Below are 57,671 nucleotides of genomic sequence, written 5' to 3' on the forward strand. Positions count from 1 at the left end.
AGTTGGGCACAAGCTGAAAAATCGAATGGCGAAAAAAATTGGAATTTTAATATTAATCATAATTATCTCAATAATTCTCGCTTCGATATACGGAATTTTGCACAATCAAGCTTCTTATAATATTTCAGAAGAATATTTCACAAATTTTAAATTTGACCAATTTGGACTTTGGGAAAACGGATATGGAGACGAAAGACTAAAAGTTTCGATAGTTGGTATTTTATCAACTTGGTGGTTCGGACTAATAATCGGAATCATTAATGGACTCATCGGAATTAATCAACAAACTTCAAGATTAATGATTAAAGGTGTTGTCGGAGCAACTACTCGGATTTTAATATCTGCATTTATATTCGGAATTTTAGGAGTTTTTGTCGGATATATTACACTTTCAAAATTACATTTTGACTGGAATATACCATCTGATTTAGTTGACCCAAGTAGTTTTTTAGCAGCAGGAACAATGCATACATTCAGCTATCTTGGAGGAATAATCGGACTGATTTACGGAATTAAATATCAATTAAAAATAAAAAAAGCCAGTGCCCAACACCGGCTATAGTTCATTGCTTCTGACTTTCCTCTCGGAAAGTCCTCGCAAATTTGCTATCTTCGGTTTACGGCAGAAAATCCTTGCGGATTTTCACGCAACGAAACCATAGCCAAACACGTTCAACGAAATCATAAAAAAACACCTATTTAATTTCTAAAATAGGTGTTTTTTTATGATATATAAGATTCCTTTTTTCAAAGGAATTTTAATTAATCCCTAATTAAAGGCATCGTGCTACAACGTAGCAAACCTTCTTGTTTAGCGATTTCGGCATAAGGGACTTCTTCGACTGTAAATCCATTGTTACGCAACCACGTATTTAATCGTGTAAAGTTTTTTTCGGAAATAATCACGTTTTCAGAAATACTAAATATGTTACTATTCATATTAAACATTTCTTCTTTTGTGATAATAAAACAATTGTCTTCACCAAAATAATTTAGTAACCACTCATACTCAGATTGGTCTCTAAAACCTTCTTTGTGTAAAATAGCTTTATTGGTTCCAATAGGTTGAAAACAACAGTCTAAATGCAACGCATTATCATAAGGATTGGTTTGTGACTTATTAAGATCAAAACTCTTTACTTTTTTATGCGGAAAGGTTTTTTTAATAAAATCGACACCTTCTTGATTGGTTCTAGCTACAATATAATCTGCATAGTCGTCTCCTCTATACGTACCTATAAAAATATAATCGTTCCAAAGCATGACGTCTCCGCCTTCTATATGTACTTCTTCTGGAGGACGAATTACTTTCTCTGGATTAATTTTATCTATGACATATTGTATGGCTTCTAGCTCGTTTTCACGATCGGGTAAAATATTGGCTTTTACAAATACATCGTCAATAACAAAAGCAATATCACGTGCAAAAATCTGATTACAATCTTTAATTAATTCTGGTCTGTACACTGTGACATCATACTTTTTAAAAACAGCAGCTACTGCTTCCATTTCTTTAACCATATCAGCTTCAACAGGATAAGTACCTGCTTTGATATGTAATGCCGATTTTGGGTCGTATGCCTCTTCTAATTTAGGAGTTGGACCATTGCTAACTGCAGTCCCTAAAACTACAGCTCTAAGCCTTGACGTTTCGTTTTTTACGTTTAATTGTAGCATAAAGTAAAGATATAAAAAAGCTTCATAATGACTTATGAAGCTTTATATAATAACTTGTCTTAATATTTATCTTTCGTTAACTGTTTTGAACGGTCTTAAATTTTCTCCAATATAAATTTGTCTTGGACGTCCAATAGGTTCTTTACGGTTGCGCATTTCTTTCCATTGTGCAATCCAACCTGGTAAACGACCTAAAGCAAACATAACAGTAAACATATCTACAGGAATACCCATAGCTCTGTAAATAATACCAGAGTAGAAATCTACATTTGGATATAATTTGCGGTCTACAAAATACGGATCGCTTAATGCTTCTTCAGATAATCCTTTGGCAATATCTAGTATTGGGTCTTCAATACCTAAATCTCCTAATACTTCGTCTGCTGCTTTTTTGATGATTTTAGCTCTTGGGTCAAAGTTTTTATAAACTCTATGCCCAAAGCCCATTAAACGGAAAGGATCTGATTTATCTTTGGCTTTAGCCATATATTTTTTTGTGTCTCCACCATCTTCTTTTATGGCTTCTAACATTTCTAAAACTGCTTGGTTTGCACCACCATGTAATGGTCCCCAAAGTGCTGAAATACCAGAAGAAATAGACGCAAATAATCCTGTGTGTGCAGAACCTACAATACGTACAGTAGATGTAGAACAGTTTTGCTCGTGGTCTGCATGTAAGATTAATAATTTATCTAAAGCATTAACCAAAATTGGATTTTGAGTGTACTCTTGATTAGGCTTTTTAAACATCATTTTAAGGATGTTTTCTACATAACCTAAGTTGTCGTCTCCATAATCTAAAGGTAAACCGCTTTTCTTGCGCATGGTCCATGCTACCAATACTGGGAATTTACCCATTATCTTACAAACGCTTTTGTACATTTCTTCTTCAGAATCGACGTTTACAGAAGATGGGTTAAAAGCAGTTAACGCACTAGTTAATGATGATAAAACACCCATTGGATGAGCTGACTTTGGAAAAGCATCTAATATTTTTTTAATATCATCATCTACAACAGATTGTGCTTTTATATCATCTTCAAACTTTTGTAATTGGTCTTTAGTTGGTAATTCTCCAAAAATCAATAAAAATGCAACTTCTAGGAAATCTGCTTTTTCAGCTAGCTCTTCAATAGAATATCCTCTATATCTTAAAATTCCTTTTTCTCCATCTAAAAAGGTAATAGCACTCTCGCAAGATCCTGTGTTTTTATAACCTGGATCAATGGTAGTTACACCACCTGTTACTGCTCTAAGTGATTTTATATCTATTCCTATTTCATTTTCAGTACCTACAATTAAAGGAAACTCGTGCTTTTGTCCATTAATTTCAAGCGTCGCTTTGTTTGACATATATATTGATTTATTTTATATTATTTTGGTTTGTAAATTTACAAAAACTATAACGATTTAGAAAGCCTATTTATAATGGTTTTAACAATTTTGATATAGCTTAAATTTATAAACCGTAATAACGAAAAAAGTCTTTCAGAATACACTGAAAGACTTTTAAATTTTATTTTAAAAAAAATTATTTTTTTACTTTAAACGCCTTTTCTTTTGGGTAGTAGGCAACTTCGCCTAACTCTTCTTCAATGCGTAGTAATTGGTTGTATTTAGCCATACGATCACTACGTGATGCAGATCCTGTTTTTATCTGTCCGCAATTTAAGGCAACTGCTAAATCGGCAATTGTATTATCTTCTGTCTCTCCAGATCTATGCGACATTACTGATGTATAACCAGCATTATGCGCCATATTTACAGCTGCAATAGTTTCGGTTAACGTTCCGATTTGGTTAACTTTAATTAAAATTGAATTTGCAGTATCAGATGCAATACCTTTTGATAATCTTTCTACATTAGTTACAAATAAATCGTCACCAACTAATTGTACTTTATCTCCAATTTGCTCGGTTAAATATTTCCAACCTTCCCAATCGTTTTCATCCATACCATCTTCAATAGATATAATTGGGTAATTTCTAGATAATTCTGCTAAATAATCTGCTTGCTCTTTGCTTGTTCTAATCTTTCCAGAATCGCCTTCAAATTTTGAATAGTCGTATTTTCCGTTTACATAAAATTCTGCTGCAGCACAATCTAAAGCAATCATAACATCATCACCTAACGTGTATCCAGCATTTTTAACAGCTTTTGCAATTGTATCTAATGCATCTTCTGTACCATCTAAAGTTGGAGCAAATCCACCCTCGTCACCCACAGCAGTACTTAAACCTCTGTCGTGCAATACTTTTTTAAGGTTGTGGAAAATTTCTGTTCCCATTTGTAATGCATGCGTAAAATTATTTGCTTTTACTGGCATAACCATAAACTCTTGAAACGCAATAGGTGCATCACTATGTGATCCTCCGTTAATGATATTCATCATTGGAACTGGTAAAGTGTTAGCACTTACGCCTCCAACATATCTATATAAAGGCATCCCTAATTCTGCTGCTGCAGCTTTAGCTACTGCTAAAGACACACCTAATATAGCATTGGCACCAAGTTTAGATTTATTTGGTGTCCCGTCTATGTTGCACATTAAGGTATCGATATAATTTTGTTCAAAAACATTAACACCTAATAACTCTTCTGCTAGGATAGAATTAACATTCTCTACCGCTTTCATCACTCCTTTTCCCATGTAAGTATCTCCACCATCACGTAGTTCTACTGCTTCATGCTCTCCAGTTGAAGCACCAGAAGGCACTGCAGCTCTACCAACATAACCATTTTCTGTTTCTACATCTACTTCTACAGTTGGGTTTCCTCTTGAATCAAAAATTTGTCTTGCGTGAACATTAATTATAATACTCATATATGTGTGATTTTTAGTTTATTAATTTCAAATTTAATGTTTAATTTTCAGCTATATATAGGTTTTACAGAAGAAATACATAAAATTCTATCTATATCGTTTTAGTAAAAGAAAAAAGACAACAAAACTTTAATTTTGTTGTCTTTTTTATATTAGTTAGATTTAATATTTTCAATAAATTGATCAAATAAATACGATGAATCATGAGGTCCTGGACTAGCTTCCGGATGGTACTGTACAGAAAACACGTTTTTAGATTTCATTTTTAAACCTGCAACTGTATTATCATTTAAATGCACGTGGGTAATTTCTATATCTGGATGCGCTTCTGCTTCCTCTCTGTTTACTGCAAACCCATGATTTTGTGAGGTGATTTCACCTTTTCCTGTTAATAAATTTTTAACTGGATGATTAATTCCTCTATGTCCATTGTGCATTTTATAAGTAGAAATACCATTAGCTAATGCTATTACTTGATGACCTAAACATATTCCAAATAAAGGTAAGTCTCTTTTAATCACTTCCTTTGCTAATGCTTGAGCCTCTACTAAAGGTTCTGGATCTCCGGGTCCATTAGACAGGAAATAACCATCTGGATTCCATGCACTTAACTCTTCAAAAGTAGCGTTATATGGAAACACTTTAACGTATGCGTCTCTTTTAACTAAATTACGTAAGATATTCTTTTTAATGCCTATATCTAAAGCTGCTATTTTAATTGGCGCGTTTTCATCTCCAACAAAATAAGGTTCTTTTGTAGAAACTTTTGAAGCTAATTCTAAACCATGCATAGATGGGATATCTGCCAATTGCTTTTTTAAACCTTCTATATTATCAACTTCTGTAGATATTACAGCATTCATTACACCATTATCACGAATGTAGCTAACTAGTGCTCTTGTATCGACATCAGAAATTGCTAAGAGATTATTTTTGTTTAGAAAATCTTCTAAAGAACCATTAGAATCTACTCTAGAATAATCGTAACTAAAATTTTTACAAATTAAACCTGCTATTTTAATTGAGTCTGATTCTACTTCATTATCATTGACTCCGTAATTACCAATATGAGCATTGGTTGTTACCATAAGTTGTCCATAATAAGAAGGGTCTGTAAAGATTTCTTGATAGCCAGTCATTCCTGTATTAAAACAAACTTCTCCAAATGCTGATCCTTCTTTACCCACTGCTTTTCCATGAAAAATAGTGCCATCTTCCAATAAGATTAGTGCTTTTTTTAGTTTTTGGTATTTCATAGTTTTTAAAAAGTTTCACAAAATTGCATAAAAAAAAGGATAATCTAAAATAGATTATCCTTTATATATTAAATGCTTATTAACATTTATTCTTCTTCGTTAGTTGCTACAGGTGGTGTCACTGCTTTAGTGCTTCCTCCTCTACGACTTCTACGTGTCGTTTTCTTAGGCTTTTTATCTGCATTGTAGATGTCGTTATAATCTACTAATTCGATCATTGCCATATCAGCGTTATCTCCTAAACGGTTTCCTAACTTGATAATTCTTGTATATCCACCAGGACGATCACCTACTTTTGCTGCTACATCTCTGAATAATTCTGTAACTGCTTCTTTTTGACGTAATTTAGAAAATACTAAACGACGATTATGAGTGGTGTCACTTTTAGATTTAGTGATCATTGGTTCTACAAATTGCTTTAAAGCTTTTGCTTTTGCAACTGTAGTGTTAATACGTTTGTGCTCGATTAAAGAACAAGCCATGTTTGCTAACATTGCTTTTCTATGAGCTGTTTGTCTACCTAAGTGGTTTACTTTTTTTCCGTGTCTCATGACATTTGTTTTATCATCTTGCTACCTAACCACACTACCAGCGTGGGAGCAAAATATGATTAATTAATCTTTATCTAATTTGTATTTTGATAAGTCCATCCCGAAGTTAAGACCTTTAACGTTTACAAGCTCTTCAAGCTCTGTTAAAGATTTTTTACCAAAATTACGGAATTTCATTAAATCGTTTTTATTAAAAGATACTAAGTCTCCTAAAGTATCTACTTCTGCAGCTTTTAAACAATTTAGTGCACGAACAGATAAGTCCATATCCACTAATTTAGTTTTAAGTAACTGACGCATGTGAAGTGACTCTTCATCATAAGTTTCAGTTTGTGCAATTTCATCAGCTTCTAAAGTGATACGCTCATCAGAGAATAACATGAAGTGGTGAATTAATGTTTTTGCAGCTTCTGTTAATGCATCTTGAGGATTGATAGAACCATCTGTTTGGATTTCGAAAACTAATTTTTCGTAATCTGTTTTTTGCTCTACACGGTAATTCTCTATGCTATACTTAACATTTTTTATTGGTGTGTAAATTGAATCTGTAAAAATTGTTCCTATTGGTGCTGAAGCTTTTTTGTTTTCTTCTGCTGGAACATATCCTCTACCTTTTTCAATAGTAATTTCCATGTTGATGTTTACTTTAGAATCAAGGTTACAAATCACTTGATCTGTATTTAATACTTGAAATCCTGAGATAAACTTCTGAAAATCTCCTGCTACAATTTTATCTTGACCTGAAATTGAGATAGAAACAGACTCGTTATCTACATCATCAATTTGACGCTTAAAACGTACTTGTTTTAAGTTTAAGATAATTTCTGTAACATCTTCAACAACACCTGCAATGGTTGAAAATTCGTGATCTACTCCTTCTATTCTTACCGATGTAATAGCAAATCCTTCTAAAGAAGATAATAAAACTCTTCTTAAAGCATTTCCTACTGTTAATCCATATCCTGGTTCTAGAGGTCTGAATTCGAATTTACCTTCGAAATCAGTAGAATCAATCATGATTACTTTATCCGGCTTTTGAAAATTAAATACTGCCATAGTTTTCTTCGTTTTAATTGTTATTTAGTTGCGCGGTTTATAAGTTTGAAGAAGTACAAATAAACCCTTTGGCTAAATACCAATGTTGTTAATTTATTATTTAGAGTATAATTCGACGATGAATTGCTCGTTAATGTTTTCTGGAATTTGGATTCTAGCAGGAACAGAAACATACGTTCCTTCTTTTTTCTCGCTATTCCAAGTAATCCATTCGTATACGTTACTTGAGTTTGATAAAGATTTTTCAATAGCTTCAAGTGACTTAGACTTTTCTCTTACTGCAACAACATCTCCAGCTTTAAGTTGGTATGATGGAATATTTACTAATTCTCCGTTAACAGTAATGTGTCTGTGAGAGACTAATTGTCTAGCTCCGCTTCTTGAAGGAGAAATTCCCATTCTGTACACTACGTTATCTAATCTAGATTCACATAATTGTAATAAAACTTCACCTGTAATTCCTGGAGCTGCAGTAGCTCTTTTAAACATGTTTCTGAATTGACGCTCTAATACACCATAAGTATATTTTGCTTTTTGCTTTTCCATTAATTGGATTGCGTATTCAGATTTTTTACCACGACGTCTAGCGTTTCCGTGTTGACCTGGAGGGTAATTTCTTTTTTCGAATGATTTGTCATCTCCGAATATAGCTTCGCCAAATTTACGAGCTATTTTAGTTTTAGGACCAGTATATCTTGCCATTTTAAATTGATTTAAGAGTGATTATGAATTAAGGTCTTAATCTTATCCTTCGATAATCGTTAATCTCTTGTTGATACTTGTTTTAAATTTCAGTTTGCAAATTTACACAAAAAATTAACATCATCTGTATAGCAGATGATATTAATTTTTATGCGTTGCTTTATTTAAAGCACGTTTGTTAAAACGTGATTAAACTCTTCTTCTTTTTGGAGGACGACATCCATTATGTGGTAATGGAGTAACATCTATAATTTCTGTTACTTCGATACCTGCATTATGGATAGAACGGATAGCAGATTCTCTACCATTTCCTGGACCTTTAACATACACTTTTACCTTTTTTAATCCTGCTTCTTTAGCTACTTCAGCAGCATCTTCTGCTGCTAATTGTGCTGCATAAGGTGTGTTTTTTTTAGATCCTCTAAATCCCATTTTTCCAGCAGATGACCATGAAATGACATCTCCTTTTTTATTGGTAAGAGAAATAATGATGTTGTTAAAAGATGCAGTGATATGTGCTTCTCCTACAGCATCAATAATAACTTTACGTTTTTTTGTACTTGTCTTTGCCATATTATTATTGTTCTTTGTTTTAGTTGATAGTCGTTAGAATCCTAAACCTTTTATAATTTCAAACAGATTCCTTCCAACGTCTAAATACTAAAGACCAAATTATTATTTAGTTGCTTTTTTCTTGTTAGCAACGGTTTTTCTTCTACCTTTTCTAGTTCTAGAGTTATTTTTAGTACGTTGACCTCTTAAAGGTAAACCAACTCTGTGACGAATACCTCTGTAACATCCAATATCCATTAATCGCTTAATGTTTAATTGAGTTTCAGAACGTAATTCACCTTCAATAGTATAAGTTCCAACAGCGTCACGGATTGCTCCAATTTGATCATCTGTCCAATCTTGTACTTTGATGCTTTCGTCAACCTTAGCTGCTGCTAAAATTTCTTTTGCTCTACTTCTACCTACTCCGTAGATATAAGTTAAAGAGATTACTCCTCTTTTTTGCTTTGGTATGTCTACACCTGCGATTCTTGCCATAATTACCCTTGTCTTTGTTTGAATCTAGGATTCTTTTTGTTAATGACGTAAAGTCTACCTTTTCTACGCACGATTTTACAATCTGCGCTTCTTTTTTTAACTGATGCTCTTACTTTCATCGTATTAGTATCTATAAGTTATACGAGCCTTAGTTAAATCATAAGGACTCATTTCTAATTTTACTTTATCTCCTGGTAATAATTTAATATAATGCATACGCATTTTACCAGAGATATGTGCAGTCACGATATGACCATTTTCTAATTCTACACGAAACATAGCATTTGATAATGCTTCAATAATTGTTCCGTCTTGTTCTATTGCTGCTTGTTTTGCCATCGTTAAAAATATTAAGCTACTGCTTTTCTGTTTTTACCGGTTTTCATTAAGCCATCATAGTGTCTATTTAACAAGTAAGAGTTTACTTGTTGCATAGTATCAATTGCAACTCCAACCATGATTAATAAAGATGTACCTCCAAAAAATAAAGCCCAACCAGATTGTACATTTAATAACTTAACAATAAACGCTGGGAACACAGCTATTAATGCAAGAAATATAGAACCAGGTAAGGTTATTTGAGACATAATTTTGTCTAAATATTCTGAAGTTTCAGATCCAGGACGAATACCAGGAATAAATCCTCCGCTTCGTTTTAAATCGTCAGCCATTTTATTAGTTGGTACTGTAATTGCTGTATAAAAATATGTGAATATGATGATTAATAGAGCAAATACTAAATTATACCAAAATCCGAAGATATCTGAAAAATTTGTTTGCATCCATTGTCCAGCTCCTGTATCTTTTAAGAACGAAGAACCACCTATTAAACCAGGCACAAACATAATTGCTTGAGCAAATATAATTGGCATTACTCCTGAAGCATTAAGCTTTAACGGAATATATTGTCTTGATCCAAATACATTTTTCTCGTAGCCACCAGTTGCTGATCGTCTAGCATATTGTACTGCTATTTTACGTACTGCCATTACAAGCAATACTGATAATAGTATAATTACAAACCAGATAACAATTTCAAATAAAATCATCATCACATTGTTTCCTGTTTCTAATCTAGATGCAGCATTCTGTAAGAAAGACTTAGGTAAAGTAGCAATAATACCAACCATAATTAATAATGATATACCATTACCAATTCCTTTATCTGTAATCTTTTCTCCTAACCACATTGCAAAAATACATCCAGTTACTAATATTACGATAGATGAGAAATAAAACATTCCTCCTTGACCTAATAAAAATGCTGAATCTGGAATACCAAACATTGGGCCTAAACTAGCTAAATATCCTGGTGCTTGTACCAAACATATTGCAATAGTTAACCAACGTGTAATTTGCGTGATTTTTTTCTGACCACTTGCACCTTCTTTTTGAAGTTTTTGCAAATAAGGAATAGCGATTCCCATTAACTGAACTACAATAGAAGCAGAAATGTATGGCATAATCCCAAGTGCAAATACAGATGCGTTAGCAAATGCACCACCAGTAAAGGCATTTAAAATACCAAAAATACCACCTCCAGCTGCTTGATCTTGCAGACTTTCTAATTGGGAGGCATCAATACCAGGTAATACTACTTGTGCTCCAAAACGATAAACTAATAACAGACCTAGTGTAACTATGATTCTGTTTCTTAGTTCTTCAATTTTCCAAACATTTTTTAATGTCTCTATAAATTTCATGCGTCTAATTGTCTTATAAAGTTACAGCTTCTCCTCCTGCAGCTTCAATAGCAGCTTTTGCAGTAGCAGTAAATTTATGAGCTGTTACACTTAATTTTGATTTTAATTCACCTCTACCTAAAATTTTAACTAGTTCGTTTTTACCAACTAATCCTAAATTTACTAGGGTATCAAAATCTAATGTGTCTTTTATTTTTTTATCGTCAACTAATTGTTGGATAACATCAAGATTTACACCTTGATATTCTTTACGATTTATATTAGTAAAGCCAAATTTAGGTACTCTACGTTGAAGTGGCATTTGCCCTCCTTCAAAACCTACTTTTTTAGAATAACCAGATCTAGATTTAGCTCCTTTGTGACCACGTGTAGCAGTACCACCTTTTCCAGAACCTTGTCCTCTACCTATTCTTTTACCTTGACTTTTAACTGAACCTTCTGCAGGTTTTAAATTACTTAAATCCATTTTCAGTATTGTTATTTAGTTTCTTCTACAGAAACTAAGTGATTTACTTTTGCTATCATTCCTAAGATATTAGGAGTAGCCTCGTGTTCTATAGTTTGTCCAATCTTTTTAAGACCAAGAGCTTCTAAAGTTCTCTTTTGTCTTTGTGTTCTGTTGATTGCACTTTTAACTTTTGTTACTTTTATCTTAGACATTTCTGTAATGATTATCCGTTAAAAACTTTTTCTAAAGAGATTCCTCTTTGACGAGCAATCGTTTTAGGGTCTCTTAATTGTAATAAAGCATCAAAAGTTGCTTTTACCACGTTATGAGGGTTTGATGATCCTTGAGATTTTGATAATACATCATGTACACCTACTGCTTCTAAAACTGTTCTTACAGCTCCACCAGCAATAACTCCTGTACCAGGAGCTGCAGGAATGATGTTTACTCTTGCTCCACCAAATTTTCCTTTTTGTTCGTGTGGTAAAGTTCCTTTCATGATAGGAATACGTACTAAGTTTTTCTTAGCATCTTCTATTGCTTTTGCTATTGCACTAGCGACGTCTTTAGATTTTCCTAAACCATGACCTACAACACCTGCTTCGTCTCCAACCACTACGATTGCTGAGAAACCAAATGCTCTACCTCCTTTTGTTACTTTAGTAACTCTTTGTACACCAACTAAACGATCTTTAAGATCTAATCCACTTGGTTTTACTAACTCTGCGCTTTTGTATTTTTGATACATAATTTCTTAGAATTTAAGTCCTCCTTCTCTAGCTCCTTCAGCTAATGATTTTACTCTACCATGATATAAATAACCACCTCTATCAAAAGCGATAGTTTCAACACCAGCTTTTAAAGCTTTTTCTGCGATAGACTTACCTACTAATGCAGCTACTTCTACTTTACTTCCTTTTGCTGAAATATCTTTATCTCTAGAAGATGCTGCAGCTAATGTTTTACCAGATACATCATCTACTATTTGAGCATAAATTTCTTTATTACTTCTAAAAACAGCTAATCTAGGTCTAGCTTCTGTACCAGAAACAACCTTACGGATTCTGCTTTTAATTCTTATTCGTCTTTCGTTTTTTGTTAACGCCATAACTAAATTATTATGCTGATTTACCTGCTTTTCTTCTTAATACTTCTCCAACAAACTTGATACCTTTTCCTTTGTATGGTTCAGGTCTTCTGAAACCTCTAATTTTAGCAGCAACTTGTCCTACTAATTGTTTATCATGAGAGGTTAATTTAATTATTGGATTTTTTCCTTTATCAGAAACTGTTTCAACTTTAACTTCTGGTGCTAAACTAATAACTATATTATGAGAAAAACCTAAAGCTAAATCAAGGACGTTACCTTGGTTAGATGCTCTGTATCCTACTCCAACTAATTCTAGTTCTTTAGTCCATCCTTTTGATACACCTTCAATCATGTTATATACTAATGAACGGTATAAACCGTGTTTAGCTTTTTGATCTTTAGTATCTGCTGAACGCGTTACTAATACATTTCCTTCTTCAACTTTTACTTCAACAGTATCAAAATCTTGAGTTAATTCTCCTAATTTTCCTTTTACCGTTATTGTATTATTGTCTACTGTTACAGTTACTCCTTCTGGAATGGCAACTGGATTATTTCCTATTCTTGACATTTTCTTCTGGATTTTAGATTAGTAAACGTAACATAAAACTTCACCACCAACATTGTCTCTTTGTGCTTGCTTACCTGTCATTACTCCGTGAGAAGTAGATACGATAGCAATACCAAGACCGTTTAGAATACGTGGTAATTCTTTAGAACTAGAATATTTACGTAAACCTGGTTTACTTATTCTTTGTAATTTTCTAATTACTGGTTCTTTTGTCTCTTTGTTGTACTTAAGAGCTATTTTAATAGTTCCTTGTACTGTAGAGTCATCAAACTTATAACTTAAAATATATCCTTGATCGAATAAAATTTTAGTTATGTCCTTTTTTAAATTTGAAGCAGGTATTTCAACTACTCTGTGATTAGCACGCACTGCGTTTCTAATTCTAGTTAAATAATCTGCTATTGGATCTGTATACATATGTATTGATTTGCGGACTTGGTTTTCGGACTATTCCGAACCTTAGACCAATTATAATTTTACCAACTTGCTTTTTTTACACCAGGTATTAAACCTTGGTTAGCCATTTCTCTGAACATTACACGAGAAATACCAAACGTACGCATGTAACCTTTTGGTCTACCTGTTAATTTACATCTATTGTGTTGACGTATTGGTGATGCGTTTTTTGGTAACTTTTGTAATGCTTCATAATCTCCAGCTTCTTTTAATGCTTTACGTTTTTCGGCATATTTAGCTACTGTTTTAGCTCTTTTTACCTCACGTGCTTTCATTGATTCTTTAGCCATAACTTAGTTTTTTTGAAAAGGTAACCCTAATTCTGTTAATAATGATTTAGCCTCTTTATCTGTTGCTGCAGAAGTTACAAATGTAATATCCATACCATCAATTTTATTAACTTTGTCAATATTAATTTCTGGAAATATAATTTGTTCAGTAACTCCTAAATTGTAGTTACCTCTTCCGTCAAAACCAGTAGCTCTAATTCCGTTAAAATCTCTTACACGTGGAAGTGCAGAAGTGATTAAACGATCTAAAAATTCGTACATTCTTTCTCCTCTTAACGTAACTTTTGCACCAATTGGCATCCCTTTACGTAATTTGAAAGAAGCTACATCTTTTTTAGATATAGTAGCAACAGCTTTTTGTCCTGTAATGTTAGTTAACTCGTCTACTGCATAGTCAACTAATTTTTTATCAGCTACAGCAGCACCAACACCTCTAGATAATACTATCTTTTCTAATTTTGGTACTTGCATTACATTTTTGTAACCAAATTCTTCTGTAAGAGCAGCAATTACTTTGCTTTTATACTCTTCTTTTAGTCTCGGTGAATATCCCATAACTATATTACTTCATTAGATTTTTTAGAAAATCTGACTTTTTTATCACCTTCTACTCTGTAACCTACTCTTGTTGATTCTCCTTTAGAAGTTAACAATGATAAGTTTGAGATGTTTATAGGCGCCTCTTTTTCTACAATACCACCTTGAGGGTTTTGTGCACTTGGTTTAGTATGTTTCTTAACCATGTTCACACCTTCAACTATAGCTTTATTTTTGTCGGTAAATACTTGTTGTACTTTACCTTCAGAACCTTTATGGTCACCAGCTATAACTTTTACGGTATCTCCTGTTTTTATTTTAAGCTTTGTCATTTTTTTATCAATTAAAGCACTTCTGGTGCTAATGATACAATTTTCATGAATTGTTTATCACGAAGTTCTCTAGCTACAGGTCCAAATACACGTGTTCCTCTCATTTCACCCGTTGGGTTTAATAGGACGCATGCGTTATCATCAAATCTTATGTAAGATCCGTCTGGACGTCTAACTTCTTTTTTTGTACGTACAACAACTGCTGTTGATACCGCTCCTTTTTTAATGTTTCCATTAGGAGTTGCATCTTTTACAGTGACAACTATTTTATCACCTACAGAAGCGTATCTTCTTTTAGTACCACCTAGAACACGTATTGTTAATACTTCTTTTGCTCCAGTGTTATCTGCTACTTTTAGTCTTGATTCTTGTTGTACCATAATTACTTCGCTCTTTCAATTATTTCAACTAATCTCCAACATTTAGATTTACTTAAAGGTCTTGTTTCCATGATCTTTACAGTATCTCCAATATTACAATCGTTTGTTTCGTCGTGTGCAACGTATTTTTTAGTTTTTAACACGAACTTTCCGTACATAGGGTGTTTTACTTTTTTAACTTCAGATACCACAATTGATTTCTGCATCTTGTTACTAGTAACAATCCCTATACGCTCTTTTCTTAAGTTTCTTTTTTCCATCTTGTAAGCAGAATTATTTTAAATCTCTTTTAGTTAATTCTGTTGCAATTCTTGCAACTGTACGTCTTACTTGACGTAATTGAATTGGATTCTCTAAAGGAGAAACTGCATGAGCCATTTTTAAATCTAAATAACTCTTCTTTGTATCACTAAGTTTCTCTTGTAACTCAGCTACAGATAATTCTTTAATTTCTGATTGTTTCATAATATCAAATAAATTATGCTTGGTAATCTCTAGCGATTACAAACTTAGTTTTTACTGGTAATTTTTGAGCTGCAAGTCTTAATGCTTCTTTAGCTATATCTAAAGGCACTCCTCCAACTTCAAAAAGGATTCTTCCTGGCTTAACAACTGCTGCCCAATATTCTACTGCTCCTTTTCCTTTACCCATACGTACTTCAAGAGGTTTTTTAGTGATTGGCTTATCTGGAAATATTTTAATCCAAAGTTGACCTTCTCTTTTCATGTAACGTGTAGCTGCAATACGAGCTGCTTCTATTTGACGCGATGTTAAAAAGTTAGAATCTAATGATTTTATTCCAAAAGTTCCGTTTGAAAGTTGGTGACCTCTACCAGAGTTCCCTTTCATACGACCCTTCTGCATTTTTCTAAATTTTGTTCTTTTAGGCTGTAACATTTTTTCTGTTCTTTAAAAAATTACTTTCTACGACGAGATTGATTTTTATTATCTCTTCCGCCTCGTCCACCTTTTCCTTGCTTCTTAGCTAAGCCAACAAGAGGAGAAAGCTCTCTTTTACCATATACTTCACCTTTCATGATCCATACTTTTACTCCTAATCTACCATAGGTAGTATGAGCTTCAACTAAAGCATAATCAATATCGGCTCTAAAAGTTGATAAAGGAATACGTCCTTCTTTGTAGTGTTCTGAACGTGCCATTTCAGCTCCGTTTAAACGACCACTAATTTGTACTTTTATTCCTTCAGCATTCATTCGCATAGTCGCAGCAATTGCCATTTTTATTGCACGTCTGTAAGAAATTCTGTTTTCAATTTGACGAGCAATACTTGATGCTACTAAAAATGCGTCTAGTTCAGGTCTTTTAATTTCAAAAATATTGATCTGAACTTCTTTCCCTGTAATTTTCTTAAGCTCTTCTTTTAACTTGTCTACCTCTTGACCACCTTTTCCGATAATAATACCAGGTCTAGCAGTAGTGATAGTAACGGTTACAAGTTTTAAAGTTCTCTCAATAATTACACGAGATACACTAGCTTTAGATAAACGCGCGTGAACGTATTTTCTAATCTTATCGTCTTCGGCAAGTTTGTCACCATAATCGTTTCCTCCGTACCAGTTAGATTCCCATCCTCTGATAATTCCTAAGCGATTTCCGATTGGATTTGTCTTTTGTCCCATATCTATCTTAGCTTTGTGTGTTATTGTTAGCTCCAACCACTATTGTTACGTGGTTTGAGCGTTTTCTTATTCTGTGTGCACGTCCTTGAGGAGCTGGGCGTAATCTTTTTAACATAGATCCACCATCTACTCTTATCTCTTGAACAAATAATTCTGCCTCTTCTATACTTGCATCTTCATTTTTAGCCTGCCAGTTAGCAATCGCAGAAAGTAATAATTTTTCTAAACGATTTGATGCTTCTTTTTGGCTAAACTTTAAAATATTAAGTGCTTTTTCTACGCGTTCACCTCTTACTAAATCGGCTACTAAACGCATTTTTCTTGGTGACGTAGGACAGTTATTAAGTTTTGCAAAAGCGATTTGCTTTTTACCTTCCTTAATAGCGTCTGCCATTTGTTTTTTACGACTTCCCATAGCTTACTTTTTACCTTTATTTTTAGCACCTGCATGACCTCTAAAAGATCTTGTTGGTGAAAATTCTCCTAATTTATGCCCAACCATGTTTTCTGTAACATAAACTGGAACAAACTGACGACCGTTATGTACTGCAATAGTTTGTCCAACAAAATCTGGAGTTATCATACTTGCTCTTGACCAAGTTTTGATAACAGTTTTTTTGTTAGCTTCTACATTAGCAGCTACTTTCTTCTCTAATTTATAGTGAACGTAAGGTCCTTTTTTTAATGATCTTGCCATGTCTTATTATTTCTTTCTACGTTCTACAATATATTTATTACTTGCTTTAGTTTTAGAACGAGTTCTATATCCTTTAGCTGGTATACCGTTTCTAGAACGTGGATGTCCACCTGATGATTTTCCTTCACCACCTCCCATTGGGTGATCTACTGGATTCATTACAACTGGTCTTGTTCTTGGTCTTCTACCTAACCATCTACTACGTCCTGCTTTACCAGACACTAATAATTGGTGATCAGAGTTTGAAACCGCTCCAATAGTTGCCATACATGTTACTAGAATTAATCTAGTTTCTCCTGAAGGCAATTTAATTGTTGCAAATTTACCATCTCTTGCCATTAACTGAGCAAATGCACCAGCACTACGAGCCATAACAGCTCCTTGTCCTGGACGCAACTCTACACAAGAGATAATTGTTCCTAAAGGAATGTTTGCTAAAGGCATTGCATTTCCTATTTCAGGAGTTGCACCTTCACCAGAAACAACAGTTTGTCCAACTTGTAAACCATTTTGAGCAATGATATAAGCTTTCTCACCATCTTGATAATTCAATAATGCGATAAATGCTGTTCTGTTTGGATCGTATTGAATAGAAGCAACTTCTGCAGGAATACCTGTTTTAGTTCTTTTAAAATCGATAATACGATATCTACGTTTGTGACCACCACCTTTATAGCGTGTTGTCATACGTCCTTGACTGTTTCTACCACCTGATCTTTTTATCGGAGCTAATAAGCTTTTTTCCGGCTTGTCAGTAGTAATGGCGTCAAACCCATTTACTACTCTAAATCGCTGACCTGGTGTGATTGGTTTTAATTTTCTTACTGACATTTGTCTTTAATTACATGTTAGTGTATAAATCAATCATTTCACCTTCCGCCAGTTGTACAATTGCTTTTTTCATTGCATTTGTTTTACCATGCTGAATACCAGTTTTAGTAAACTTGGTACTTCTATCTGGACGGACATTTATAGTACGAACTTTTTCAACAGAAACTCCATAAGCAGATTCTACTGCTTTTTTGATTTCTACCTTGTTCGCCTTAGTGTTCACAAAGAAACTATAGCAGTTGTTTAACTCGCTATTTGCAGTTGCTTTTTCTGTGATTATAGGTTTAATTAAGATATTCATTTTGTTTCTATTTACTTAAATTCGACTCAATTCCTTCTAAAGAACTCTCTAAAAGAACAACTTGATTTGCATTTAATATTTTGTAAGTACTTAATTCTGAGCTAGTTATAACTTCAGAGCCTTTCAAATTACGTGACGACAAATATACATTATTATTTGAAGCTCCCAACACAAACAATGATTTTTTGTTTTGAAGGTCTAATGCATTTAAAACTGCTGTGAAATTTTTAGTCTTTGGAGCATCAAAATTAAAGTCTTCTAAAACGATAATAGACTTTTCATTTGCTTTAATACTTAAAGCTGATCTACGTGCTAAACGTTTTAAATTTTTATTAAGTTTGAATGAGTAATTTCTTGGTCTTGGTCCGAACATACGTCCACCACCTCTAAAAACTCCAGACTTGATACTACCAGCTCTAGCTGTACCTGTACCTTTTTGTTTTTTAATCTTACGTGTACTTCCAGTAATCTCAGCTCTTTCCTTAGCTTTATGAGTACCTTGTCTTTGATTTGCTAAGTATTGCTTAACATCCAAATATACAGCGTGATTATTAGGTTCAATAGCAAAAACACCGTCAGAAAGGTCTGCCTTTCTACCTGTTTCTTTTCCGTTTATATCTAAAACTGCTACTTTCATTATTTTCTGATAATTACATAAGCGTTTTTATGCCCAGGTACACAACCTTTAACAACAAGTAAGTTCTTTTCTGGAACTACTTTTAAAACTCTTAAATTTTCAACTTTAACTGAATCTGTACCCATTCTTCCTGCCATTCTCATTCCTTTGAATACACGAGCTGGATAAGATGCTGCTCCAATAGATCCTGGTGCTCTTAAACGGTTATGTTGTCCGTGAGTAGCTTGACCTACACCACCAAATCCATGACGTTTAACAACCCCTTGAAATCCTTTTCCTTTTGATGTACCTGATACATCAACAAATTCACCTTCTGTGAAGTGCTCTACAGTAATTGCATCACCTAATTTGTACTCCTTATCAAAACCTTTAAATTCAACGATTTTGCGTTTTACAGAAGTCCCTGCTTTTTTAGCGTGACCTAGATCAGCTTTAGTAGCACTTTTTTCTGTCGCGTCATCGAAACCAAGTTGAACAGCATTATAACCGTCAACTTCTTCAGTTCTGACTTGGGTAACGATACATGGTCCAGCTTCGATTACTGTACAAGGAATGTTTTTCCCGTTTTCATCAAAGATGCTGGTCATACCGATTTTTTTTCCAATTAACCCAGACATAATTATTATTTATTTATTGTTACTATTTATTAATATTCAAGGCTGAAAATACGTTTCAGCCTTGAATTGTATTTTTACCGTTTTTCCTTCGCCCGAAGCTTAGGACATGTTTCGTTTAATCTTTGCTAAACGATTGTTTTACTTACACCTTAATTTCTACTTCTACTCCACTTGGTAATTCAAGCTTCATTAAAGCGTCAATTGTTTTAGAAGATGAAGAGTAAATATCTAATAGTCTCTTATAAGAGCTTAATTGAAATTGTTCTCTAGACTTCTTGTTTACGTGTGGTGAACGTAATACAGTGAAAATTTTCTTGTGTGTTGGTAATGGAATTGGTCCGGTCACCACAGCACCTGTACTTTTAACTGTTTTTACAATCTTTTCAGCAGACTTGTCTACTAAGTTGTGATCGTAAGACTTTAATTTTATTCTGATTTTTTGACTCATTTTATTTAAGATTTACGATTCAACTCCTTTTGCTGCTTTAATAACTTCTTCTGAAATATTAGAAGGCGTTTCTGCATAATGAGAAAATTCCATAGTAGATGTTGCACGACCAGATGATAATGTTCTTAATGTCGTAACATATCCAAACATTTCTGATAATGGCACGGTAGCTTTTACAGTTTTTGCACCTGCTCTGTCTCCCATATCACTTACTTGACCTCTTCTTCTATTTAAATCTCCAACTATGTCTCCCATGTTTTCTTCAGGTGTAATTACCTCAAGTTTCATAATAGGCTCCATAATTACAGCTTTTGCAGCTTTTGCAGCATTTTTGAATCCTAATTTAGCTGCCAATTCGAATGATAATTGATCCGAATCCACATCGTGATAAGATCCATCTGTTAATGTTACTTTCATAGCATCAACTTCATATCCTGCTAATGGTCCATTAACCATTGCCATTTTGAATCCTTTTTCAATTGAAGGGATAAATTCTTTAGGAACGTTACCACCTTTAATTTCAGACACAAACTCTAAACCTTCTTTTCCTTCTTCTGCTGGCTCTATTGTAAATACAATATCTGCGAATTTACCACGTCCACCAGATTGCTTTTTATAAACTTCTCTGTGTTCTGCACGTTGTGTAATAGCTTCTTTGTACTCTACTTGTGGTTGACCTTGGTTTACTTCAACTTTAAATTCGCGACGTAAACGGTCTACAATAATATCTAAGTGTAACTCACCCATTCCTGATATAATTGTTTGTCCAGAAGCTTCGTCTGTTCTTGCTGTAAAAGTTGGATCTTCTTCAGATAATTTTGCTAAAGCCATACCTAATTTATCAACATCTGCTTTAGTCTTAGGCTCTACAGCAATACCAATTACTGGATCTGGAAAGTCCATAGACTCTAATACGATAGGATGTTTTTCATCAGACATAGTATCTCCAGTCTTGATATCTTTAAATCCTACTGCTGCTCCAATATCTCCTGCTTCGATAAAATCGATTGCATTTTGCTTATTAGAGTGCATTTGGTAGATACGAGAGATACGTTCTTTTTTACCTGAACGGTTATTTAATATATAAGATCCTGCGTCTAAACGACCTGAATATGCTCTAAAGAATGCTAAACGACCTACAAAAGGATCGGTAGCAATTTTAAATGCTAAAGCAGCAAATGGTTCGTCTACACTTGGCTTACGTAAAATTTCTTCTCCGTTATCAGGATTAGTTCCTACAATACCTTCTTTATCTGTTGGAGAAGGTAAATAACGACATACTGCGTCTAATAAAAACTGAACTCCTTTATTTTTGAAAGCAGAACCACAAATCATTGGAATGATTGCCATATCCATTACAGCAGCTCTAAGTGCAGCATGCACTTCTTCTTCTGTGATAGAATCTTCATCTTCCATGAATTTTTCTAAAAGATCCTCGTCATAACTTGCAACTTCTTCAATTAAAAGCGCACGATATTTACGAGCTTCTTCTTTCATATCTTCTGGAATGTCAATAACATCAAAAGTTGCCCCTTGAGTTTCGTCATGCCATACAATAGCTCTGTTTTTTACTAAATCTATAATTCCTTTAAAATCTGCTTCATCACCAATGTTTAAAACAATTGGCACTGCGTTAGATTTTAACATGTCTTTTACTTGTTGACATACAGCTAAAAAGTTAGATCCTTGACGGTCCATTTTGTTAACAAAACCTATTCTAGGCACTTTATAGTTATCTGCAAGTCTCCAGTTAGTTTCAGATTGTGGCTCTACACCATCCACTGCACTAAATAAAAACACTAAACCATCTAAAACACGTAAAGATCTATTTACCTCTACAGTAAAATCTACGTGACCAGGAGTATCAATAATGTTGAAGTGATATCCTTTTGTATCTGGTGTTGGGTTTCCGTTTTCTAATGGGAAATTCCACGTACAAGTTGTAGCTGCAGATGTAATAGTAATACCACGCTCCTGCTCTTGCTCCATCCAGTCCATTGTAGCAGCACCATCATGCACTTCTCCAATTTTATGTGAAACTCCTGTATAATAAAGAATACGCTCGGTAGTTGTAGTTTTTCCCGCATCAATATGGGCTGCAATACCTATGTTTCTTGTGTATTTTAAATCTCTTGCCATTTCTTATTAAAATCTAAAGTGAGAGAATGCTTTATTGGCTTCTGCCATCTTATGTGTATCAACACGTTTTTTAACTGCCGCTCCTTCTTCTTTAGCTGCTGCTAAAATCTCTGAAGCTAAACGTAATGCCATAGATTTTTCATTTCTCTTTCTAGAAAAACTAATTAACCATTTCATTGCAGTAGAAACCTTACGGTCTGCACGTATTGGATTAGGAATTTGGAATGTTGCTCCACCTACTCTACGACTACGTACTTCTACGTGAGGCATAACATTAGATAATGCATCTTTCCAGATTTCTAAAGCTGTTTTTTCTTCGTCTGTCTTTTTAGAGTCTACGATGTCTATTGCATCATAAAATACTTTAAAAGCTACTGACTTCTTTCCGTCCCACATCATCATGTTAACGAATCTAGTTACTAACTGATCGTTAAAACGCGGATCTGGTAAAAGCGGTCTTTTTTTCGCTGCTCTTTTTCTCATGTCTTCTTCTTAAGTTTTCTTAATTAACTTTTAGGGCGTTTTGCACCATACTTAGATCTACGTTGTGTTCTACCTGCAACACCTGCTGTGTCTAAAGCACCACGAACGATGTGATATCTAACTCCTGGTAAATCTTTTACCCTTCCACCTCTAACCAATACTATCGAGTGCTCTTGTAAATTGTGACCTTCTCCACCGATGTATGCATTTACTTCGTTACCGTTTGTTAAACGAACCCTTGCTACCTTACGCATTGCTGAGTTAGGTTTTTTAGGTGTCGTTGTATAAACACGAGTACATACACCACGTCTTTGAGGACACGAATCTAAAGCAGCCGATTTACTCTTCTTGGTTATTTTGGCTCTTCCTTTTCGTACTAATTGTGAAATTGTTGGCATATAATTTTAATATAATTTTATGTTACCTCTCTCTAAGAGGGCTGCAAAGGTAGAAATTAAAATCGATTATTCAAATCTTAAAGTATTAATTTTTAGTAGTTTTTAAAATTTAATATATCCTACGTATTAATTAGTAAGTTTTTTACGTTAGTTTTATTCTTTTAAATCTTAACAAAACAGTATTGAATTTTATCAAAAAACTTTTAATAGTATCTGTTATAATTTCTTTTCAGCTTAGTATTGGCCAAGAAATAAAATTAAATATCATTGGATTTGATGATCATGAGACTTCTAAAATCTTAGACTTTAAATATCAGTTTACTCATAATAGTTTAGCCTCAATTAAAAGCGAAGTTATTCTGTTTCAAAACAAACTAGAAAAAGCGGGTTATTTAAATAATGAAATTATTTCTACTTCATTAGAAACTGATTCTGTTTATGTAGCAAAATTTCATTTAAAAAATAAAATAGAAAACTTAGTCATATATATAGACTCGACAATTAGTTCAAAAAGTTATTTTCAAAAATTAAAATTCCCAGAACTAAACACCAATAGTTTTACACTAAAATATGATAGTGTTGAAAAGGAATTAAAAAAATACAATCAAATAGTTAGCTCCTCTGGTTTTCCGTTTTCAAACTTAAAACTTAGCGACATTAAACAAGTAGATAGCAACACACTAAATGCTAAATTAGTTATTGAAACTAAAGAACCAATTAGAAAACTAGATAAAATAATTATAAAAGGGTATGAAAAATTCCCAGCTTCATATTTAAAACGTTTTCTAAAAATAAAAACTGGAAAACCTTTTAATCTAGAATTAATTAATAAAAAAACTTTAGCACTAAATAATTTGAGTTTTGCTAACCAAGCAAAATCTCCTGAAATTTTATTTACAAAAGACTCCACACAACTATATTTGTATTTAGAAAAAACACCAAGCAATAATTTTGATGGTTTTATTGGATTTACAACTAATGAAACTAGCAACAAAATTGAGTTTAATGGGTATCTTAATTTATTCCTTGAAAACAATTTAAACTATGGTGAAAGCTTATACCTAGACTATAAAAGTGATGAAAGTGACCAGAAAAACTTTAATTTAAAGGTTAATCTACCATATATTTTTGGATCTCCATTAGGCGTTGAAGCTTCTTTAGCTATACTTAAAAGAGATTCTACTTTTATAAATACTAAACAACAAGCTAATTTGTTTTATCAATTAAATGATAAAACTAGTTTTTTTATAGGACTTGAGAGCACCGAATCTAGCAATCTATCTAACACAAACAACTTAAACAATGTTGCAGACTTTAATTCGGTTTTTTACACTACACGATTTCAATATACTAAAAGACAAAACTTAGAAAAACTTTTTCAAATTAAGTCTTTTTTAAAAATTCAATTAGGGTTAGGAAAAAGAGATACGGACACATTTAGTGAGCCACAAACATTAGTAGACATTAGTGCGCATCATATATTTAATTTAAATCCAAAAAATAGTATTTACCTAAAAGGTACAGTACAATCTATTGATTCTGATTCTTATCTAGAAAATGAACTATTTAGATTTGGCGGTATAAACACTATTCGGGGTTTTACAGAAAATAGCTTATCCGCAAATAGTTTGTACATTCTAAATTCTGAATATAGATACAAACTAAGTAACAGTATTTTTATTAATTCTGTAATAGATGTGGCTAATTTCAATAATAATGTAATTAATCAAAAAGAAAACCTTTATGGGTTTGGCTTTGGTTTTGGAATTTTAACTAAAGGTGGTCTTCTTCGTTTTATTTATGCTAATGGTAAAACTGCCCAAGATTCGTTTAATTTTTCAAATTCTAAAATACACCTTAGCTTAAACGCTACCTTTTAAATCCTGACTATCAGTATATTTTAAATTTAAACTTAATTTTTTGTCAAAATAAATGGTTTAAATATTGTTTGTTTAACAAAAATTTAGGAGTTTTGAGTAAGACTAATTTAATATACTAATATGAAAACAAATTTAAAACGAATTTTAACACTGTTCTTAGTGATGATAGCCAGTCTATCATACGCACAAGAACAAACAATCTCAGGAACTATTACTGATGAAAATGGACTACCACTACCCTCAGCTACGGTTGTGGTTAAAGGAACTTCCAATGGTACTACATCAGATTTTGATGGAAACTACTCTATCGAAGCCAGTAATGGACAAGTATTAATTTTTAGCTATGTAGGATATGGTACTGTAGAAAAAGCAGTAGCATCTTCTAACACAATTAATGTAACCTTACAACCAGACAACACTCTTGATGAAGTTGTAGTAACAGCTTTAGGAATTAAAAGAGAAAAGAAAAGTTTAGGTTATGCTACTCAAGAAGTAGATGGCGAGGAAGTTGCCAAAATTAAAACTCAAAACTTTGTTAACGCTTTATCAGGAAAAATTGCTGGTTTAGACGTTAAATCTTCTGGTACTTTAGGAGGTTCAACAAACGTTGTAATTAGAGGTAACTCTTCTATTGCTGGAAACAACCAAGCATTATTTGTTATTGATGGAATTCCAATTGATAACGGTAACTCTAACACTGGTAATCAAACCACTGGTAGAGGAGGTTATGATTATGGTAATGCTGCATCAGACATCAACCCTGATGACATTGAGTCTATTAACGTATTAAAAGGAGCAGCAGCTACAGCGTTATATGGATCAAGAGCTTCCAATGGTGTTGTAATGATTACAACTAAAAAAGGAAGAAAAAGAAAAGGTATTGGAGTAACTTATAATTCAAGTTACACTATTGGTTCTGCTGATAGCGAAACATTACCTGTATACCAAAAAACTTATGGTGCTGGTTATGGACAATTTTATGATGATCCATCAGGATATTTTGGTTACGAAGACATTGATGGAGATGGTAACCCAGATTTAGCAACACCTTTTACAGAGGATGCGTCTTACGGAGCTGCTTTTGATCCTTCTTTACAGGTATTCCAATGGAATTCTATTTACCCAGAATTACCAAATACCTACCAACAATCTTCTCCATGGGTAGCAGGTGCTAACGATCCAAACTATGTTTGGAAAACAGGAGCAACAAGAATTAATTCTGTTGCATTAGATGGTGGAAACGAAACAAGCTCATTTAGATTAGGTTTTACTAACTTATTACAAGAAGGTAATTTACCTAATAGTGAGATTAAAAGAAATACAATTAATTTTTCTGGATCACACGACTTAAGTGACAAATTAACTGCTTCTTCTACATTTACTTACACTAAAACTGATGGTAAAGGTAGATACGGAACTGGTTATGATGCAAACAACGTAATGCAACAATTTAGACAATGGTGGCAAGTTAACGTTGATGTTGCAGAGCAAGAAAGAGCTTATTTTGCTACAAGAAAAAACATAACTTGGAACCCAACATCTTCTTCTAATAGACAACCAATATATTCTGATAATCCATATTGGACATTTTTTGAAAACTACCAAACAGATCAAAGAAACAGATATTTTGGAAACATAGCTTTAGACTATGAAATCAATAGCTGGTTAAGTGTTTTAGGTAGATTTACTTTTGATACTTATGCAGAATTACAAGAAGAAAGAACTAATGTAGGTAGTGCAAACGTTTCTCAATACAGCAGATTTAACAATAACGTTGCAGAATACAACTATGATTTTATTTTAAGTGCAAACAAAAACTTAACAGACAAACTTAACTTAGAAGGTAACTTAGGTTTTAACTTAAGAAGAAATGATAGAAACAGTATTTTTGCTGCTACAAATGGTGGTTTAAACCTACCTAGCTTGTACTCATTATCTAATAGTGTTAACGCTATAAATGCACCAACTGAATATGATGCGACATCAAAAGTAGATGGTGTTTATGCTAGAGCTAGTTTAGGTTATGATGGATATGCATATTTAGAAGGTACTTACAGAAGAGACCGTTCTTCTACACTTCCAAAAGACAACAATACATACGGATATTTTTCTGTAGCAGGTAGTTTAGTTTTCTCTCAACTAATTGAAGCAGACTGGTTATCATTTGGTAAATTAAGTGCTAACTATGCAGAGGTTGGATCTGACACTGCTCCATACAGAGTATTTAATACTTATGGAATTGGTACACCTTACAGTGGTACTGGTATAGCTTCTAATCCTGGAGCTAAACAAAATCCAAACCTTAGACCAGAAAGACAAGAAAACTGGGAGGTTGGTTTAGAAACTCAATTTTTAGACAGAAGATTAGGTCTTAATATTTCTTATTATAACACATTAAACAAAGACCAAATTACAAGTGTTCCAGTATCTAATTCTACAGGGTACACTTCTGTATTATTAAATGCTGGTACTATAGAAAATAAAGGTTTAGAGTTACAATTAAATGCTACTCCTTTAAAAACAGACAATTTCAGATGGGATGTTAATTTCAACTGGGCTAAAAACAAAAGTTTAGTTGTATCATTAGCAGACGGTATAGATAACTTACAACTAGGTTCATTCCAAGGTGGAGTTTCATTAAACGCAACACCAGGACAACCTTACGGAATTATTAGAGGTACAGATATTGTATATCATGAAAATGGACAACCTATTGTTATTCAAGAAGGAGAATCTACTGGATCTAGAATTGGTAAATACCAAATCACTTCTACAAATAACAATATTATAGGTGATATTAACCCTGATTGGACTGCTGGTTTAAATAATAGTTTCACATACAAAAACCTAAACTTTAGCTTCTTAATTGATATGCAAAAGGGTGGTGATGTATTCTCATTAGATACATGGTATGGTTTTGGAACTGGACTTTACGATTTCACTGCAGGTGTTAACGATTTAGGTAACCCAGTTAGAAATCCAGTTACTGGATCTGCTGGAAACTATGGTGCAGACAGTGGTGGTGTATTACTTCCTGGAGTTGCATCAGATGGATCTCCTAACATCACTAGAGCAGACGCTAGTAATTTTGCAAACCCTTGGGGTTGGGCAAGATCGGCTAATAGTCAACACGTTTATGATGCAGGATTCATTAAATTAAGAGAAGCTAGTATTACTTATAATTTTGATGACAACTTATTGAGTAAAGTTCCGTTTACTGGAGCATCAATATCTGTAATTGGTAGAAACTTATGGATTATTGATAAAAGTGTACCATATGCAGATCCTGAAGCAGGTCTAAGTTCTGGTAACATTCAAGGTTACCAATCTGGTTCTTACCCATCTATTAGAGAAATAGGTGCAACATTAAAGTTACAGTTTTAAAAAAATTAAATTATGAAAAAAATATTAACAACAATTTTATCATTCATGGTTTTGTTCTCTTGTCAAACAGACGAACAATATGAAGATTTAAATAGAGACCCTAAAAACCCAACTCAAGTTGATGCGGAGTTTTTATACAATTCAGCAACTAAAAGCTTGTTTGATCAAATGACTAGTACCAATGTAAATAGAAATATTTTCAGGCTATTAGGTCAATATTGGACAGAAACAACTTATACAGACGAAACTAATTATGATTTTACTGGACGTAATATTCCAGAAAACCATTGGTCAGAAATGTATAGAGATGTGCTTTTAGATTTCAAAACTGCAAAAGAGTTAACAACAAATCCTGCTAGTGTAGCACAAATTGAAGTGTTAATGATTTATACATGGCAACAATTAGTTGATTCTTTTGGTGATATACCTTACACTGAAGCATTAACAGAAATTACTTTACCTAAGTATGATGATGCAGAAACTATTTATTTAGATTTATTAAATAGATTAGATGCAGCTATTGCAAATTTATCTGGTACAGGTTTTACAACTGCAGATAAAATTTATGGTGGAGATATGGTAGCATGGAATAAATTTGCTAATTCATTAAAATTAAAATTAGGAATTCGCTTATCAGATTTCAACACTTCATTATCTCAAAGTACAGTTGAAGCAGCTTATGCAGCAGGAGTATTTACTTCAAATGCAGATAATGCATTACTACAGTATGAAAGTGCAACACCAAATACTAACCCATTATGGGTAGATTTAGTACAGTCTAATCGTACAGATTTTGTACCTGCAAATACATTAGTAGATGTAATGAACAATCTTGATGACCCAAGAAGAATGGCTTATTTTGATGATAACTTAGGTGCAGGAGTTTACGATGGTGGTGTATATGGAGATAATAATACTTTTGGAAATTACACACACATTGCTGGGTATGATGATGGTTTAGACTTACACGATCCAACATTACCAGGAGTATTAATGGATTTTGCTGAAGTATCTTTTTACTTAGCAGAAGCAGCTCACAGAACTTGGTCTGTTGGTGGAACTGCTACACAGCACTACAACAATGGTATTACTGCTTCTTTTGATTATTGGGGAGTACCAGATGTTGCTACTTATTTAGCTAATCCAAATGTAGCTTATGCAACAGCTGCTGGAGATTGGAGACAAAAAATTGGTACACAATTCTGGTTAGCTATGTACAATAGAGGATTTGAAGGATGGACAGTTTGGAGAAAGTATGACAACCCTACTTTTAACTTACCTGCAGTAACATCTAATCCTGTTCCAACTAGATATACGTATCCTGTAAACGAACAAAATTTGAACGAAGCTAATTGGTCTGCTGCATCAAGCGCAATTGGTGGTGATAGTCAAACAACCAAATTATTCTGGGATATGAACTAACCCAATTTTAGAATATTTATTAAAAACCTCATAAGTTATCTTATGAGGTTTTTTTGTAAGTATCCTTTATTATCTTCGACTTAGTTAATAGACTCACTTCAAAAATCCATTAAATTATTGATTAATGTTAATAATTATTTAATGAATTAATTGTCATATCTAGATTGCAAAAATTACTAGTTTATTTAGTCTAAACTTATAATTAACTACATATATGACACATTCTAATATTACTGTTTTTAGTTTCTAAAAATCATAAAAAGCTAATTTACCATAAATACTGTATAGATACAGAGAGGTCTAGCTTTAAAAGCAAGTAACTTATAAATAATTGCATAAATAGATATACAAATGTCAAAACGTTGAATTTTTCGTTTGTTAAAATCAAAAATTATGACAAAAAAGTTGTTTTATTAAGTTTTTATTATGATTTTTGGCGGAGACTAATTCAAATAAAATAAAAAATGAAAACAAAGTTTAGTGGAATTTTAACGCTATTTCTAGCGTTTGTTGTGCAAATATCGTTTGCTCAAGAAAAAACAATTTCAGGAGTCGTTTCTGACGAAAATGGTTTACCATTACCAACTGCTAACGTAGTTGTAAAAGGAACTTCAACTGGAACATCAACAGATTTTGATGGTAACTATTCAATCAGCGCAAGTGCTGGTCAAGTATTACAATTCAGTTATGTTGGTTATGGTAATAAAGAAGTTACAGTTGGAGCATCCAACACTATTAATGTTTCTTTAGAGCCTGATAATGCATTAGATGAAGTTGTAATTGTAGGTTATGGTACCACAACTACTAAAGCCTTTACTGGTACAGCATCTACTGTTAGTGCAGAAAATCTTGAAGCAAAGTCATTTACAAATGTAACTCAAGCATTAGCTGGTGAGGTTGCAGGTGTACAAGTAATTAATACTTCTGGACAGCCTGGAACAATTGCAACAGTTCGTGTAAGAGGATATGGTTCTCCATTAGGAAACCGTTCTCCTTTATACGTTGTAGATGGTATTCCATTTAATGGAACTTTTGAGATAAACTCGATTAACCCTGCAGATATCGCTAGTACTACTGTACTAAAAGATGCAACTGCAACAGCTATTTATGGTTCTAGAGGTGCTAATGGTGTTGTATTAATTACAACAAAATCAGGACAACGTACAGAGCAAGGATATATTGAAGTTGACCTAAAAACAGGTATCAACACACAAATCATCCCAAGATATGACGTTATTTCTAGTCCAGAAGAATACATTGGATATGTATGGGAAGGATTAAAAAACAGAGGAGTTGTTACTGGTAACCCTGACCCAGTTGGATTTGCAAACAATACTTTATTAACAGATAATGGTATTGGAGCAGGTTACAACATGTGGGATGCAGCTACAGCAGCAGATTTAATTGATCCTGCAACTGGAACTGTTAGACCAGGAGTTAACAGATTATTTACTCCAGAGCGTTATGCTGATGAAGCATTTGGAACTGGATTTAGAACAGAATCAAACCTACGTATGGGTGGAGGTTCTGAAAAATCAAAGTACTTTGTTTCTGTAGGTTATTTAGATGATAAAGGATATTCAATCAATTCTGATTTTAACAGATTTAGTGCAAGATTAAATTTAGATTCAGATTTAAAAGATTGGTTAAACGTTAGTACTAACATTGGTTATTCTAATGCAAGAACAACTAATAATGGTCAAATTAACGGTTCAGAAAACATTTTTGAATTTGCTGATAAAATGGCACCAATCTATCCAGTATTTGCTAGATACCCTAATACAGGAGATTTAATACCTGACCCAATTTACGGAGGTTTCCAATATGATTATGGTTCTCCAACAGGTACGCAAAATGGTTTTACAAGAAACAGACCTAATGCAAACTTATTGAATCCAATTGGTTCTGCTATCTTAGATTACGATGGTAGAAACACTCAAGCGGTTAATGGTAATATTAGCATGAAGTTTAAGATTACTGATAATTTAACTTTTGAAAATACTTTTGGAGGTCAATACTCTTTCTTTAGAAGAAACAATGCAACTAACCATGTATATGGTACTGGTGCTAACACAAATGGTTCTATTGGAGTAACTGATCAAGTTAGATGGACTAAATCTTTCTTACAGTTATTAAGATATAACACATCTTTTGGAGATAGCAGACACACTCTTGAGGTTTTAGCAGCACACGAATCTTTCGAGCAAAGCTTTACTCAGTCAAGACAGTTTATGCAAAATGTAATTTTACCAGGAGTTTATAACTTAAGCAACTACCTTGAAACACAAGGTTTACCTGATGGTTATGAAAATGCATCTGGTTTAGAGTCTTACTTTGGACAAGCAAACTATAGTTTAGATGACACTTATTATTTAACAGCTTCTGTTAGAACTGATGGATCTTCAAGATTCGTAAATGATAAATGGGGTGTATTCGGATCTTTAGGAGCAGCTTGGATTGTTTCTAATGAAGATTTCATGAGTGACAGTTTTATGTCTTACTTAAAAGTAAAAGGATCTTATGGTATTACTGGAGACCAACAAGGTGTTAGTACAACTTTAGGATTTGATACTTTTAACTCAAGTTTAGTAGGTGGTGAATTAGCATTAGATTTAAATACAGTAGGTGATCCAGATTTAACTTGGGAAACTTCAAGAATGTTACAAGGAGGACTTGAAATGAGTTTTGGTAACTATTTAGATGTAAACGTAGATTACTATAGAAAGAATACAGATAATTTATTCTTTGACCAACGTAGAGGACCTTCTGCTGGTATTGCAGCTATTAGAGTAAATGACGGTGAAATCTTAAACTCTGGTTTAGAATTTGATATTACTGGTCATATAGTTAATACAGATGACTTTAAGTTAGATGTTTCTGTTAACGGAGAAATGTTAACAAATGAAATGACAACTATGCCATTAGATCCAAGTACAGGATTACCAAGAGTAATTGACTCTGGAACAAGTCCTGATGGAGCTTATGCTTATGCTGAAGGACGTTCAATTTTTGACTTCTGGATGAGAGAATGGGCTGGTGTAGATCCTGCAGATGGAGCGCCAATGTGGTATCAGTATTATGATGATGCTAACAACAATGGTATCTTAGATGCTGGTGAAGAGTCATTTTCAATTGACGATGGTAACGGTGGTGATTTAAACACTTCTGGTACTTTATTTGAATACAGACAAAAAGCTGGTGGAAACATCAAGAAAACTGTAACTAAGACTTATGCAGATGCAACTCAAGTATACTTAGACAAATCATTTATTCCTGATTTAAGAGGAGCATTTAGAGTATCAGCTAGATATAAGAACTTTGATTTCTCAACGCAATTTACTTACAGTATAGGTGGTTACGCTTATGATGCACAATATGCAGAATTAATGAGTGATCGTTTTGGTGCAGCTGGAAACAACTTCCACACAGATATTGCTAACAGATGGCAAAATCCTGGAGATGTAACAGATGTTCCAATCTTATCTGATAACGCGATTGTTAATGGTACTTCTACATCTTCAAGATTTATTACAAGTACAGATTATTTAGCATTAAATAACGCAAGACTTGGTTATACATTACCAAACAAATTTACAGACACCATGGGACTTGATGATGTTAATATCTTTGTATCTGGTGATAACTTATTAATCAAAACCGCAAGAGAAGGGTTTAATCCTTCTATTAGAGAAGCAGGTAATTCTGGTCGCCAGATTTACGCTCCTGCAACAACTATCACTTTAGGAGCTAGAGTGAAATTTTAATTAAAAAAAAAGAAATTATGAAAAATTTATTAAAAATCGCTTTTGTATCAGGTTTGATGCTAAGCTTAGGTAGCTGTTCTGAGGATCTACTAGATAATAGTGGTGTATCAGGTACAAGCCAACCTACACAATTATTAACTTCTGATCAATTAAGTGAAGCTGCTGAAACAAATACAGACATTCCTGCAGCTTTCATTAACGGATTGTATGCTCAAATGATTCAATTTGGATCTGGAGGTACAACTGGACATGATGACTTTGGACACAAAGCTTACGATGTTTTCGGAGATATGTTATCTGGTGATATGGCTTTAAGTGTAAGTACTTATGGATGGTATAGAGCTAGTATAACAGAATTCCAAGCACCTTTAGATTTCACATTTGGTGATAACAGACAAGTTTGGAGATATTACTACAGAATTATTAGATCTGCTAACACAGTAATCGAAAATTTAGGTGGTAATAGCGCTGTTCCTACAGTTGATGAAAATAAGTATGCAATGGGACAAGCTAAAGCTATGCGTGCTCATTCTTACTTCTACTTAGCACAGTATTTCCAAAAAGAATACAATGCATCTGAAGCTATTTTACCATTATACACAGAGCCAATTAATCAAAACTTACCAAAGTCTACTGCAGAAGCAGTATACAATTTAATGGAGCAAGATTTGACTGATGCTATTGCGTTATTAGATGGATTTAACAGATCTGCTAAAAACCAAGTTAACCAAGATGTAGCTAAAGGAATTTTAGCTTTTGTATTAGGTGCTAAAGGTGGTAGAGATATTGATGTTGCTAATTTAACTCAAGAAGTTATCAATTCTGGTAACTACACAATGTTAGGTGCTGGAGATGTTACAAATTGTTTTTGTGATGTAAACTCACCAAGCTGGATGTGGGGAATTGATATTACAGAAAATAACGGTTTAGGATTAGTTTCATGGTGGGGTCAAATTGATGCTTGGTCTTACAGCTATGCTTGGGCTGGTGATTACAAAGTAATCGATGCAAATTTATTTGCAGCTATACCAAGTACTGATGCTAGAAAAGCTCAATTCTTTAATAACCCATCTAATGGTAGACATTTACAACCTTTATTTAAGTTTTATGCGTCTAGCCAAATTGGAGGTACTTCTACTACTGTAACTGCAGATTACGTTTACATGCGTATAGAAGAAATGTATTTATTAAATGCTGAAGCAAATGCAAGAGCTGGATTTGAAGGTCCTGCTAGAACTAGCTTAAAAGCTTTATTAGATCAAAGAGTACCAAGTTCAGTATACGTTGATGCTTTATCTGGTCAAGCTTTACAAGATGAAATCTACTTACAAACTCGTATCGAGTTATGGGGAGAAGGAAAGTCTTTCTTAGCTATGAAACGTAATAAGGCAACAACTGTAAGAGGTGCAAACCATTTATCATACGTAGGGGATCCAATTCCTTATAATGATGAAAGAATGCAATTTGAAATTCCACAAGATGAAATTCAAAACAATCCTTTCATAGGTAGCCAAAACCAATAATCTAATTAATTGATACTACCCTTTTTACTAAGGGTAGTATCTTAATTATTATAAAAACTAAATCATGAAAAACTTTAAACTAATTTTATTAACTTTTGCTACAGCAGCTTTATTTTTCACTGGATGTGAGGATGAATTAGAAGCTCCTGGAACAAATTACGTAACTTTTGAACAAGACAGAACTTTAGAAGTTGTACCTGATGGAACATCTACGTTTGACGTAATGGTATATTCAGCTAACTTTGAAGGTTCGGATAGAACATTCACAGTTCAAGTATCTGATGCTTCAACTGCAGACCCATCTACTTACAATGTTCCTTCTACAGTTACTATTCCTGCAAATTCTAATGTAGGTAAATTACAAGTTACTGCAACTGATGTTGATTTAGATTTAGCTAATGCTAAAACTGTAATCTTAAATTTAGTTGGCGGTGATGGCTTATCTGTTGATAACGGAATTACATTATCATTATTAGAGCAATGTTTATTTAACAAAGTTGTTTTGAACATTACTTTTGACTCTTGGCCAGAAGAAGTATACTGGGCAATTTACGATTCAAATGGAAACTTAGTAGCAGAAAATGGACCTTATTCTCCATATGCTAATGCATATGCTGGTCTTTCTGGTTCATTAGCTTCAACACTTTGTTTAGAAAGTGGAACTTATCAATTTGTTGTAACAGATGATTTTGCTGATGGTGCTGGTCCAATTTCTTTAAGTACTTTAGATGGAGTGACTTTATTTAGTTCTTCTGGTGCTTATGGTGCTGGTACATCTGGTATGTTTACTTTACCATAGTAATAAACTTAAATACAAAATAAAAAAAACCGTTCTTTGAACGGTTTTTTTATACCTTTACTTTATGAAAAAAACGACTCAAATATTTGGACTTAGAGCTATTATTGAAGCTTTAAATGCTGGTGAACATGTTGATAAAGTCTTTTTGCAAAAAGGACTTAAAGGAGAACTATTTCAGGAGTTAGAAACTGTACTAAAGGAAAAAAGAGTAAACTCATCTTACGTACCAGTTGAGAAATTGAATAGATTAACTAAAAATAACCATCAAGGTGCAGTTGCTCAAATCTCTCCAGTAAAGTTTTATGACATAGAAGAATTACATGAAATGGTGACTAAAAAAACAAAAACACCATTATTTTTATTATTAGATCAATTAAGCGATGTTAGAAATTTTGGCGCTATTATCCGTACTGCAGAATGTACAGGTGTTGATGGAATAATTATACAAAGTAAAGGAGCAGCTCCTGTAAATGGTGATACAATTAAAACTAGTGCTGGTGCAGTTTTCAAAGTCCCGATTTGTAGAGTAGATCATATTAAAGATGCGGTATTTTTTCTGCAAGCATCAGATATAAAGGTAATTGCTGCAACAGAAAAAACAGATAATACTATTTTTGATGTCTCGTTTAAAGAACCTTGTGCTATCATAATGGGATCTGAAGGAAGAGGTATAAATCCTTCGGTTTTAAAACTAGCAAACGAAAAAGCTAAACTTCCGTTACTAGGTGAAATAGAATCTTTAAATGTTAGTGTGGCTTGTGGTGCTTTTCTGTATGAAGCTGTTAGACAGCGCCTATAAATCTTTATTTTCTTTGAAATTGTAGTTGATTTTCAGGGAATTACTGTCTTCTGTAAGTGTTTCTTCACTTACCTCCTCTTCTACGCTTTCAATAAAGTTTCCGTTTTCATCAAAATGTTTTAAAAATTCATCGTCCTCTTCGTTATAATTTGGATCTTCCCAAACGTAACGTTTGGGTTTAGCTATTTGTTTTCTAAATATTAAAGCAAATACTAATCCTACTATTAATCCACTTAAATGACCTTCCCATGATACGCCTTCTTTTAAAGGTAATGTATTCCAAATCATGCTTCCATATAAAAAAGCAACCAACAACGATAAAGCAATCAACCTATAATGTTTAGCAAATACGCCTTTAAAGAAAATAAAACTAGCTAACACATATATTAATCCACTTGCGCCTATGTGATACGATGGACGTCCAAAACACCAGGTTAAAAAACCAGAAAGTAAAATTCCAAATAGTAAAATTTTGAAGGCTATTGGTCTATAAAAATAAAAAAGAGCAGCACTTAAAACGAATAACGGAATAGTATTATGCCATAAATGTGAAATACCAGAGTGTATAAATGGGCTGCAAATAACACCAATTAATCCAGATGCTTTTTGTGGATAAACCCCTAGTTTATTTAAATTAAAGCCAAACCTGATTTCTAAAGCAAAAATTAGCCATAAAAGCATTACAAATGCTATTGGATAAGCAATGACATCTATAGAAAATTTAAATGGTTCTTCGTGTTTCATGACTACTAAATATAGCAAATAGTTATCCAATTCTATAAACGTGTTAAATTGTCATAAAACAGAAAAGTTAATAATTAGTTTTGCTGAGATTCCTGTTTTCACAGGAATTGAATTAATTTTACAGTATGAATACGCCATTAGCCGAAAGATTACGTCCACAAACACTAGACGATTATATTAGTCAGTCGCATCTAGTGGGTAAACATGGGTCATTAACCAAACATATCCAACAAGGTATCATACCAAGTATGATACTTTGGGGACCTCCAGGAATTGGCAAAACCACATTGGCTAATATTATTGCGACAACTTCTAAACGCCCATTTTACACCTTAAGTGCAATTAGTTCTGGTGTTAAGGATGTGCGTGAAGTGATTGAAAAAGCTAAAAACAGCGGTGGTTTATTTACCACTAAAAATCCAATTTTATTTATTGACGAGATCCATAGGTTTAGTAAATCGCAACAGGATAGTTTATTGCAAGCTGTAGAAAAAGGTTGGGTAACATTAATTGGTGCTACAACAGAAAACCCTAGTTTTGAGGTCATTTCAGCATTATTGTCACGCTGTCAGGTATATATTTTAAATGCTTTTGAAAAAACCGATTTAGAAGCACTTTTAAAGCGTGCTATAGAAAAAGACGAGTATTTGTCTAAAAAGAATATTAAGCTTAAAGAAACCACTGCCTTATTACGTTTATCTGGTGGTGACGCTAGAAAACTATTAAACATTTTTGAGTTGATTGTTAATAGTGAAGACAAAGCCACAATTACTATTACAGATCAATTGGTTTTAGACAAAGTACAAAACAATACTGTGCGATATGATAAAACTGGTGAACAACATTACGATATAGTTTCTGCTTTTATCAAATCTATTAGAGGTAGCGACCCTAATGCTGCTGTATATTATTTAGCCAGAATGGTTGAAGGTGGTGAAGATGTTAAGTTTATTGCGCGTCGTATGTTAATTTTAGCAAGCGAAGATATTGGTAATGCTAATCCTACTGCATTAGTTATGGCTAACACAACCTTTCAGGCAGTAACAACCATTGGTTATCCTGAATCTAGGATTATTTTAAGCCAATGTGCGACCTATTTGGCATGCTCTCCAAAAAGTAATGCTGCCTATATGGCAATTAACCAAGCACAGCAATTGGTAAAACAAACGGGAGATTTAAGTGTGCCTTTAAATATTAGAAATGCACCTACTAAATTAATGAAAGAGATTGGTTATGGCGAAGATTATAAATACAGCCATAATTATGAAAACAATTTTGCTAAACAAGAGTTTTTGCCAAAAGAAATTAGTAATACCAAATTATACGAACCTGGTGACAATGCAAGAGAACAAGCGCAACGTGAGTTTTTAAGATTACGTTGGAAAGAAAAATACGGCTATTAAAATTTAATGTTTAAAAGCTGTTTTTGAAGCGTATCTCCTTGATAATACTCTATTATCCAATTAGCGTCTAATTTATAAATGATTGCTACTTTACCTTCTACTAAAAACACATGATTAAGATTAGTGTTTTTTATTTTATAAACTACTTTGGGTTGGCTATCTACTAACTGAAACCCGTTTGAGATTTTTTGAGCATATAAAATGTTTTGTGTTGGCTCTGTCTGAGATTTAGCAGGTGTTTCAACCTCTTTAGTATCTGTTTTTATTTCTTCTTTTACTTTCTCGACTTCTTTTGGTCCTGCATCAACTATTACTTCTGCTTTAGTTTTATTATCTGTAGTAACCTTTTGAGGAATACTTTCTTCAATTTTATTATAATCATGCTTAAAACTATTAAAAGTTTTAAAAGCATTTCTTAAAGCTATATTATATGCAGCTTTAAATTGTTTCTCTCTAGATTCGCCTTCACCAGAACTAAAAACAACTTGGTTTTTACAATTTTTAAAGTTTACTGTTAATTTAGTTTTAAACAAATTATTATTTTCAGTAACATCAACATATAAAGACAAACAATTGTTATTATTGGCCTCTTCTGGTAAGTTTTCTGATGCTAGATAGGCTTTAAAATTTTGTTTTTCTAATAAAAACTGTGTCAACTCATTTAACCTATAATCGTTTGGATTTTTTTGACAAGAAAACTGCTCTGGTACAATAATGTACTTATAGTTATTTAGTTCTTCTTGAGCAGTTAAGCTATTTGAAAAAGTTAATACTAATGCTAAAACTAAAATTATTTTATGTTGAAATTTCATAATTATAAATATTTTTTAATGTCTAATAAGTGGTCTATTACTTTAATTTCTGGCTGTACTTCTGCTTTATGATAATTAAAACAAATAGCATCCAAGCCTATGTTTAAAGCACCTAATATATCTGCCTCGTAATTATCACCAATCATGATACTGTTTTGTGTTTTTGCATTAGCTGTTTCTAAAGCAAAATTAAATATTTTAGGATTTGGTTTTTTAACTCCAGCAGACTCTGCACTAGTCACAGTTTCAAAATAATGATCTAGTTTAGAAACTTTAAGTTTACTGCTTTGTGCTTCAATAAAACCATTGGTAATAATATGCAATTTATATTTAGTTTTTAAATACTCTAGTATCTCAAAAGTGCCATCATACACATGATTAAAGCTAGTTAGATAATTTATATAATCTTCAGAAAGCAGATAAATTAATTCGTCTTCAACCTTAAATTGTAATGCATCAAAGGTTTCTTTAAGTCTGTTATAACGCAAATTATCTTTGGTAACCTTTTCGTCTCTATATAACTTCCAATATTTTAAATTAATTGGTTCATAACAGCTTAAAAAGTCACTTAAATTGGTATTTACTTTATGCTTTTTAAATATATGCTCAAAAGTCAACGCAGAATTCTTATCAAAATCCCACAATGTGTGATCCAAATCAAAAAAAACATGTTCTATTTTATTTAGTTTTAGCATCTAAAATAGTATTAAATAGGGTTTTAAAATGTTTCCAACGCTCGTGTTTACTAAAGGTGTAATTATGAAACACAGGTACAAACGTCCCGTTTACATTTTTAATGTTTCTAATTATTTTTTTTAATATTTCTTGTTTATCTAATAAGGATTGGTACTTTAAAAAAGCAAAGTCTAAAGCGTGGTAAGGTACTATTTTTAAAGGTGTTTGCGTTTCAAAATCCAAGTCATAAAACAAAAAAGGCGTACAGGTTCCTGCTCTAAAACCTAAATGGTTAACATAACCCATAGTATAATCTTCAGGGATTTCTAACTCGACTAAATTACGATATGACTCGGGTAAATTTACCTTAGAAAACGATTGCCTTGACCCTACAATAGAATTGTTAATAATGGCTTCCATCCTATTTTTTTCTTCTTTTAACAGTTCTACATTAGTTAAAGCAAAAAACGAAGACTTAATACCAACTTGGCAGTAATCTGCAATATGTTTAATTAGGGAAACAAATTTTTCTTTTTGAGGATTTATATTTTTATCATAAGTCGAGAAATCGCCAACTGAAAAGAAAAACACAAACTTAAATTTTGAAGATTTTTGCTTATTAATAATGTATTTATAGGTATCAAAAGGATCACGTTTAAATCCCATTAATACAGAATATCTTTCATACAATCTTCTAAACTTAAATGTAAATAAATCTTTAGTAGTCCCACCAAATGTCCGCATGATACCTTTTAACTTATACTCGTATGCAACAGGTACATCAATAACAGGTTTGACTGTATAATTTTGTTTAGGAAACTTAAAATCAGGATAATTGTCTTGCAATATAGCTTTAAACTTGTAAGCCCAAATATCTACTACAGGTTGGTCTAAAAACTGGTTTTTAAAGGCTAAACTTTCTTGAGCTGTAAAGCGTCCATATTCATCTTTTACATGAGGTAAGTATTCTTCATACCGACTAATTAAGTAAAACGTAGCAGCAAAAATATCAAACGGAAGTGCACTTTTTTCACCTGTTGTAAAAAAGCATTTGGTCTCTTCCCAAGGTAATACGTGGATGTCTAAATCTGACAAACCTTGTTCAAAAAGCAACTCGTTACTACGCACAAAAACTTCGTTACTTAAAGGTTGTCTAGTATATGACATCTTTAAGCTGTCATGTGCTATAAACTCTTCAATAGTTGTTGTAAAATGGACTGGAATACCCAAAATTCTGGTACAAATTTGTTTAAAAACATATTTGACTCTGGGTGTAATTTTATGAGTATAAACTAAAAGCATAAACTATTGTAAATTCCAAAGCTTAAAAGTACCAAATTCAAACCCCTTACTCAACTTTTATTAAATCTTTTGAAATTTTGTTTTTAGAATTTTAAGATTTTTACAACAGAGATTCATCTGCAAAGCTAAAATAACTTTGTTCGGTAACTATTAAATGGTCCAATACTTTCAGGTCTAAACTTTGCGCTGCTGTCTTTAATTTTAAAGTCACGTCTTTATCTGCTTGACTTGGTTTTAAAGTGCCTGATGGATGATTGTGTGCTAAAATTAGTCCTACTGCTCCAACCTCTAAAGCGGTTTTTAACACCAAACGTGTATCTACTAAAGTACCTGTAATTCCGCCTTTACTTAATTGATTTTTATGAATCACTTTGTTTGAATTATTTAAATAAATAATCCAAAATTCTTCGTGAGGAAGTTCTCCAATTATAGGTTGCATCAGCTCGAAAACAGACTTACTAGACGTAATTTTCTTTTTTTGAAGTGCCTCTTCTCCTCTGCGTCGTCGCCCTAATTCTAAAGCAGCTATTATGGTTATGGCTTTAGCTTCACCTATCCCTTTAAACTGCATTAATTGCTTGATGGTTAGTTTACCTAGTTCGGTTAAATTATTATCTGTTGTTGCTAAAATGCGTTTACATAAAGCCACTGCGCTTTCTTCTCTGTTTCCAGAACCTATTAAAATTGCAACTAATTCGGCATCACTTAGAGCTGCTTTTCCTTTATATAACAGTTTTTCACGAGGTTGATCATCTTGTGACCAATTTTTAATTGAAAATGAAGTATTTTTATCAGACATTTTATAAATCTACATATTTTTTTTAATACTTTTTAAAATGAAATCTTTATTTGAAACTGAAGCTTATAACCAGATTAAACACCGTTTAAATCAATTTGATGAATCCTCTCAACCAACTTGGGGAAAAATGACGGTTGGCCAAATGGCACATCACTGTCAAGTCGCTTTAAACATTGCTTTACAAAAAGAAGATTATGGTTTAAAACCTAATTGGCTAATTAATTTTTTGTTTAAAAAATCCATGTATAACGACAAACTATGGAAGCCTAATATGCCTACAGCAAGAGCCTTTAAAGTTTCCCAAGACAAAGATTTTATTACAGAAAAACAGGTGTTAGAAAACTTAATTGATGCTTTTTACCAACAAAAAGACAAAGAGGATTGGCACGATCATCCATCTTTTGGTAAACTAACAAAAGAACAATGGGGACAAATGCAATACAAACATTTAGATCATCATTTAAGACAATTTGGAGTATAATTAATTATGAAATATCCTCCTAAACACCATCAAGACAACGATAAACTTCACCTAATTGAAGTTATTAAAACATATCCTTTAGCCACAATTATTTCGGTAAAAGACAACGCTCCATTGGTCACACATTTACCGCTTATTTATCGCGAAACTGACGGAAAACTTATTGGACACATAGACATTTACAATCCGCAGACCAAGTTGTTACAAGACAATAACGATATTACCATTATCTTTTATGGTCCACAATGTTACATCTCGCCAAGTGTGTATACCACCACACAATTACCAACTTGGAATTACATTCGTGTACACCTTACAGGAACCGTTACTAAAATTGAAAGTGATAAAGCTTTAAAACAAAGCCTGATTACTATGACTGAGTTTTTAGAAGCTCCAGACCATAAGTATGTTTTAGAACCTGACAACCCAAGATTAGATGCTAACCTTAGCTATATCAAGATGTTTGAAATTACTATTAACACTTGGGAAGGCAAATTTAAACTCTCTCAAGACAAACATCCAAGAGATACAGAACAAGCAAGAAATGAGTTATTGCGTGCCAATCAAGAAAGTGTTAAAGCGTTTTTGGATACCATTTTTTAAAGCTTTAAAATGAATACAGCCTAAGTTAAAAGATGATTTTTAACACAGAAGAATAGTCTTTGACAAGCTCAGACTGACAGTATCAATTATTTTGACATTAGTTAAAAGAAACACTAAATTAGTTACCATTACAATTATTAAAACAAATGTCATACTGAATCTGTCGAAGTATTTCTCTAAATGAAGAAAACACTTCTACTATGTTCGTGTGACAAAACACTTAAAACCATGGACATACTTCTAAAAATAATCATTGGTATTGTAGCAGCACTCCACCTTTATTTTTTATATTTTGAAATGTTTGCTTGGGAAACCATTGGACGTAAAACCTTTAAAAGTTTACCTAAAGACCTATTTAAACCAACCAAAGGTATGGCTGCTAATCAAGGATTATACAATGGGTTTTTAGCTGCTGGATTAATTTGGACCTATTTTATCACTGATACCGAATGGCAAAACAATATTACGTTATTCTTTTTGGGTTGTGTTGCTATTGCTGGTATATATGGTGCATTAAGTGTCTCTAAAAAAATATTTTTTGTACAAGCGGTTCCTGCTTTGATTGGGATTGGGTTAGTGTTGTTGAATAACTAGTTGCATTTGACTTTGTTATTTTTTTCAACTAACTTCGTTTAACAACTGATATAAACACTAGTACTAAGCTTGTCAAACTATTGAAACGTTTTCATATCATATAAGTTGGCAATAATATGAGATTCGAAGGTAAAATATATATTCCAAACAAAAGTTTTTTGAATTTAAGTGATTCTCAAAAATGGTATTGGAGCGGACTTATTTTACTTATAATTTTCTGTTTTTTAGCAATTGTAAATCAAGACAATTGGAAAAATGACCTTCTTGACACTATTTTTAAAGTTTGCTGTTTTATCTCTCTTGGAATATTTGCACTCGGAAAATTAGGAGCAATTGGTTCTTCAGAAAAACTAAACGGAAAGCTAGATGGAACAATTAAAATAAATACTGAATTTATTGAAATCAAATCTGAACGCTATAATATTAAAGATATTAAAATGCTAAATTTAACCTTAAAAGATTTTTGGGATAAATATGAGCATCCTGGACCCAACTATGTTGGACCTTGGTATATGGCTGGAATTAATAATAAAATTGAGTTCAAGTATTTAAATAAAAACGTTTCAACTCAATTTAGAATTGATTTAGAAGAGGATTTCATTAATTTGAAGAACATTAAAAAAGAATTAAAAAACACTATTGACAACAATGTATAACCTGTGCTAAACCGAAAATAATTACTAATTTAAACCGTAACTGACGGTTATACCAAACACGTTAAACGACATTACCCAATTAACCCTTTTACCTCATCAAAATCCAATCCTCCATAATTTCCACTACTCATTAACAACAAGGCTTTGTTATCAAAATTTTGAGAGAATAAATAATTTTTAAAATCGTCTGGATTGGTATAAATAATTAAGTCGTCGCGTTCAAACGCAGTCGCAATTTGCTCGTGTGTGACTTCTTCCAATTTTTTAATTTCTACTGCATGTGGACTGTAAAATACCACTGCAACATCTGCAGCATCTAATGCGCCTTTATATTCTTTTAAAAACTCTGCATTTAAGCTACTGTAAGTGTGTAACTCTAAGCAAGCAACTAACGTACGGTTTTCGTATTGCTCTTTAACTGCTTTGGTAGTGGCTTCTACTTTACTTGGCGAATGCGCAAAATCTTTATAGGCGACACTGGTTTTGCTTTCGGCAATTTTCTCTAGACGTTTGCTGGCGCCTTTAAAAGTTGAGATGGCTTCATAAAAATCGTCTTCATCAATTCCCATATGTTGACAGATCCACTTTGCTCCTGCTAAATTGTTTAGATTATGTTTTCCAAAAACCTCTATTGGCATTGGTCCTTCTGGTGTTTCTAAAAGGGTTTCGCCATCTTCTACAGTATAGTCTGGTGTGTGGTAGGCAATTTTACGTATTGGATTTTCGGACGCTTCTACTACGCGTTTTACCTCAGGATCTTCTTCGTTATAATTTATACTCCCACCTTTTACAATGCTATCTACAAAAATGCTAAACTGCTCCACATAATTTTCATAGGTTGGAAAGACGTTAATATGGTCCCAAGCAATTCCGCTTAACAAGGCTATATTAGGTTTGTATAAATGAAATTTTGGTCGTCTGTCAATCGGACTACTTAGATACTCGTCACCTTCTAAAACAATAAAATCGTTGTCTTCGGTTAGCTTAACCATTACATCAAAGCCTTCTAATTGAGCGCCAACCATATAATCGACGTCTTTTTCATGATAATGCATCACGTGCAAAATCATAGAGGTAATAGTTGTTTTACCATGACTTCCACCAATAACTACTCTGGTTTTGTGTTTGGATTGCTCGTATAAAAATTCTGGATAGCTATATATTTTTAAGCCTAATTCTTGCGCTTTTAACAACTCTGGATTGTCTGCTTTAGCATGCATACCAAGTACAATTGCATCTAAACTATTGGTTATTTTTTCTGGAAACCAACCAAACGTTTCTGGTAATAATCCTTTGGCTTGTAAACGCGATTTTGAGGGTTCAAAAATGGTATCGTCGCTTCCTGTAACCTGATATCCTTTATTGTGTAATGCTAATGCTAAGTTGTGCATGGCACTTCCACCAATAGCTATAAAATGTACTTTCATTATTCGTGTTTTGTAGAGTAATCAAAGATAGTTTTTTGACACGAAATGCACTAATTTTCACTAATTAGTGTGTCATTATTTTATGAGGTAAACAAAGATTTGCAGCGTTTTCGCAACTGCAATCTGCGACTGAGTACTTAAAACTAAAGCGTTTCTTTAAAGTCTTTAAACACCTCAATATCTGGCAACTCACTTATGGCTAAGTTAATATACTTAAGCGCATTAGTATTGTCGTTTCTATGTTTATAGATTTGTGCTAAACGGTAATTGGCCCAAGCTTTTGGGACACCATCTTTAGCAGAGTGATTTTGAATATACACTTTTAAGCATTGTTCGCCTTTATCTAATTGCACGTTATAATCTGCACACACTTTTCCTATTTGATAATGCAAACTGTTACGTTGATGCTTTATTTGTGCAGCTTCCATATTAGCAACTGCTTTGTCTGGCTGGTCTTCTTTTTTATATAATTCGGTTAACTTTTCATAACAGGTTAAAGAGCCTCCAACTTTAATCGCTTTTAAATAGTACTCTTCTGCTAATTCTGGTTCGTTATCATATTCATAAATATAACCTTTAGCTAAATAACCATCAACCTTAGATAGGTTTTCTAATTGGTTAGCATATTTAAGAGACGTTTTTTTACTGCCTCCAATAATACCTGGTAATTGCATATATAATTCTACCAAAGCCCAACGTGCTTCGATATGGTTTGGGTCTAATTCTGCAGCTTTTAAAAACGACGATTTTACATCTCCAATAATACCTAAAGCAGATATTTTACTAACCGATAAGGCTTTCATCCCTAAAGCACCACCTAATTTATAATGGTAGTTGGCGTTATTTGGTTTTGCTTCAACTAACTTTTTATATTCCTTAGCAGCTTCATCCCATTTTTTTTGGTGTCCATAGGCATCTCCCAACAATTCTATAGCTTCTAAATTATTGGAATTATTGTCCACAAACGACTTTAATTCTTTTTCAGCTTTGCTAAATTGTTTGCTCTCTAAAAACGTTTTTCCTTTTTGCACAGACGTTTGTGACATGACAAAAAAGGGAATGATTAAAACTAATAAAAATGATTTCATCTTAAATGTTAAAGGTTTACAAAAATAGTATTCTCTTGGTATTGTTTTTGATTTAAATGGTTAAATATTATTTAACTTTAAATCCATAACGTTTCACTCATTGAAACGTTTAGTTTACGCATTTATGCTTTAGTTGGATTTAAAACCTAAGTATATTGTTTAAAAAATTAATAACATGAAGCACCTATTCACATTTTTAATGATAGTATTGTTTGCAACATCCTATTCTCAAACCAACAACTATTCCAAACTATGGAATAACGTTGAAACACACGAAATTAATGGTTTACCCAAAAGTGCATTGGAGGTTGTAAAAACTATTGAAGCTAAAGCTGTAGCTGAAAATAATAACCAGCAACGTATTAAAGTCTTACTATTTAAAAGCAAGTTTGCATTACTTCTTGAAGAAGATGCGCAATTAAGTATTATTAACGACTTTAAAGCCGAAATTGCTAAAAGTAAAGCACCAACTAAAAACGTGTTAGAAAATATGTTGGCGACGTTGTATTGGCAATATTTTCAGCAAAACAGATATAAATTTTATAACCGTACAAAAACTGAAGAAAAAGCCGATACCATAGATTTTAGAACTTGGGATTTAGAAACCTTATTTGCAGAGATCAAGTTTCATTTTGACAACTCTTTAAAAAATGGATTGTTATTACAACAAACCTCTATCAATCAATTTGACGAGATCATTACAAAAGGAAGAGATTCGGAAGTCTATAGACCAACAGTATTCGATTTTTTAAGTCATAATGCATTAGCATTTTATAAAACCTCAGAAAATAGCATCACAAAACCAGCATATAAATTTTTGATAGATAATCCTGAGTATTTATCCGCTTCAGAAGCATTTTCTAAAATAAACATCACATCAAAAGACTCGACATCGTTACAATTACAAGCTTTAAAAGTTTATCAGGATTTAATTCAATTTCATTTAAAAGATAAAGAACCGTATGCCTTAACCGAAGTCAATACAGAGCGTTTAGACTACGTGTATTACAATGCTACTTTTGAAAATAAGGAAGATATTTACCTAAAAGCGCTTCAGGCTGAAGCCGAAAAACACAGCACACACGAAGTCTCTGGGTTGTACAATTTTAAAATAGCTACGCTATATAACACACAAGGTCAAGCTTATAATAAAGAGACTAATCCTGAGGTAAGGTTTAAAATAAAAGAGGCTTTAGACTTATGTAAACAGGTTATTGCAGACTTTCCAGACAGCAAAGGTGCTGGATTATGTACTGCGTTACAATCGCAAATTTTACAACCTAGTTTAACGATTACTGCAGAACAATTTGTAACAATTAACACCCAATCGCGCTTTTTAATAGGTTACAAAAATGTCGAACAACTAACGTTTGAAGCCCATAAAATTACCAGAAAGCAACGTGATGCTTTTATAAATATTTATAAAGAAGACGATAAAAAAGCGTTTATAGACAAACTAAATGTTGAAAAATCATGGACTTCTTCACTAAAAAATGAAAACGATTACCAACATCATACTACCGAAGTTTTAGTACCTAATTTGGATAATGGTTTGTATTTAATTGTTGGACAATCTACAGATTTGGAAGACAACTTTTTTGCAACTGCAATAACACAAGTCACCAATATTGCAATTGTTAATTTTCAGGATGAAAACCAAGTGTTTTATCAAGTTATTAACCGTAATAATGGACAACCACTTCCAAATGCTAAAGTAGATATTGATTATGTGTACAGAAACGAAATAATTAATACTGTTGCTACTACAACAGATTCTAAAGGCATTATTTCAATCAATAAAAACAAAAGCTATAAGCGTAATAATGTGGCTTTAACCATTAAAACTAAATCTGATGTTGGCTATTTTGGCAATTACTATATCAGTAATTATTACAGAAATCGTGATGATAACGACACTAATTATCGTGCCTTTATTTTTACCGATAGAAGCATTTACAGACCATCGCAAACCGTATTTTTTAAAGCAATTGCTTTAAAAAACAAGAACAATAAAACAGAAGTTATTGCTAATAAAAAGGTTAATGTTATTTTATATAACACTAATGGAGAAAAGGTAAGCGAGCAGAATCTAACAACTAATAATTTTGGATCGGTTGCTGGCGAGTTTATTTTACCAAACAATGGATTGACTGGTGTTTTTAATATTAGAATTAGTAATAATGATTTGTATGGAAACACGTCTATTTCTGTAGAGGAATATAAACGTCCAAAATTTGAAACTAATTTTAATCCTATAACCGAAACCTTTAAAGTTAACGATAGTGTAACTGTAAAAGGTGAAGCAATTTCGTTTGCAGGCAGTAAAATTACGGATGCCAAAGTAATTTATCGTGTGGTTAGAAACGTGCAATATCCTGTGTGGTATAGATGGTACAGACCAAGTTATTTTAATGTAGATCCTCAAGAAATCACACATGGCGAAACCACAACTGATGCAGAAGGCAATTACAAGGTTGTTTTTAAAGCAATACCAGATGAAACCGTAGACAAATCTGGCTTACCTATTTTTAGTTACCAGGTCACTGCAGATGTCACAGACATTAATGGCGAAACCAGAAGTACTTCAACAATTGTTAAAGTTGGGTATCATGCATTAACTGCTACTATTGGTATTAAACCAGTATTAGATAAAACGGAAAAAGACCATCAAATTACAATTACCACACAAAATCTAAATGGTCAATTTGTACCTGCAAAAGGAACGCTTAATATTTACAAACTACAAGCTCCTAATACTGTGTTACGTCAACGTCCTTGGGCTGCTCCAGATTATCCTGGGTTTACTAAAAACGAGTTTAAAAGTTTCTTCCCTCATGATGCCTATACCAATGAGGACAATCCTGAAAATTGGGAGAAAGGTGACTTAGTGTTAACTACAACTTTTGACACAGAACAATCCAAAACTATAGATTTAAAAAACATCAAAAAATGGTTATCTGGAGCGTATATAATCGAGTTAGAAACTACAGATAAATTTGGTCAAGACGTTAAAGACAAAGCTAAAACCATGTTGTTTTCTGATAAAGACAACACACTAGCTGACCAACAATTATTTAGTATTACTACAGACAAATCTAGTTACGAGGTTGGAGATAAAGTCGTCTTAACTTTAGCAACTGCTGCAAAAAACCTAACAGTAACAGTAAGTGTAGAACGTGACTATCAAATCGAAAAAAACTATGTCATAACGTTAAATGAAAACAAAAAAACAATCTCTATTCCTGTAGAGGAAAGTGATTTAGGTGGTTTTGGTATCCATTATAGTTTAGCTGCTTTTAATAGTTATCAAGGAGGTAGTATGACTATAAATGTACCTTATCCTAAAACCGATTTAGATATAGAAACCCTAACTTTTAGAGACAAGCTACAACCAGGAACAGACGAAACGTGGAGCTTTAAAATTAAAGGGACAAAAGGCGAAAAAATAGCATCCGAGTTTTTAGCAAGTATGTATGATGCGTCTTTAGATCAATTTAAATCTCACAATTGGAACTACTCCAACTTTACACCACGTAGTTACTATGCGTCATACAGAAGAGGTGATGGTAATAGTTTTGGAACCACTTACTTTAGAGTTAATAGACCTTACAACTACACTAGTTTTAATAACCTAAAGAGTTTTGATCAGTTTAATTGGTTTGGCTTTACAATAAATAATAATAGTTGGGCATATCGACAGTATGTCAACAAATTAAAAGTTGACAGAATTAGAACCGCTTATGATGGTAGCGTTAAAAAAGGCTTTGTAACAGGAACTGTAACTGATGAAAACGGATTACCTCTTCCGACTGGAAATGTCATTGTTAAAGGCACTTCAGAAGGAACATCTACAGACTTTGATGGTAACTATTTAATAAAAGCTAGTGCTGGAGATATATTACAATTTAGTTATGTAGGTTATGAAACACTTGAAAAAACTGTTGGTGCTGATAATATTATTAATATCAAACTATTTCCAAGTGATGAAAATTTAGATGAAGTCGTTGTGGTTGGTTATGGTACCAAAAAAAGATCTAGAAGAGATTCTAAGTCAGTTGTAATGGATGATTTAGAAATGGAAGCTGGTTTTTTACAAGGAAATGTAGCTGGAGTACAAGTAGAAAACGATTCTAAAAAAGTTTTAATTAGAGGAAATGCTTCAATTAATGAATTATCAAATCCATTATATGTTGTTGATGGAGTCATAGTTAACGATATAAAATCAATTAATACAGACGACATACTAGAAATGTCTGTTTTAAAAGGGGATGAAGCAACTGCGTTATATGGAGTAAAAGGTGCAAATGGTGTCGTAATAATCACTACTAAAAAGGGAGCAAAAGAAGACTTCTCTCAAGTTAAAGCCAGAACCAATTTACAAGAAACAGCGTTTTTCTTTCCGCAATTAGCTACAGATAAAAATGGTAATGTGTCTTTCAATTTTACTACACCAGAAGCTTTAACCAGATGGAATATTAATTTGTTTGCGCATGACCAACAAGGAAATTATGCAAAAAGCACAATGCAAACAGTGACTCAAAAAGACTTAATGGTATTGCCTAATGTGCCTCGTTTTTTACGTCAAGGTGACCGCATACAAATCAGCACAAAAATTTCTAATCTAAGTGACAAAGAGTTGTCTGGTACTGCAGTGCTTCAGTTGTTTGATGCGTTGACTGGACAATCTATTGATGCTGAGTTGTCAAACTCTGCCAATCAGCAATCGTTTTCCGCGACAGCGAAAGGTAACACACAAGTGACATGGACTATATCTATTCCTGATAACGTGAGTGCTGTACAGTATAAAATTTTAGCAAAATCAGGTGAATTTAGCGATGGAGAACAAAATGCATTACCGGTTTTAACCAACAGAATGTTGGTAACAGAAACTTTACCAATGTGGATTAAAAGTAACGAAACCAGAACCTTTACTTTGGATAAGTTAAAGACTAGCAGCTCTTCAACTTTAAAACACCACAAGTTAACCTTAGAAATGACCAGCAATCCTGCTTGGTATGCTGTACAAGCATTACCTTACTTAATGGAATATCCATACGAGTGTAACGAGCAAACTTTTAGCAGATTTTATGCTAATAGTTTAGCTAGTCATATTGTTAATAGCAATCCACGCATTAAAGAGGTGTTTAACCAATGGAAAAATAGCGATGCACTACTAAGCAATCTTGAAAAAAATGAAGAATTAAAGTCTATTTTAATTCAGGAAACTCCTTGGTTACGTGATGCACAGTCAGAAACCGAACAGAAAAAACGAATAGCATTATTATTTGATTTAAATAAAATGACTAGCGAATTAAATCGTGCTAAACGCAAGCTTAAAAACAACCAAATGTCTGATGGTGGCTGGTCTTGGTTTGGTAACTATAGAGCAAACCGTTACATTACACAACACATTATTACTGGCTTTGGGCATCTAAAACAATTAGGTGTAATTAGTGATAAAGATGGAGATATTATGGAAATGGTTGAAGATGCTCTAGATTACTTAGATAATGAGTTTGAAAAAGAATATAACGACTTAACAAAATATACTAATGACGTAGATTACACCAAAGACCATCTAAGTTACACGCAATTGCATTATTTATACATGCGAAGCTTTTTTCCGGAGTATAAACAATCCCAAAAACAACAGGAAATACACAAGTATTACCTGTCGCAAATTAGAAACTATTGGTTACAACGTCCTTTATATGCAAAAGGGATGATGACTTTAATTATGAGTAGAAATAATGATACTACAACTGCACATGCAATTTTAAAGTCGTTAAAAGAAAATAGTATTACCTCTGACGAATTGGGTATGTATTGGAAAGAAAACACCAATTCTTACTATTGGTATCAAGCATCAATCGAGACACAAGCGTTAATGATTGAAGCATTTGCAGAAGTTGGTAAAGGTTTTCAGAGTGAAACCAAAAATCTTGAAGATATCGATAACCTTAAAATCTGGTTGCTTAAAAACAAGCAAACCAACCGATGGAAAACCACTAAAGCTACAACAGAAGCTGTATATGCATTATTATTACAAGGTAGTGATTGGTTAAGCGTAACAGACATGGTTGATGTGGTTTTAGGTGACCAAAAAATAACTCCTGCTACTTTAGAAGATGTCAAGGTGGAAGCTGGAACAGGATACTACAAAACCTCATGGTCAGGATCTGATATCAAACCAGAAATGGCGAACGTTACTTTAACTAAAAAAGGAGAAGGTATAGCTTGGGGAGCTTTATACTGGCAGTATTTTGAGGATTTAGATAAAATTACTGCTGCAGAAACACCTTTAAAACTAAAGAAGCAATTGTACCTAAAAACCAATACTGATACGGGTGAAGAAATCTCTGCAATAACTAAAGACACCAAACTAAAAGTTGGCGATTTAGTTAGAGTCCGCATCGAATTAAGAAGCGACAGAGCAATGGAGTTTATCCACATGAAAGATATGCGTGCAGCAGGATTAGAACCTGTAAATGTATTAAGTCAATATAAATATCAAGATGGTTTGGGTTATTATGAAGCAACTAAAGATGCGTCAACTAACTTCTTTTTTGACTATTTACCAAAAGGTATTTATGTTTTTGAATATGACTTACGTGTGAACAATGCAGGAAATATGAGTAATGGTATTACAACCATACAAAGCATGTATGCACCAGAATTTAGTAGTCATAGTGAAGGAGTACGTATTACTGTGGAATAATTTTTTAGTATAACAAACATCAAAACCACCTTTACTATTTTATAGAAGGTGGTTTTTTAATTTAATAGAATTAACCCCTTACTACCCAAGCAATTAGTTTACATGGAAAATATTTTATATATTTAAATACTAACTAATAACAATATATTATGAATTCAAAAGTATTTAATATAATCCGTATTGTTTTTGGAATTTTACTGGTAGTTTTTGGTGCCAATAAATTTTTAGACTTTATGCCAAAACCAGATAGTCTTCCAGAAGGCGTCATAACTTACATGACAGGATTATTATCCACAAAAACATTGACTTTAGTTGGAATTGTTGAAATTGTTGCTGGTTTAACCTTTATTTTTAACAAGTTTGGTGCACTATTAGCAATAATATTAATGAGTGTTTCTATAAATGCAGTATTATTCCATGCATTTTTAGATCCTGCTAATAGCATTGGTGCTATTGTATTATTATTACTTAATATTGTGGTACTTTACAGTTATAAAGACAAATACAAACCGTTGTTAAATTAACATGTTTTTAAATAATGTATATTTAGGCTTCTACTTTAGAAGCCTTTTTTGTTTTAAATTAAAATATATACTATGAAAATCATACTAAGTACTTTTGTTGTTTTCTTGAGTTTCTCAGTTTTAAGTTTTGCTCAAAATGAAAGACCTCAAACACCAAAAGCGCCTTTTAAATATAACATTGAGGAAGTCACCTATACAAATAAAGATGCAGATAGTGTTGTACTTTCTGGTACATTAACTCTTCCTAAAAAAGTTAAAAATCCAGCAGTAGCCATTTTAATAAACGGTTCGGGTGCTCATGATAGAGATTGTAATATCGCTGGACATAAACCTTTTTGGGTAATTGCAGATTATTTAACCAACAACGGGATTGCTGTTTTACGTTTTGACGAAAGAGGTGTTGGTAAATCTACAGGAGATATTAGAAATGCCACTACTTATGATTTAGCGTCAGATGTAGAAGCTGGCATAAAGTATTTAAAAACTAGAACAGATATAGACCAATCAAAAATTGGTTTAATTGGGCATAGTGAAGGTGGTATTATTGCACCAATGGTAGCCTCAAAAAATAATGATATAGCATTTATTGTAATGCTTGCTGGACCAGGAGTAAGAGGTGATCAATTATTAGAAACTCAAAATAAAAAAATTTTAAAATCAATAGGACTTACTGAGGAAGCTTTAAACATTCAACTTGAATTAAATTCTAATTTTTACAGAATTATTCTTGAAGAAAAAAATGATAGTATCCGAACTAAGATTGAAACTTTTATTAATAAATACCAAGAAAAAAATAAAGACAATAAAACTGTAGCATTTATTTTAAATCCGGTTGCAAAAAAACAAATGATAGACACTTATTCAATACCTTGGCTAATCGAATTTATTAGGTTAGACCCAAAACCATTTCTAGAAAAAACAACTTGTCCTGTTTTAGCTTTAAACGGAACAAAAGATTTTCAAGTATTACATGATGTCAATTTACCTGCAATAGAAGCACATCTTAAAACCGCTAAAAACAAAGATGTAACTATAAAAAAAATAGAAGATTTAAACCACTTATTTCAAACAGCTAAAACTGGATCAACTAGTGAGTATACTACATTAGAAGAAACCTTTTCTAATAATGTATTAAAACTAATTAGTGATTGGATTAATACTCGCTTTTAGTTTAACATTTTCCAAAGTGCATCCTTCAACTCGGTTAACCCTTGTTGTGCCACACTTGATATAAACAAATATGGAATTGGTAAAGTTTGGTCTAGTTCTGCTTTCATTTCAGCTTTTAGCTCATCATCTAACATATCAGATTTAGAGATAGCTATAAGTCTATCTTTATCTAACATTTCTGGGTTATAACGACGCAACTCATCTAACAAAATATCGTATTGCTTTTTGATGTCTGGTGCATCTGCGGGAATCATAAACAATAAAATAGAGTTACGCTCTATATGACGTAAAAAGTAATATCCAAGTCCTTTACCTTCTGCTGCACCTTCAATAATTCCAGGGATATCAGCCATAATAAAGGTTTGAAAATCTCTATATTTTACAATCCCTAGGTTTGGTTTTAGTGTCGTAAACTCGTAATCTGCAATTTTAGGTTTTGCAGAAGTGACAACAGATAACAGTGTAGATTTTCCAGCATTAGGAAAACCAACTAACCCAACATCTGCTAATACTTTAAGTTCTAATGTTATAAATTTTTCTTCAAGGGGTAAACCTGGTTGTGCGTATCTAGGGGTTTGATTAGTAGAACTTTTAAAATGCCAATTACCTAATCCACCTTTACCACCTTCTGCAACAATGCGCTCTTCTCCATCTTCTGTAATTTCAAACAGTATCTCGTTTGTTTCTGTGTCTCTAACTACTGTTCCTAATGGAACATCCATGTACACATCTTCACCATCTGCTCCAGAGCTTCTACTTTTACTACCATGCTCTCCGTGTCCTGCACGTACATGACGTTTAAATTTAAGGTGTAATAACGTCCAAAGGTTAGAGTTTCCTCTTAAAATTACGTGTCCTCCACGTCCTCCATCTCCTCCATCTGGACCTCCTTTTGTAATAAACTTTTCACGATGTAAATGCACAGATCCTTTTCCTCCATTTCCGGATGAAACGTGCATTTTTACGTAGTCAACAAAGTTTCCTTCTGTCATATCTTAAGTTAAAAGTTAAAAAGTTAAAAGTTAAAAGTAGTCACCGTAGCTTTATAACTTAAACAAATTATGATTTATAGTGTATCTATTACTTTATGTAAGCGTTTTGTTATCTCTTCTATACTACCAATACCATCTACACCATAATACTTGTTTTGTGCAGCATAATAGTCTTTTAATATAGCGGTTTCGTTGTAGTAAACTTGGATTCTGTTTCTAATAATAGCTTCGTCAGAATCGTCCTTTCTACCACTAGTTTTTCCTCTTTCTAATAATCGTTGTACTAACACTTCATCTTCAACTTCTAATGCTATCATAGCATTAATTTGTGAGTCTTTAGCATCCATAATTTTATCTAGTGCTTTAGCTTGAGTTTCATTTCTTGGAAAACCATCAAATATAAATCCTTTTGCTCCAGTATTTCGTTCTACTTCTGCTTCCAACATGTCTATAGTTACTTGATCTGGTACTAAATGTCCTTTATCCATGTAAGATTTAGCAAGCGTACCTAAAGCAGTTTCGTTTTTAATATTATATCTAAAAACATCTCCTGTAGAGATATGTACTAAATCGTACTTTTCCTTTAAAAAATTAGCTTGCGTTCCTTTACCTGCACCTGGAGGTCCAAATAGCACTAAATTAGTCATGTGTTGTGTTGTTTTTAATTGATAAACTGCTGGTAAATCTCGTCCTAATCCATCGTAGTCTAATCCATAACCAACAATAAATTTATTTGGGATTTCTATACCAACATAATGTAATTTAAAATCTTTTTTATAAGCTTCTGGCTTGTAAAACAAAGTTGCTATAAGTAGCTGTTTTACGTTTTCATTTTTAAAAATACGATGCACCTCATGTAATGTGTTTCCTGTATCTATAATATCTTCAAGAATCACAACTGTACGTCCACTTAAGTCTTGTGTTAATCCAATTAAGCGTTGGATATCTTCTGTAGATTTAACACCTTCATAAGACGCTAATTTGATAAAAGTAACTT

At 32.9% G+C, this 57,671-nt stretch carries 61 protein-coding genes (1 of these 61 running past the window's edge); 16 read left to right on the top strand and 45 right to left on the bottom strand.

The annotated features are described in order from the left end of the window. On the top strand, positions 1 to 562 hold a 562-nt coding region (locus tag LY08_RS07850; protein WP_245907572.1), incomplete at its 5' end, for a hypothetical protein. A gap of 200 nt (positions 563 to 762) precedes the next feature. Here LY08_RS07850 and LY08_RS07860 read toward each other — a convergent pair. From LY08_RS07860 to rpsL, 36 genes are all read right to left on the bottom strand, one after another. Next, positions 763 to 1,677 (bottom strand): dimethylarginine dimethylaminohydrolase family protein, encoded by a 915-nt coding sequence (locus LY08_RS07860; RefSeq protein WP_111659910.1) that lies wholly within the window; start codon positions 1,675 to 1,677, stop codon positions 763 to 765. A 66-nt stretch (positions 1,678 to 1,743) separates the two neighbouring features. Continuing rightward, on the bottom strand, positions 1,744 to 3,030 hold the full coding sequence (locus tag LY08_RS07865) for a citrate synthase (protein WP_111659911.1): 1,287 nt from the start codon (positions 3,028 to 3,030) through the stop codon (positions 1,744 to 1,746). A gap of 178 nt (positions 3,031 to 3,208) precedes the next feature. Continuing rightward, positions 3,209 to 4,501, bottom strand: a complete 1,293-nt coding sequence (gene eno / locus LY08_RS07870) for a phosphopyruvate hydratase (protein ID WP_111659912.1) — start codon at positions 4,499 to 4,501, stop codon at positions 3,209 to 3,211. A 152-nt stretch (positions 4,502 to 4,653) separates the two neighbouring features. Then, complete coding sequence (gene carA, locus LY08_RS07875) at positions 4,654 to 5,757, bottom strand: glutamine-hydrolyzing carbamoyl-phosphate synthase small subunit (RefSeq protein WP_111659913.1); 1,104 nt, start codon at positions 5,755 to 5,757, stop codon at positions 4,654 to 4,656. 86 nt (positions 5,758 to 5,843) lie between these two features. After that, the gene (gene rplQ, locus LY08_RS07880; protein WP_111659914.1) at positions 5,844 to 6,308 is read right to left on the bottom strand and encodes a 50S ribosomal protein L17; all 465 of its coding nucleotides are present in this window, start codon (positions 6,306 to 6,308) and stop codon (positions 5,844 to 5,846) included. A 63-nt stretch (positions 6,309 to 6,371) separates the two neighbouring features. After that, positions 6,372 to 7,364 carry a DNA-directed RNA polymerase subunit alpha gene (locus LY08_RS07885; protein ID WP_111659915.1) on the bottom strand — a complete coding sequence of 331 codons (993 nt, stop codon included), beginning with the start codon at positions 7,362 to 7,364 and terminating at the stop codon, positions 6,372 to 6,374. Between the two features lie 96 nt (positions 7,365 to 7,460). Then, on the bottom strand, positions 7,461 to 8,066 hold the full coding sequence (gene rpsD, locus LY08_RS07890) for a 30S ribosomal protein S4 (protein WP_111659916.1): 606 nt from the start codon (positions 8,064 to 8,066) through the stop codon (positions 7,461 to 7,463). Between the two features lie 189 nt (positions 8,067 to 8,255). Continuing rightward, positions 8,256 to 8,639 carry a 30S ribosomal protein S11 gene (rpsK, locus tag LY08_RS07895; protein ID WP_111659917.1) on the bottom strand — a complete coding sequence of 128 codons (384 nt, stop codon included), beginning with the start codon at positions 8,637 to 8,639 and terminating at the stop codon, positions 8,256 to 8,258. Between the two features lie 102 nt (positions 8,640 to 8,741). Continuing rightward, positions 8,742 to 9,116 carry a 30S ribosomal protein S13 gene (gene rpsM, locus LY08_RS07900; RefSeq protein WP_111659918.1) on the bottom strand — a complete coding sequence of 125 codons (375 nt, stop codon included), beginning with the start codon at positions 9,114 to 9,116 and terminating at the stop codon, positions 8,742 to 8,744. A 2-nt stretch (positions 9,117 to 9,118) separates the two neighbouring features. Continuing rightward, complete coding sequence (gene ykgO, locus LY08_RS07905) at positions 9,119 to 9,235, bottom strand: type B 50S ribosomal protein L36 (RefSeq protein WP_013305171.1); 117 nt, start codon at positions 9,233 to 9,235, stop codon at positions 9,119 to 9,121. 4 nt (positions 9,236 to 9,239) lie between these two features. Further along, the gene (gene infA, locus LY08_RS07910) at positions 9,240 to 9,455 is read right to left on the bottom strand and encodes a translation initiation factor IF-1 (RefSeq protein ID WP_007094967.1); all 216 of its coding nucleotides are present in this window, start codon (positions 9,453 to 9,455) and stop codon (positions 9,240 to 9,242) included. Positions 9,456 to 9,466: 11 nt separating this feature from the next. Further along, positions 9,467 to 10,819 (bottom strand): preprotein translocase subunit SecY, encoded by a 1,353-nt coding sequence (gene secY, locus LY08_RS07915; RefSeq protein ID WP_111659919.1) that lies wholly within the window; start codon positions 10,817 to 10,819, stop codon positions 9,467 to 9,469. Positions 10,820 to 10,832: 13 nt separating this feature from the next. Further along, positions 10,833 to 11,285, bottom strand: a complete 453-nt coding sequence (rplO, locus tag LY08_RS07920; RefSeq protein WP_111659920.1) for a 50S ribosomal protein L15 — start codon at positions 11,283 to 11,285, stop codon at positions 10,833 to 10,835. Between the two features lie 11 nt (positions 11,286 to 11,296). Then, entirely contained in the window at positions 11,297 to 11,479 is a 183-nt protein-coding gene (gene rpmD / locus LY08_RS07925; protein ID WP_111659921.1) for a 50S ribosomal protein L30, read from the bottom strand. Between the two features lie 11 nt (positions 11,480 to 11,490). Next, positions 11,491 to 12,015 carry a 30S ribosomal protein S5 gene (gene rpsE / locus LY08_RS07930; RefSeq protein WP_111659922.1) on the bottom strand — a complete coding sequence of 175 codons (525 nt, stop codon included), beginning with the start codon at positions 12,013 to 12,015 and terminating at the stop codon, positions 11,491 to 11,493. Positions 12,016 to 12,021: 6 nt separating this feature from the next. Next, positions 12,022 to 12,375: a 50S ribosomal protein L18 gene (rplR, locus tag LY08_RS07935; protein ID WP_111659923.1), complete on the bottom strand. Its 354-nt coding sequence runs from the start codon at positions 12,373 to 12,375 to the stop codon at positions 12,022 to 12,024. 10 nt (positions 12,376 to 12,385) lie between these two features. Then, positions 12,386 to 12,928: a 50S ribosomal protein L6 gene (gene rplF / locus LY08_RS07940; protein ID WP_111659924.1), complete on the bottom strand. Its 543-nt coding sequence runs from the start codon at positions 12,926 to 12,928 to the stop codon at positions 12,386 to 12,388. Positions 12,929 to 12,946: 18 nt separating this feature from the next. Further along, complete coding sequence (gene rpsH, locus LY08_RS07945) at positions 12,947 to 13,345, bottom strand: 30S ribosomal protein S8 (protein ID WP_111659925.1); 399 nt, start codon at positions 13,343 to 13,345, stop codon at positions 12,947 to 12,949. A gap of 59 nt (positions 13,346 to 13,404) precedes the next feature. Further along, positions 13,405 to 13,674 (bottom strand): 30S ribosomal protein S14, encoded by a 270-nt coding sequence (gene rpsN / locus LY08_RS07950; protein WP_013869031.1) that lies wholly within the window; start codon positions 13,672 to 13,674, stop codon positions 13,405 to 13,407. A 3-nt stretch (positions 13,675 to 13,677) separates the two neighbouring features. Then, positions 13,678 to 14,229: a 50S ribosomal protein L5 gene (rplE, locus tag LY08_RS07955; RefSeq protein ID WP_111659926.1), complete on the bottom strand. Its 552-nt coding sequence runs from the start codon at positions 14,227 to 14,229 to the stop codon at positions 13,678 to 13,680. 2 nt (positions 14,230 to 14,231) lie between these two features. Beyond that, positions 14,232 to 14,543 (bottom strand): 50S ribosomal protein L24, encoded by a 312-nt coding sequence (gene rplX, locus LY08_RS07960; RefSeq protein WP_111659927.1) that lies wholly within the window; start codon positions 14,541 to 14,543, stop codon positions 14,232 to 14,234. A gap of 11 nt (positions 14,544 to 14,554) precedes the next feature. Continuing rightward, entirely contained in the window at positions 14,555 to 14,923 is a 369-nt protein-coding gene (rplN, locus tag LY08_RS07965; RefSeq protein WP_111659928.1) for a 50S ribosomal protein L14, read from the bottom strand. Positions 14,924 to 14,925: 2 nt separating this feature from the next. Then, positions 14,926 to 15,183 carry a 30S ribosomal protein S17 gene (gene rpsQ, locus LY08_RS07970; protein ID WP_111659929.1) on the bottom strand — a complete coding sequence of 86 codons (258 nt, stop codon included), beginning with the start codon at positions 15,181 to 15,183 and terminating at the stop codon, positions 14,926 to 14,928. Positions 15,184 to 15,196: 13 nt separating this feature from the next. Next, positions 15,197 to 15,388 carry a 50S ribosomal protein L29 gene (gene rpmC / locus LY08_RS07975; RefSeq protein ID WP_111659930.1) on the bottom strand — a complete coding sequence of 64 codons (192 nt, stop codon included), beginning with the start codon at positions 15,386 to 15,388 and terminating at the stop codon, positions 15,197 to 15,199. Positions 15,389 to 15,401: 13 nt separating this feature from the next. Continuing rightward, a complete protein-coding gene (gene rplP / locus LY08_RS07980) occupies positions 15,402 to 15,821 on the bottom strand; it encodes a 50S ribosomal protein L16 (RefSeq protein ID WP_111659931.1) in 420 nt (139 codons plus the stop codon). Between the two features lie 20 nt (positions 15,822 to 15,841). Beyond that, a complete protein-coding gene (gene rpsC / locus LY08_RS07985) occupies positions 15,842 to 16,564 on the bottom strand; it encodes a 30S ribosomal protein S3 (protein ID WP_111659932.1) in 723 nt (240 codons plus the stop codon). A 7-nt stretch (positions 16,565 to 16,571) separates the two neighbouring features. After that, positions 16,572 to 16,979 (bottom strand): 50S ribosomal protein L22, encoded by a 408-nt coding sequence (gene rplV, locus LY08_RS07990; protein ID WP_111659933.1) that lies wholly within the window; start codon positions 16,977 to 16,979, stop codon positions 16,572 to 16,574. Positions 16,980 to 16,982: 3 nt separating this feature from the next. Next, complete coding sequence (gene rpsS, locus LY08_RS07995; RefSeq protein ID WP_027880209.1) at positions 16,983 to 17,261, bottom strand: 30S ribosomal protein S19; 279 nt, start codon at positions 17,259 to 17,261, stop codon at positions 16,983 to 16,985. A 6-nt stretch (positions 17,262 to 17,267) separates the two neighbouring features. Next, complete coding sequence (rplB, locus tag LY08_RS08000; protein ID WP_111659934.1) at positions 17,268 to 18,092, bottom strand: 50S ribosomal protein L2; 825 nt, start codon at positions 18,090 to 18,092, stop codon at positions 17,268 to 17,270. Between the two features lie 10 nt (positions 18,093 to 18,102). Next, complete coding sequence (gene rplW, locus LY08_RS08005) at positions 18,103 to 18,393, bottom strand: 50S ribosomal protein L23 (protein ID WP_111659935.1); 291 nt, start codon at positions 18,391 to 18,393, stop codon at positions 18,103 to 18,105. A gap of 7 nt (positions 18,394 to 18,400) precedes the next feature. Further along, the gene (gene rplD, locus LY08_RS08010) at positions 18,401 to 19,030 is read right to left on the bottom strand and encodes a 50S ribosomal protein L4 (RefSeq protein WP_111659936.1); all 630 of its coding nucleotides are present in this window, start codon (positions 19,028 to 19,030) and stop codon (positions 18,401 to 18,403) included. After that, complete coding sequence (gene rplC / locus LY08_RS08015; protein WP_111659937.1) at positions 19,030 to 19,647, bottom strand: 50S ribosomal protein L3; 618 nt, start codon at positions 19,645 to 19,647, stop codon at positions 19,030 to 19,032. Before rplC ends, rplD begins: the two co-directional genes overlap by 1 nt. Positions 19,648 to 19,789: 142 nt before the next feature. Further along, positions 19,790 to 20,095 carry a 30S ribosomal protein S10 gene (rpsJ, locus tag LY08_RS08020; RefSeq protein ID WP_010181931.1) on the bottom strand — a complete coding sequence of 102 codons (306 nt, stop codon included), beginning with the start codon at positions 20,093 to 20,095 and terminating at the stop codon, positions 19,790 to 19,792. A gap of 12 nt (positions 20,096 to 20,107) precedes the next feature. After that, positions 20,108 to 22,234: an elongation factor G gene (gene fusA / locus LY08_RS08025; RefSeq protein WP_111659938.1), complete on the bottom strand. Its 2,127-nt coding sequence runs from the start codon at positions 22,232 to 22,234 to the stop codon at positions 20,108 to 20,110. A 6-nt stretch (positions 22,235 to 22,240) separates the two neighbouring features. Beyond that, positions 22,241 to 22,717, bottom strand: coding sequence for a 30S ribosomal protein S7 (gene rpsG, locus LY08_RS08030; RefSeq protein ID WP_111659939.1), 477 nt, complete (start codon positions 22,715 to 22,717; stop codon positions 22,241 to 22,243). Between the two features lie 23 nt (positions 22,718 to 22,740). Further along, on the bottom strand, positions 22,741 to 23,115 hold the full coding sequence (gene rpsL, locus LY08_RS08035; RefSeq protein ID WP_028283866.1) for a 30S ribosomal protein S12: 375 nt from the start codon (positions 23,113 to 23,115) through the stop codon (positions 22,741 to 22,743). 182 nt (positions 23,116 to 23,297) lie between these two features. Here rpsL and LY08_RS08040 point away from each other — a divergent pair, with 182 nt between their 5' ends. The 7 genes from LY08_RS08040 to rlmB all read left to right on the top strand — a co-directional run bounded on the left by LY08_RS08040 (position 23,298) and on the right by rlmB (position 36,686). After that, positions 23,298 to 24,995 carry a POTRA domain-containing protein gene (locus tag LY08_RS08040; protein WP_111659940.1) on the top strand — a complete coding sequence of 566 codons (1,698 nt, stop codon included), beginning with the start codon at positions 23,298 to 23,300 and terminating at the stop codon, positions 24,993 to 24,995. Positions 24,996 to 25,115: 120 nt separating this feature from the next. Then, positions 25,116 to 28,379, top strand: a complete 3,264-nt coding sequence (locus tag LY08_RS08045; protein WP_111659941.1) for a SusC/RagA family TonB-linked outer membrane protein — start codon at positions 25,116 to 25,118, stop codon at positions 28,377 to 28,379. Between the two features lie 12 nt (positions 28,380 to 28,391). Further along, positions 28,392 to 29,801, top strand: a complete 1,410-nt coding sequence (locus LY08_RS08050) for a SusD/RagB family nutrient-binding outer membrane lipoprotein (RefSeq protein ID WP_111659942.1) — start codon at positions 28,392 to 28,394, stop codon at positions 29,799 to 29,801. Positions 29,802 to 30,265: 464 nt separating this feature from the next. Then, a complete protein-coding gene (locus LY08_RS08055; protein ID WP_111659943.1) occupies positions 30,266 to 33,565 on the top strand; it encodes a SusC/RagA family TonB-linked outer membrane protein in 3,300 nt (1,099 codons plus the stop codon). A 17-nt stretch (positions 33,566 to 33,582) separates the two neighbouring features. Then, on the top strand, positions 33,583 to 35,088 hold the full coding sequence (locus LY08_RS08060) for a RagB/SusD family nutrient uptake outer membrane protein (protein WP_170120607.1): 1,506 nt from the start codon (positions 33,583 to 33,585) through the stop codon (positions 35,086 to 35,088). A 64-nt stretch (positions 35,089 to 35,152) separates the two neighbouring features. After that, entirely contained in the window at positions 35,153 to 35,887 is a 735-nt protein-coding gene (locus LY08_RS08065) for a hypothetical protein (protein WP_111659945.1), read from the top strand. Between the two features lie 64 nt (positions 35,888 to 35,951). Next, on the top strand, positions 35,952 to 36,686 hold the full coding sequence (gene rlmB / locus LY08_RS08070; RefSeq protein WP_111659946.1) for a 23S rRNA (guanosine(2251)-2'-O)-methyltransferase RlmB: 735 nt from the start codon (positions 35,952 to 35,954) through the stop codon (positions 36,684 to 36,686). Here the strand turns inward: rlmB and LY08_RS08075 are convergent. Continuing rightward, the gene (locus LY08_RS08075) at positions 36,681 to 37,430 is read right to left on the bottom strand and encodes a rhomboid family intramembrane serine protease (RefSeq protein WP_111659947.1); all 750 of its coding nucleotides are present in this window, start codon (positions 37,428 to 37,430) and stop codon (positions 36,681 to 36,683) included. The genes rlmB and LY08_RS08075 overlap by 6 nt on opposite strands. A gap of 125 nt (positions 37,431 to 37,555) precedes the next feature. On the opposite strand from LY08_RS08075, the gene LY08_RS08080 reads away from it, so the two are divergent. Then, positions 37,556 to 38,833: a replication-associated recombination protein A gene (locus LY08_RS08080; protein ID WP_111659948.1), complete on the top strand. Its 1,278-nt coding sequence runs from the start codon at positions 37,556 to 37,558 to the stop codon at positions 38,831 to 38,833. Here LY08_RS08080 and LY08_RS08085 read toward each other — a convergent pair. The 4 genes from LY08_RS08085 to radC form a co-directional block, all read right to left on the bottom strand. Continuing rightward, positions 38,830 to 39,645 carry a hypothetical protein gene (locus LY08_RS08085; RefSeq protein WP_111659949.1) on the bottom strand — a complete coding sequence of 272 codons (816 nt, stop codon included), beginning with the start codon at positions 39,643 to 39,645 and terminating at the stop codon, positions 38,830 to 38,832. The genes LY08_RS08080 and LY08_RS08085 overlap by 4 nt on opposite strands. Before the next feature lie 2 nt (positions 39,646 to 39,647). Beyond that, the gene (locus LY08_RS08090) at positions 39,648 to 40,340 is read right to left on the bottom strand and encodes a YjjG family noncanonical pyrimidine nucleotidase (protein ID WP_111659950.1); all 693 of its coding nucleotides are present in this window, start codon (positions 40,338 to 40,340) and stop codon (positions 39,648 to 39,650) included. Then, positions 40,324 to 41,622 (bottom strand): polysaccharide deacetylase family protein, encoded by a 1,299-nt coding sequence (locus LY08_RS08095; protein ID WP_111659951.1) that lies wholly within the window; start codon positions 41,620 to 41,622, stop codon positions 40,324 to 40,326. The genes LY08_RS08090 and LY08_RS08095 overlap by 17 nt, the downstream gene beginning before the upstream one ends. Positions 41,623 to 41,722: 100 nt before the next feature. After that, entirely contained in the window at positions 41,723 to 42,421 is a 699-nt protein-coding gene (gene radC / locus LY08_RS08100) for a RadC family protein (RefSeq protein ID WP_111659952.1), read from the bottom strand. A gap of 37 nt (positions 42,422 to 42,458) precedes the next feature. Here radC and LY08_RS08105 point away from each other — a divergent pair, with 37 nt between their 5' ends. From LY08_RS08105 to LY08_RS08120, 4 genes are all read left to right on the top strand, one after another. Further along, on the top strand, positions 42,459 to 42,902 hold the full coding sequence (locus tag LY08_RS08105) for a DUF1569 domain-containing protein (protein ID WP_111659953.1): 444 nt from the start codon (positions 42,459 to 42,461) through the stop codon (positions 42,900 to 42,902). Positions 42,903 to 42,908: 6 nt separating this feature from the next. Further along, on the top strand, positions 42,909 to 43,505 hold the full coding sequence (locus LY08_RS08110) for an FMN-binding negative transcriptional regulator (RefSeq protein WP_111659954.1): 597 nt from the start codon (positions 42,909 to 42,911) through the stop codon (positions 43,503 to 43,505). Positions 43,506 to 43,733: 228 nt separating this feature from the next. Next, positions 43,734 to 44,099, top strand: coding sequence for a DUF1304 domain-containing protein (locus tag LY08_RS08115; RefSeq protein WP_111659955.1), 366 nt, complete (start codon positions 43,734 to 43,736; stop codon positions 44,097 to 44,099). Positions 44,100 to 44,257: 158 nt separating this feature from the next. Continuing rightward, positions 44,258 to 44,755 (top strand): hypothetical protein, encoded by a 498-nt coding sequence (locus tag LY08_RS08120; protein ID WP_146603204.1) that lies wholly within the window; start codon positions 44,258 to 44,260, stop codon positions 44,753 to 44,755. A 71-nt stretch (positions 44,756 to 44,826) separates the two neighbouring features. Here LY08_RS08120 and LY08_RS08125 read toward each other — a convergent pair whose 3' ends face one another. Then, positions 44,827 to 46,182: a UDP-N-acetylmuramate--L-alanine ligase gene (locus LY08_RS08125; protein WP_111659957.1), complete on the bottom strand. Its 1,356-nt coding sequence runs from the start codon at positions 46,180 to 46,182 to the stop codon at positions 44,827 to 44,829. Between the two features lie 143 nt (positions 46,183 to 46,325). Further along, complete coding sequence (locus tag LY08_RS08130; protein WP_111659958.1) at positions 46,326 to 47,270, bottom strand: tetratricopeptide repeat protein; 945 nt, start codon at positions 47,268 to 47,270, stop codon at positions 46,326 to 46,328. A gap of 175 nt (positions 47,271 to 47,445) precedes the next feature. On the opposite strand from LY08_RS08130, the gene LY08_RS08135 reads away from it, so the two are divergent. The 3 genes from LY08_RS08135 (at position 47,446) to LY08_RS08145 (ending at position 55,682) form a co-directional block, all read left to right on the top strand. Continuing rightward, positions 47,446 to 53,988: an alpha-2-macroglobulin family protein gene (locus tag LY08_RS08135; protein WP_111659959.1), complete on the top strand. Its 6,543-nt coding sequence runs from the start codon at positions 47,446 to 47,448 to the stop codon at positions 53,986 to 53,988. Between the two features lie 149 nt (positions 53,989 to 54,137). After that, positions 54,138 to 54,512 carry a DoxX family membrane protein gene (locus tag LY08_RS08140; protein WP_111659960.1) on the top strand — a complete coding sequence of 125 codons (375 nt, stop codon included), beginning with the start codon at positions 54,138 to 54,140 and terminating at the stop codon, positions 54,510 to 54,512. 72 nt (positions 54,513 to 54,584) lie between these two features. Further along, positions 54,585 to 55,682 (top strand): alpha/beta hydrolase family protein, encoded by a 1,098-nt coding sequence (locus tag LY08_RS08145; RefSeq protein ID WP_111659961.1) that lies wholly within the window; start codon positions 54,585 to 54,587, stop codon positions 55,680 to 55,682. Here the strand turns inward: LY08_RS08145 and obgE are convergent. Beyond that, entirely contained in the window at positions 55,679 to 56,674 is a 996-nt protein-coding gene (gene obgE / locus LY08_RS08150; RefSeq protein ID WP_111659962.1) for a GTPase ObgE, read from the bottom strand. The genes LY08_RS08145 and obgE overlap by 4 nt on opposite strands. A gap of 74 nt (positions 56,675 to 56,748) precedes the next feature. Further along, a protein-coding gene (locus LY08_RS08155) for an adenylate kinase (protein WP_111659963.1) crosses the window boundary here: on the bottom strand, positions 56,749 to 57,671 show its 3' portion. The gene runs 193 nt beyond the window's last position; the window shows 923 of its 1,116 coding nt (coding positions 194–1,116); the start codon falls outside the window, past its right edge; it ends in the stop codon at positions 56,749 to 56,751.

The organism is Olleya aquimaris, from assembly GCF_003259525.1.
Taxonomy (GTDB): domain Bacteria; phylum Bacteroidota; class Bacteroidia; order Flavobacteriales; family Flavobacteriaceae; genus Olleya; species Olleya aquimaris.

Bases quoted from the DNA above. Each gene is read 5' to 3' on its own strand.
- LY08_RS07860 (WP_111659910.1), bottom strand. From the start codon at position 1,677: ATGCTACAATTAAACGTAAAAAACGAAACGTCAAGGCTTAGAGCTGTA.
- LY08_RS07865 (WP_111659911.1), bottom strand. From the start codon at position 3,030: ATGTCAAACAAAGCGACGCTTGAAATTAATGGACAAAAGCACGAGTTT.
- eno (WP_111659912.1), bottom strand. From the start codon at position 4,501: ATGAGTATTATAATTAATGTTCACGCAAGACAAATTTTTGATTCAAGA.
- carA (WP_111659913.1), bottom strand. From the start codon at position 5,757: ATGAAATACCAAAAACTAAAAAAAGCACTAATCTTATTGGAAGATGGC.
- rplQ (WP_111659914.1), bottom strand. From the start codon at position 6,308: ATGAGACACGGAAAAAAAGTAAACCACTTAGGTAGACAAACAGCTCAT.
- LY08_RS07885 (WP_111659915.1), bottom strand. From the start codon at position 7,364: ATGGCAGTATTTAATTTTCAAAAGCCGGATAAAGTAATCATGATTGAT.
- rpsD (WP_111659916.1), bottom strand. From the start codon at position 8,066: ATGGCAAGATATACTGGTCCTAAAACTAAAATAGCTCGTAAATTTGGC.
- rpsK (WP_111659917.1), bottom strand. From the start codon at position 8,639: ATGGCAAAGACAAGTACAAAAAAACGTAAAGTTATTATTGATGCTGTA.
- rpsM (WP_111659918.1), bottom strand. From the start codon at position 9,116: ATGGCAAGAATCGCAGGTGTAGACATACCAAAGCAAAAAAGAGGAGTA.
- ykgO (WP_013305171.1), bottom strand. From the start codon at position 9,235: ATGAAAGTAAGAGCATCAGTTAAAAAAAGAAGCGCAGATTGTAAAATC.
- infA (WP_007094967.1), bottom strand. From the start codon at position 9,455: ATGGCAAAACAAGCAGCAATAGAACAAGACGGAACAATTATTGAAGCA.
- secY (WP_111659919.1), bottom strand. From the start codon at position 10,819: ATGAAATTTATAGAGACATTAAAAAATGTTTGGAAAATTGAAGAACTA.
- rplO (WP_111659920.1), bottom strand. From the start codon at position 11,285: ATGGATTTAAGTAATTTAAAACCTGCAGAAGGTTCAGTTAAAAGTCAA.
- rpmD (WP_111659921.1), bottom strand. From the start codon at position 11,479: ATGTCTAAGATAAAAGTAACAAAAGTTAAAAGTGCAATCAACAGAACA.
- rpsE (WP_111659922.1), bottom strand. From the start codon at position 12,015: ATGTATCAAAAATACAAAAGCGCAGAGTTAGTAAAACCAAGTGGATTA.
- rplR (WP_111659923.1), bottom strand. From the start codon at position 12,375: ATGGCGTTAACAAAAAACGAAAGACGAATAAGAATTAAAAGCAGAATC.
- rplF (WP_111659924.1), bottom strand. From the start codon at position 12,928: ATGTCAAGAATAGGAAATAATCCAGTTGCCATTCCAGAAGGAGTAACT.
- rpsH (WP_111659925.1), bottom strand. From the start codon at position 13,345: ATGTATACAGATCCAATAGCAGATTATTTAACTAGAATTAGAAACGCA.
- rpsN (WP_013869031.1), bottom strand. From the start codon at position 13,674: ATGGCTAAAGAATCAATGAAAGCACGTGAGGTAAAAAGAGCTAAAACA.
- rplE (WP_111659926.1), bottom strand. From the start codon at position 14,229: ATGGGATATTCACCGAGACTAAAAGAAGAGTATAAAAGCAAAGTAATT.
- rplX (WP_111659927.1), bottom strand. From the start codon at position 14,543: ATGACAAAGCTTAAAATAAAAACAGGAGATACCGTAAAAGTTATAGCT.
- rplN (WP_111659928.1), bottom strand. From the start codon at position 14,923: ATGGTACAACAAGAATCAAGACTAAAAGTAGCAGATAACACTGGAGCA.
- rpsQ (WP_111659929.1), bottom strand. From the start codon at position 15,183: ATGGAAAAAAGAAACTTAAGAAAAGAGCGTATAGGGATTGTTACTAGT.
- rpmC (WP_111659930.1), bottom strand. From the start codon at position 15,388: ATGAAACAATCAGAAATTAAAGAATTATCTGTAGCTGAGTTACAAGAG.
- rplP (WP_111659931.1), bottom strand. From the start codon at position 15,821: ATGTTACAGCCTAAAAGAACAAAATTTAGAAAAATGCAGAAGGGTCGT.
- rpsC (WP_111659932.1), bottom strand. From the start codon at position 16,564: ATGGGACAAAAGACAAATCCAATCGGAAATCGCTTAGGAATTATCAGA.
- rplV (WP_111659933.1), bottom strand. From the start codon at position 16,979: ATGGGAAGTCGTAAAAAACAAATGGCAGACGCTATTAAGGAAGGTAAA.
- rpsS (WP_027880209.1), bottom strand. From the start codon at position 17,261: ATGGCAAGATCATTAAAAAAAGGACCTTACGTTCACTATAAATTAGAG.
- rplB (WP_111659934.1), bottom strand. From the start codon at position 18,092: ATGTCAGTAAGAAAATTAAAACCAATCACACCAGGTCAGCGATTTAGA.
- rplW (WP_111659935.1), bottom strand. From the start codon at position 18,393: ATGAATATCTTAATTAAACCTATAATCACAGAAAAAGCAACTGCAAAT.
- rplD (WP_111659936.1), bottom strand. From the start codon at position 19,030: ATGAAAGTAGCAGTTTTAGATATAAACGGAAAAGAAACAGGTAGAAAG.
- rplC (WP_111659937.1), bottom strand. From the start codon at position 19,647: ATGTCTGGGTTAATTGGAAAAAAAATCGGTATGACCAGCATCTTTGAT.
- rpsJ (WP_010181931.1), bottom strand. From the start codon at position 20,095: ATGAGTCAAAAAATCAGAATAAAATTAAAGTCTTACGATCACAACTTA.
- fusA (WP_111659938.1), bottom strand. From the start codon at position 22,234: ATGGCAAGAGATTTAAAATACACAAGAAACATAGGTATTGCAGCCCAT.
- rpsG (WP_111659939.1), bottom strand. From the start codon at position 22,717: ATGAGAAAAAGAGCAGCGAAAAAAAGACCGCTTTTACCAGATCCGCGT.
- rpsL (WP_028283866.1), bottom strand. From the start codon at position 23,115: ATGCCAACAATTTCACAATTAGTACGAAAAGGAAGAGCCAAAATAACC.
- LY08_RS08045 (WP_111659941.1), top strand. From the start codon at position 25,116: ATGAAAACAAATTTAAAACGAATTTTAACACTGTTCTTAGTGATGATA.
- LY08_RS08050 (WP_111659942.1), top strand. From the start codon at position 28,392: ATGAAAAAAATATTAACAACAATTTTATCATTCATGGTTTTGTTCTCT.
- LY08_RS08055 (WP_111659943.1), top strand. From the start codon at position 30,266: ATGAAAACAAAGTTTAGTGGAATTTTAACGCTATTTCTAGCGTTTGTT.
- LY08_RS08060 (WP_170120607.1), top strand. From the start codon at position 33,583: ATGAAAAATTTATTAAAAATCGCTTTTGTATCAGGTTTGATGCTAAGC.
- LY08_RS08065 (WP_111659945.1), top strand. From the start codon at position 35,153: ATGAAAAACTTTAAACTAATTTTATTAACTTTTGCTACAGCAGCTTTA.
- rlmB (WP_111659946.1), top strand. From the start codon at position 35,952: ATGAAAAAAACGACTCAAATATTTGGACTTAGAGCTATTATTGAAGCT.
- LY08_RS08075 (WP_111659947.1), bottom strand. From the start codon at position 37,430: ATGAAACACGAAGAACCATTTAAATTTTCTATAGATGTCATTGCTTAT.
- LY08_RS08080 (WP_111659948.1), top strand. From the start codon at position 37,556: ATGAATACGCCATTAGCCGAAAGATTACGTCCACAAACACTAGACGAT.
- LY08_RS08085 (WP_111659949.1), bottom strand. From the start codon at position 39,645: ATGAAATTTCAACATAAAATAATTTTAGTTTTAGCATTAGTATTAACT.
- LY08_RS08090 (WP_111659950.1), bottom strand. From the start codon at position 40,340: ATGCTAAAACTAAATAAAATAGAACATGTTTTTTTTGATTTGGATCAC.
- LY08_RS08095 (WP_111659951.1), bottom strand. From the start codon at position 41,622: ATGCTTTTAGTTTATACTCATAAAATTACACCCAGAGTCAAATATGTT.
- radC (WP_111659952.1), bottom strand. From the start codon at position 42,421: ATGTCTGATAAAAATACTTCATTTTCAATTAAAAATTGGTCACAAGAT.
- LY08_RS08105 (WP_111659953.1), top strand. From the start codon at position 42,459: ATGAAATCTTTATTTGAAACTGAAGCTTATAACCAGATTAAACACCGT.
- LY08_RS08110 (WP_111659954.1), top strand. From the start codon at position 42,909: ATGAAATATCCTCCTAAACACCATCAAGACAACGATAAACTTCACCTA.
- LY08_RS08115 (WP_111659955.1), top strand. From the start codon at position 43,734: ATGGACATACTTCTAAAAATAATCATTGGTATTGTAGCAGCACTCCAC.
- LY08_RS08125 (WP_111659957.1), bottom strand. From the start codon at position 46,182: ATGAAAGTACATTTTATAGCTATTGGTGGAAGTGCCATGCACAACTTA.
- LY08_RS08130 (WP_111659958.1), bottom strand. From the start codon at position 47,270: ATGAAATCATTTTTATTAGTTTTAATCATTCCCTTTTTTGTCATGTCA.
- LY08_RS08135 (WP_111659959.1), top strand. From the start codon at position 47,446: ATGAAGCACCTATTCACATTTTTAATGATAGTATTGTTTGCAACATCC.
- LY08_RS08140 (WP_111659960.1), top strand. From the start codon at position 54,138: ATGAATTCAAAAGTATTTAATATAATCCGTATTGTTTTTGGAATTTTA.
- LY08_RS08145 (WP_111659961.1), top strand. From the start codon at position 54,585: ATGAAAATCATACTAAGTACTTTTGTTGTTTTCTTGAGTTTCTCAGTT.
- obgE (WP_111659962.1), bottom strand. From the start codon at position 56,674: ATGACAGAAGGAAACTTTGTTGACTACGTAAAAATGCACGTTTCATCC.